The following is a 52962-nucleotide window of genomic DNA, read 5'->3' on the forward strand; positions in this document are numbered from 1 at the left end:
CATGTCCGAGCGGGCCCCTGCATAGATTTTGGAATAAAAGGGCGCCGCGGATGGAGTTCCGCGGCGCCCAAGCCACACGCTAACAGCTTTAAGGAGTCAAAGCTGGTTTAGCCAAAGAAGCGCTTGATCTCAATCTCGGCGTTCTCCAGGCAGTCGGAGCCGTGGATCACGTTGGCGTTGACATCGACGGCAAAGTCGCCGCGGATGGTACCAGGAGCAGCCTCAAGCGGGTTGGTAGCGCCCATGAGGGTGCGCATCTTAGCAACAGCGGAGAGACCGGAAACGACCATCTTGACGACCGGACCGCTCGTCATAAAGTCACAGAGACCGCCAAAGAAGGGCTTGTCGGCCAGATGGGCGTAGTGCTCCTCGACGGTAGCGCGCTCGAGCGTGGTCATCTCCATGCGCTCGATGACAAGGCCGCTGCGCTCAATGCGAGCAACAATCTCGCCGATCTTGCGGTCGCGCACGGCGTCGGGCTTAATCATGATGAAGGTCTTCTCGATAGCCATAAGGTAGCCTTTCAAGTAGGTTCGCGCGTGCCCAAGTCCCATTCCGGCACCCGCCTGGACTGCATCGTAACAGAGTTTTAGCTGCAGTTAAACAAAAAGCTGTTTATTGAAACGTTGCAATTTATTGAAGCGTTCCATATGTGTCACTTCTGTTTCGAAGCCCGATTAGAGTACCATCCGACCGCCCATCAACCGCATCGAACAGAGCAGGCGGTCGGTTGCCGCCCGCGAACGTAACCCCTTCACAACCTGCCCAAAGGTCCTACAGAAGTTCTCGACAAGCCCCTCCCCCATAGCAACAAAATACGGGCGTCCGCATCAGCAGATACCCGTAAAAGCAAAAACGATTTATCGATAAATGGCCAATAAGCCTCAAGCAAACCCTTACTTTGCCCCGTGGCCCATCTCGACGACCTTGGTCAGCGATCCAAACACGCCCTCGTCGGCCGAAAGCTGTGCCTTGGCGCGCTCCAGCTGCAAGGCAACGGCGGCAGGGGCGGTACCGCCCTCGGTCGTGCGTGCAGCGACAATCGACGGGATGTCGAGCGCCTCGGTAATGTCGTGCTCAAAGAGCGAGCTTGCCTCCTGGAACACCTCAAACGGCAGGTCCTCAAGATTGCAGCCGTGCTTCTCACACATCAGGACCAGATGGCCCACCACGGCATGTGCCTCGCGGAACGGCAGACCACGCTTAGCCAGGTAATCGGCAACATCGGTGGCGGCAAGGTGTCCCACGCCGCACTCGCGCGCCATGGCATCCTCGTTGACGGTCCAAGTCGAAATCATTCCGGCCATAACGGACAGGCACTGCATGAGCGTATGGGCAGTATCGAGCGCACCCTCCTTGTCCTCCTGCAGGTCCTTGTTATAGGCCAACGGCAAGCCCTTCATGGTCACCAGTAGCTGCACCAGGTTGCCGTAGACGCGGCCGCTCTTGCCGCGGATCAGCTCGGCAAAGTCGGGATTTTTCTTCTGCGGCATGATGGACGAGCCGGTGGAGTAAGAGTCGGAAAGCGTGATAAAGCCAAATTCGGAGCTCGACCACAGCACGATCTCCTCGGAAAGACGCGACAGATGCATGGCCATAACGGAGCCAGCGTAATGCAGATCGAGCAGGAAATCGCGATCGGAAACAGCGTCGAGCGAGTTAGGGATCACACCCGCAAAGCCAAGTTCGGCAGCCGTCATCTGGCGATCGAGCGGATAGCTCGTGCCGGCAAGCGCGGCAGCACCCAGCGGGCAGTTGTCGGCGGCATCAAAGGCGGCCTTCAGGCGCGTAAAGTCGCGCGCGAACATCCAGGAATACGCCAGCAAATGATGCGACAGCAGCACGGGCTGAGCATGCTGCATGTGCGTGTAGCCAGGTAGAATCACTTTGTCGTACTTCTTAGCGGCATCCACCAGCACATGGCGAAGCGAAAGATTGGCCTCCATGAGCTCCTTGGCGAGCGCCTTGACGCCCAGGCGCGTATCGGTCGCAACCTGGTCGTTGCGCGAACGTCCGGTATGCAAGCGCTTGCCCGCCTCGCCGATGCGGCGCGTCAGCTCGCTCTCGATGGACATATGAATGTCCTCGTCGTTGATATCGAAGGTAAAGTTGCCCGCATCGATATCCTGCTCGATTCCAATCAGGCCCTCGGAGATCGCCTGCTCGTCCTCGGCAGTGATGATGCCCTGGGCGGCCAGCATCTTGGCATGTGCCTTAGAGCCGGCGATATCCTGCTTATAAAGATGTTTGTCGACCGGCAGCGACGCGCCAAACTCCTGCGTGACCTCGGCCACGCCCGCCTCAAAACGACCGCCCCAAAGAGCCATGGAACCGTCTCCTTTCATCAAATACCTAAACAAGCGCCCAAAGCAAGGCACCCTGTCGCTAAAGCGATTTATCAACCGCTAGTTTTGCACATCCCCCACCGTGCGCGGGTCCATGCAGCTAATTTGCAAAGAAGTGACGCACCTGGCACTTGGCGCCCTTCGACTCCCGCCAACCGCATTGAACATAATGGATACTCCTCGAATATATAAAGATGTAAAGCCCTCAAATTGATAGAAAGAGCCCCGCCGGACAACCCCGGCGGGGCTCGGACTCAGCCGCAGACGCGGCATCATATATGCGGGCGGAACGTAGGGGCCACCAATGTTAAGAAGTGTCAGCAAGCATAACGAAAGGTAGGGACCCCATGCGCCCGTTATGTATCACGCGGATGGGCCGCGCGGATACCAAGGGAAGGAAAGAAGCCTTACGCCTGGGCGGCAGCGGAGCTGGGGCCCTGGACCTTAGCCCACGTCTTGAGCGACAACGTGTCGATTTCGATAAAGCCGGCGCTGGCCTTCTCGTCAAACGTGGTGTCACGATCGTAGGTAGCCAGACCGTAGTCATAGAGGCTAAACGGGCTCTTGCGGCCGACGACATGGCAGTTGCCCTTAAAGAACTTCAGACGGACGGTGCCGGTCACGAACTTCTGGGTATCGGCCATAAAGGCGTCGAGCGCGTTCTTGAGCGGGCTGTACCACTGGCCGTTGTACACGGCGGTGGCCCAATCCTGCTCGAGCTTGATCTTGGTCTTGAGCAGGTCACCCTCGACGCAGATGTCCTCGAGCGCCTTGTGGGCGGTGATGAGCGTCAGGGCGCCGGGGACCTCGTAGCACTCGCGGCTCTTGAGGCCAACCAGACGATCCTCGACCAGGTCCAGACGGCCAAAGCCATTGTCGCCGGAGATCTTGTTGAGCGCGATGACGATCTCGGAGAGCTTCATCTTCTTACCGTCAACCGCAACGGGCTTGCCGGCCTCGAACTCGATCTCGGTGTAGGTCGGGGTGTCGGGCGTGTCCTCGGGGTTCTTGGTCATAACCCAGGCATCGTCGAGCGGCTCGTTCCAGGGATCCTCCAGGTGACCGCACTCGATGGCGCGACCCCACAGGTTGTCATCGATGGAATAGGGGTTGTCGTTGGCACCCTCGGGAACCGGCACGTTGTGAGCGTGAGCATAGGCGACCTCGTCCGGACGGCACTTCAGATCCCACTCACGAACCGGGGCGATAACCTTGAGCTCAGGGTCGAGGGCCTTGACGGCGGCCTCAAAACGGACCTGGTCGTTGCCCTTGCCGGTGCAGCCATGGGCGACATAGGTGGCGCCGAACTCGTGAGCGACCTCGACGAGCTTCTTGGCAAGCAGCGGACGGGACAGAGCGGAGAGCAGCGGGTACTTATTCTCGTACATAGAGTTGGCGGCGATGGCCTTGGTCAGGAACTCATCGGAGAACTCGTCGCGCAGGTCGAGCACCTGGCAGTCCAGAACGCCCAGGTCGAGAGCCTTCTGCTTCTTGGCATCCAGGCCGGTCTCCTCCTGGCCCACGTTGCCGCAGACGCAAACGACATCAAGATTCTTCTCGTCTTGGAGCCACTTGACACATACGGATGTATCAAGACCACCGGAATATGCGAGAACGACTTTTTCCTTGCTCATGGCTGTTTCCTTTCGCCCTTGGTAGCTAGTTAGAACATCGGTCAGTTGCAAGTCACTCTGAGGTCAAAAACCGTGCAATATCAGGTTAAATAGCAAAAAGCAGCACAACATGCCCTAGAAACATGCGTCTATGTCGTGCTAAAACCCAACGACCTCAAAATGACTCTGTTGGAGCATTTCGCCCCATGCGGACAGAGACGATTGTTATCGTCGTCGGGAAATTGCGCGCTGGCGTCGGATGGCATAGTCTGCAGTGGTGATGATCTGTACGAACTGCATCTGCCTCTCCTTTCGCTTATCGCCGGGCGCAATTCATATATCGTAAACGGTACCTATTCCTCGGTAAACGGCTGTTTTTCCGCCTCCGTTTTCGATGGTCGCCATATTACGCTAAAGTGCCCGCTTCACAAGCGACAAATTCAAATTTCTGAAAAGTTTTTTCATTACTTTGTGAATCATGGTGCAAATACGCGCCAATCCTGCGAAAATACGCCCGACTACCAGTTGATGGTTATAACGTCTGAAACAATTTCGAAACGAAAGGCGCGTTTTTATGCAAACTTACGAATCGGATGCCAATATCGGCAACATTAAGATTCTCGCCGTCGATATGGACAAGACGCTTCTCACTGACGAGCGCGTGCTGCCCCAGGGCCTCGATGAGCGTCTGGACAAGCTCGCCGATGCCGGTATCGTATTCTGCCCCGCCAGCGGACGCCCCGCCCCCAAACTCGAGGAAATGTTCGAGGGCATCAAGAACCGACTCGCGTTTTGTCCCGACAACGGTGCCTGCGTCATCTATCGCGGCAACTATATCTATAAGAGCAACATCGACGTGGAGCTGTATCAGCAGGTGCTTGCCCGTGCCTCGGAGGACTCGCGCGCCGTTCCCGTACTGTGCTGCTACGACGAGTTCTATGTGCTCGCCCGCGACCACCAGTATCACGACGAGATCAGCGTCTACTACAACACGATCAACTACGTCGACACCTTTGAGGGCCTCGATCTCGAGTCCAACAAGATCTCGATCTTCTTCCCTGCCTACGATGCCGAGCCCGCGTTCCGCGAGACCTATAACCCCGCGTTCTGTGACCAGCTCTATGTCACCAATGCCGGTCGCGAGTGGATCGACTTTATGAACCTAGGCGTCGACAAGGGCGCCGGCGTGGCGCATCTGTGCGAGCAACTGGGCATCGACATCGCCGATGCCGCCGCCGTGGGCGACACCTACAACGATATCCCCATGCTGGAGCGTGTCGGTCACAGCTTTATCGTGGACAATGCCGAGGAGCATATGAACGCGCATGCTAAGTGGCGCATTCCGAGCAACAACGACGGGGGCGTACTGACGCTCATCGATGCCATCTTGGCGGCTCGTTAACGTGGCTCGTCGGACCTGGCCGGGCGAGGCGGGTAAGTTTTTCGTTCGGTCAGGTCCTGGGCTCGCTCGGAAAGCACATTAAGTGCTTTCCGGCTCGTGCGGAATCTACGAAAAACTTACCCGCCTCGCCCGGCCAGGTCCTGCGGTGACTTGCTTGCCGCTTGGATGACGTCTTGGCGCCTAGATACTTTGGCTGATTTTTATTGAACGAAGGACGCTCCTTGTTGATGAGGGGCGTCCTTCTGATTTTGTATTACTTTGGAATTGTGGTCATGCCCTTACTTGGCGTCTGCCCAGGTCACTCCAGTCGAAGCTTCGGCGATTAGGGGGACGCGGAGGTCTACTACGTGCTCCATGACGTCGCGGACCATGGCGGTGAGGCGCTCGACTTCGTCGACGGGGCACTCAAAGTCCAGTTCGTCGTGTACCTGCAGAATCATGTGGGCGGCAAAGCCCTCTTCTTCCAGGCGGCGGCTTACGCGGGCCATCGCGATCTTGATGATGTCGGCCGCGGTTCCCTGCATGGGGTGGTTCATGGCCGTGCGCTCACCAAAGCCGCGGAGCTGCGGGTTTTTGGCCTTGAGCTCAGGAATATGGCGACGGCGGCCGTACATGGTCTCGGCGTAGCCCGTCTGCTTGGCACGTGCCACCACGTTGTCGAGGAACGTGCGCACGCCCGGATATGCCTCGTAGTAGCGGTCGATCATGTCGCGTGCCTCGGCCATCGAGATATGCAGCGACTGCGACAGGCCGTAGGCCTGCTGACCGTACACGATGCCAAAGTTCACGGCCTTGGCGCGGCTGCGCAAATCGGGCGTTACCTCGGACACCGGTACGCCAAACACGCGCGCGGCTGTCTCGGCATGGAAGTCCTCGCCCTCGTTAAAGGCACGCACCAGGTGTTCATCACCCGAGAGATGCGCCAACAGACGCAGCTCGATCTGCGAGTAGTCCACCGCTAAAAAGACGCTTCCCTCGCCTGCCGAAAACGCCGTCTTGACGGTACGGCCCAGCTCCGAGCGCGTCGGGATGTTCTGCAAGTTCGGGTCACTCGAGGAAAGACGACCCGTCGCCGTGATGGTTTGGTTGTACGTAGTGTGCACGCGACCGTCACCGCGACGCAGCGGGCCCAGTGTGTCCAGATAGGTGGACTTGATCTTGGACTTCTCACGCCAGTCCAAGATCAGACGCACGATTTCGTGGTCACGGGCAAGGTCGCTCAGTACCTTGGCGTTGGTCGAATAATAGCCGCGCTTGGTCTTTTTGAGGCCCTTGGTCGGAAGGCCCATCACGTCAAACAGCACGTGCGAGAGCTGCATGGGACTGCCGATGTTAAAGGCCTCGTCACCGGCCAGGTCGCGAATGCTCCGCTCGACCTCGGCAATCTGGGTCGCCAAACCCTCGGACAGACTATGCAGGCGATCGGGGTCCACGAGCATGCCCGCGCGCTCCATCTTGGCAAGCACCGGCACGAGCGGCATCTCGATGCCATCGAACACGTTGGCGGCGTTCTCGCGGGCCATGCGGTCGCGCAGCGGCGCCACGAGCGCCAGCGTCAGGGCCGCAGTGCGGGCAGCAGGCGCAGGAGCGTCCTCGCCAGCACCCTCCGCGCCGCGCGCCGCAGGCAGCGTCATCTGCAGATAGGTATCGGCCAGATACGCCTCATCAAACTCGGAGCGGTCGGAATCCAACAGATAGGCGGCGACCACAGTATCGAAGATGCGCGTGGAATCGACGGCCAGCGGATCCATGAGCTCGGGCTCAGAGGAATCGATGGGCGAAAGCTCGTGCAGCAGCGCCTTCATGTCCGGGCTCGCCACGCGGCCCTCCATAAACAGGCGCGCGAGCACGCCGGCGATCACGCCATGGGCAACGTTAAAGCCATCGACCTCGGCAGGCGCACCGCCGTCGCCCTCCTCGAGCGCAAACAGCCCCTTGGACGTCGCCAGCCACAGCGTGCGCGTCAGGCCAAAAAGTGCGCCTTCCTCCTTGTCATCGTCCACCACAGCGGCAATCCACTCGCCCGCATCAATCGCGCGAGCGACCTCGGCGGCGGCAGCAGCAAGCGCCTCGGCATCGCCGGAGGCGGCACGCGAAACGGCAGGCAGCTCAAACGTGCTGGCAGCGCCCGCAGCCCCACCCTCGGCGCCAATCAGCGAGAGGAAACGGTTCTGCATGGCCGTGATGCCGAGCGTGCCCAGCGCCGCGGACACCTCGTCGGCAGAAAACGCCGGGAAGGACGTTGCGTCAAAGTCGAGCTCGACAGGCGCATCGGTGCGAATGGTTGCGACCTTGCGGCTCAGCAGCGCATCGTCGATATGCGCACGCAGGTTCTCGCCCATCTTGCCCTTGACCTCGTCGGCATGCGCGATAACCTCGTCCAGGCTGCCGTACTGCGCGATAAGCGCGCTCGCCTTTTTGGGGCCGATGCCCGGCACGCCGGGAATGTTGTCGGACGTATCGCCCTTCAGGCCGTAAAAATCGGGCACGAGCGCCGGTGTAATGCCGTGATACAGGTCGTCCACGCTCTCGGGCGTCATAATCGCCACGTCGGACAGGCCTTTGCGGGTCGAGACCACGTTGACGTGCTCGGTCACGAGCTGATACATGTCGCGGTCGCCGGTCACCAGCAGCATGTCGCAGCCGGCTTCCTCGCCCAGGCGCGCCATGGTGCCCAGGATATCGTCGCCTTCCCAGCCCTCGGACTGCAAAATCGGCACGTTGAGCGCAGCGAGCAGCTCCTTAATCATGGGGAACTGCGCGTGCAGGTCGGGGTCCATGGGCGGGCGCTGCGCCTTATACTGCGGCAGCATCTCCATGCGCACGCGCGGCTTGCCCTTATCAAACGCCACGACCACACCGTCGGGGTTAAAGGCGTCGATCATCTTGAGAAACATGTTCAGAAAGCCAAAGATCGCGTTGGTGGGGCGACCGTCCGGCGCGTTCATGGTAGGCGGCACGGCGTGGAAGGCGCGGTGCATGAGCGAGTTGCCGTCGATAACGGCAAAGGTGCGGCGCTTGTCAGACATATTGAATACCTCGCTTTGGGCTGGGCACGATTTGCTCCCACCAGTTTACACGCTCCCCGCCTCGCGGCCACCGCACATCAAGCTCCTCCGCCACCGCGCGCCCGCGCATGATACGATGGCTCACGGTACATTAACCAGCACGATCGATCCGAAAGGAGCCTGCGTCATGGAGCGTCCCTGCGCATGGAAAAAGTACACGCCACAGCAGATCGAGGAGCTCGAGGAGCTTTGCCGCGGCTATAAGCAGTTTTTGAGCGAGAACAAGACCGAGCGCCTGTGCGTCAAGACCGGCATCAAGATGGCCGAGGAGGCGGGCTACGTCAACCTGGAGACCGTGATCGCCGAGGGCCGCAAGCTCAAGGCAGGCGACAAGGTGTACGCCGCCAACCACGGCAAGGACCTTATGCTCGTCAACCTTGGCACCGCCCCGCTCGAGCAGGGCTTTAACATCCTGGGCGCCCACGTGGACTCGCCGCGCCTGGACCTTAAGCAGAATCCCGCCTTCGAGGCCGGCGACATGGCCTACCTCGACACGCACTACTATGGCGGCGTCAAGAGCTACCACTGGGTCGCTTCCCCGCTCGCACTCGTAGGCGTCATCTGCAAAAAGGACGGCACCACCGTCGACATCAACATCGGTGACAAGGCCGACGACCCGGTCTTTACCATCTCCGACCTGCTGATCCACCTCTCGAGCGAGCAGATGGCCAAGCCCGCCAAGGACGCCGTCGACGCCGAGATCCTCGACGTGATCGTGGGCGGCCGCCCCGTCAAGTTTGACGAGGACGACAAGGACGCCCCCAAGGAGCCCGTCAAGCAGATGTTCCTGGATATCCTCAAGGAGCAGTACGACGTCGAGGAGGAGGACTTCCTCTCCGCCGAGATCGAGGTCGTGCCCGCCGGCCCCGCCCGCGACATGGGTCTCGATCGCTCCATGATTTTGGGCTATGGCCACGATGACCGCGTCTGCGCCTACCCCTCCATGCTCGCTCAGATCAACGTGGCAGACGTCGAGCGCACGAGCATCACGCTCATCGTCGACAAGGAGGAGATCGGCTCCGTGGGCGCCACCGGCATGACGAGCCGCTTCTTCGAGAACACCGTCGCCGAGATCATGACGCTCGCCGGCGAGAGCAGCCCACTGGCCCTGCGCCGCGCACTCGCCCGCAGCCGCATGCTCTCCTCTGACGTGTCCGCTGGCTTTGACCCGGGCTATGCCGGTAAGTTCGAGACTAAGAATGCAGCTTTTATGGGTCGCGGCCTGTGCTTTAACAAGTACACGGGCAGCCGCGGCAAGGGCGGCTCCAACGATGCCGACGCCGAGTATGTGGCCCTCATCCGCGACATCATGGACGAGGCCGGCGTGGACTTCCAGACCTGCGAGCTCGGCCGCGTCAACGCGGGCGGCGGCGGCACCATCGCCTACATCATGGCCGAGTATGGCATGAACGTCATCGACTCCGGCGTTGCCGTCCTGTCCATGCACGCCCTGTGGGAGGTCGCCAACAAGGCCGATATCTACGAGGCCTATCGCGGCTACAAGGCCTTCATCGAGCGCGCCTAACCAGCCCTTCATCAGTTGCGGTGAAATACGGACTAAACTGGCCCATAAACGGCCCAAACAGACTGTATTCCACCGCAACTTCCTTTTTGGCAGAGGAGAGTCCATGCTGCAGATCATCATTTCGCCCGCCAAGCAGATGCGCGCGGCCCAAGATGCTTTTGAAGTCATGGGCATTCCACCTTTTGCGCACGAGACGGCTCGCCTCCACTGCGCACTGCTAGATATCGAACGAAATGAAGGCAGCGGCGGCCTGCAAGCGCTATGGAACGTGAGTGACAAACTGCTGGGGCCTTGCCTCAACACCCTGCATGAGTTCGGGCCCATCCTGAAAAACGGCGATCTCGACAATCCCGAACTCGCCCGTCACCTCTCCCCTGCCGTCATGTCCTATCACGGCATTCAATACCAGAGTATGGCGCCCGAGGTGATGGATTCCGCGCAGCTCGCATGGCTACAAGACCATCTATGGATCCTCTCCGGCCTCTACGGGTGCGTTCGTCCCTTTCATGCCGTCGAACCGTATCGGCTGGAGATGGGCGCGAAGCTCGCCGTTGACGATGCCCGAGACCTCTACGCGTTTTGGAGCGACAAGCTCGCGCGGGCTATCGCCCCGGCGGACTCAAACACCACGATCGTCAACCTCGCCAGCGTAGAGTATGCCAAAGCCGTTCTGCCCCACCTCGCGGGCGACGCCACGGCCGTCACATGCCTCTTTGGCGAGGGTATCCGCAACGGGAAGCCCATCCAACAGTCGACCGCCAGCAAAAAGGCGCGCGGCTCCATGGTGCGGTGGATGGCAGAAAACAAGCTCGAGGATGTAAGCGGGCTCACCGCGTTCGACGTTGGTTATCGTCACTTTCCCGAGCTTTCAAATAAAAACACTTTGGTCTTCCTGAACGAACAGGCCTTGTAGGACCACCGCTACTTTGAATGTGCTACCTAGGCACGGCGTCTATTCCGCCAAGCCGTCGGCTTTGGCAATTTCATTTGTCGAGCCGTCCTGATAGGCAATCTTGACGTGTTCCACCTCGGACACTTTGACGCCCGACGGGGGCTCCAGGCGCCATTCCGTCAGCGCGATATCCATCGTCGTGGGAACGTCTCCTTGATTTTTGAGCTTCACCGTCAGCGTTTTGAGCGCCGCATCAAACGTCACGCGTTCGATTTCTTCACCTGGAATGGACCCACCACTCAGCTGCAACTGCACAAACTCATCGCGCGGGTACCAATAATCGCCCGGAACGGCGAGCGTATTGGCATTACCGCCAGTACTCCTCACCGTCATAATCGGTAGGCTATCATCAACCTCGAACTCCCATGCAGCGCCGCCGCGACCACCAAACGTCCAGATACAAAAGGCAATCACCAGCACGGCAAGCACCGCAAAACCAATCGCGACAAGGCCATGGTGCGCACGGCTTTCCTCGGCCGATACATCCCATTGCGTCTCTCGATATAGATGCTTGTCTTCCATGTTCGCCTCCCCGCAAGCACGCTCGTTGGCCCAATCGTACCCATTCAGGCTATACTTGAGCCCATGACATAACGGGGGGCTTGCAGGACAAGACGGCAGGCTGAGATTGGGCGCGCCCGCCCTGACCCGCAAACCTGATATGGGTAATGCCAACGAAGGGAGCCGTGCCAATGAGCACACAGACCGAGCCCAAGCTCGTCACGCAAATCGACTTCGCCCGCGCCGGGCAGATCACGCCGCAGATGAAGGAGGTTGCCGAGCGCGAGCATCGCGACCCCGAGTACATCCGCGAGCGCGTGGCCGACGGCCGCATCGCCATCCCCGCCAACATCGTGCATATCAAAAAAGGCATGCGCGCCTTTGGCGTCGGTGAGGGCCTGTCCACCAAGGTCAACGTCAACCTGGGCATCTCGGGCGATAAGGCCGATGCCGCCGAGGAGTGGAAGAAGGTCAAGATCGCCGAGGACTTTGGCGCCGACGCCATTATGGACCTCTCCAACTCGGGCAAGACGCGCCAGTTCCGCCAGCAGCTCATCGACGAGACGCCGCTCATGGTGGGCACGGTGCCGATGTACGATGCCATCGGCTACATGGAAAAGCCGCTGGTCAAGCTGACCAAGGACGATCTGCTCGAGGTCGTGCGCGCGCATGCCGAGGACGGCGTGGACTTTATGACCATCCACTGCGGCATCAACAAGTCGGTCATCAAGACCTTTAAGGAGACTGGCCGCCTCATGAACATCGTCAGCCGCGGCGGCTCGCTGCTGTTTGGTTGGATGGAGGTCACCGGTAACGAGAACCCCTTCTACGAGTTCTACGACGAGGTGCTCGAGATCTGCCACGAATACGACGTGACGATCTCGCTCGGCGACTCCTGCCGCCCGGGCTGTCTCTACGACTCCAACGACGCAACCGAGACCGCCGAGATGATCGAGCTGGGCAAGCTGTGCAAGCGCGCCTGGGCCGCCGGCGTCCAGGTCATGGTCGAGGGTCCGGGTCACATGGCGCTCGACGAGATCGCTGCCAACATGAAGCTGCAGAAGCGCCTGTGCCACAACGCCCCGTTCTATGTGCTGGGGCCGCTGGTGACCGATATCGGCGTGGGCTACGACCACATCACCGCCGCCATTGGTGGCGCCATCTCCGCGAGCTCGGGTGCCGACTTTTTGTGCTACGTGACGCCGGCCGAGCACCTGTGCCTGCCCAACGCTCAGGATGTGCTCGATGGCCTCATGGCCACCAAGATTGCCGCACACGCCGCCGACATCGCCAAGAAGGTACCGCACGCCCGTGACATGGACGACAGGATGGGTCAGGCACGCCGCAAGCTCGACTGGGACGCCATGTGGAAGTGCGCCCTCGACCCGGTCACCGGCAAGAAGCGCTACGAGGAATCCCCCGCCGCCACCGAGGGCACCTGCACCATGTGCGGCAAGATGTGCGCCGTTCGCACTGTCAACAAGGTGTTCGAGGGCACGACAATCGACCTCGGCATGGAGGACTAACCCTGTCGCCGCGGCCGCTTCTGGCGGCGAGCTGGTACCTGTCAATTGTTGACGTGTGAACATTTTCTTGCATTTGCGTAAAGATTGCACCGCCCGCCCGGGACCGGCATACAGCCGGCCCGGGCATCTTTATAATGCAGGCAGAAGAGCCATTTGAATCCGACCGAGCAAGGGAGCGAACATGGATCGCAGCAAGGTACCTGCCGTTCTATCCATCGCAGGATCCGATTCCAGCGGTGGCGCCGGCATTCAGGCCGACATCAAGACCATTACGGCGCACCGTCTGTATGCCGAGACGGCCATAACCGCCATCACGGCGCAAAACACCCTGGGCATCACCGCCGTGCAGGATATCTCGCCAGATATCGTCGCCGCGCAGATCGACGCCGTCTTTGACGACATCCGCCCGAGCGCCGTCAAGATCGGCATGGTTTCTTCTGTCGAGATTATCGAAGTCATCGCCGACCGCTTGAGCGCCTGGAACGCAACGAACGTGGTCGTGGACCCCGTCATGGTAGCCACCTCGGGCGCTCGACTCATTGCCGAGGATGCGGCCGAGGCGCTCACGCGTCGCCTGTTCCCGTTGGCGACCGTCATCACGCCCAATATCCCCGAGGCCATGGCACTGCTCGACTACGAGGTCGATTCCGAGCGCACGCAGCAAAATGCCGCCATGCTCCTCACCCGCCGCTTTGGATGCGCGTCTTTGGTTAAAGGCGGACATCTTGTCAACGAGGCCAACGACGTGCTGGCGGAGCCCGCGCCGCTCGATGACGAGGGCAACCACCTGGGCGATCCGCTCACCACATGGTTCCGTCACAAGCGCATCGAGACCGGCAACACGCATGGCACCGGCTGCACGCTCTCGTCCGCTATCGCCTGCGCGCTGGCCCAGGGCATGGATCTTGCCGACGCCGTCAACGCCGGCAAGGCCTACCTAACGGGCGCCCTCGCCGCCGGCTTTGACATGGGCAAAGGTTCCGGCCCCGTCAACCACATGTGGAATTACTAGCCCTGCAGCAAAACCACCACAAAGGGGACAGGCACCTTTGTGGTGGTTTTTCTTTTACCACTTAATCGTCTGCGAGTTGGATGCCGAGCAAGCCCGAAAGCGCGAGCGCCTGTTCGGCATTGACTGTCAGGCCTCGCAACTCACGGTAGTCGCCCGAAACAACGGGAGCCTCAAACGTGCAGCGCGATACATCAACACCACACAGCGGTGTCTTGAACACATCAACTCGTGTCAGGTCGCAGCTATCCAGCCGCAGCTGCCCCAGCTTGGCCCCCTGGAGCGCCGCCTCGGTCAGGCGCACATCGCACGCCGTGATGGGGCCAATGCGTCCCTCCGAAAGGTTCGCGTAGCTCAGGTCGCATGATGCAAACGAAACGTTCGACAGGCGCGCCTTGACCAAGTTGAGCCCCGGCGCCGAGCAATCAACAAAGTCGCATCGGTTGAGCCAGCAGCCTTCCATATTGCAGCGGATAAAGCGACAACCGCGAAATACGACGTCACGAAACGTCGAACCACTCCAATCGACGCCATCGAATACGCAGGAGCGGAACACGATGCCGTCAAAGGTCGCACCGTTCGCCACGTCATAGGCGAGCTCTAGCTCCTCAAAAGCGGTATTGGAGACAAGCTCATCCCCCTCGGCAAACAGGTCAATGAGCTCATCCATGCCCATGTGGCAGCCAAGCCGCTCGTTTACCCGGGCAAAACCACCACAAAAGTGCCTGTCCCCTTTGTGGTGGTTTGGGGCTGCGCTACTCACCGAGCATCTTTTGGAGTTTGGCTGCCACGGCATGTCCCAAGCTCTCGTGGCTTTCGGGCATCATATGCAGATAGTCGATATCGCCCGGCTCGGCAAAGTCGGCGGCATTCAAAAAGTCGCAGCCAAGCTGCTCGGCTACGTGCGCGTAGTACTCGGCAAAATGCTCCGAGGCCTCGACGGAATGCTCGTCAAAATCGGTCATATACACATCGGCGATTTGCGGCTTGATCTTGATGGGAGCCATCAGCAGAATGCGCGGACAAGGCGCAGCGTCGGTCCACGAAAACGCGCGGACGGCGCGAATCAGCGCCATGGCGCCACGGGCTATATCGGAAGCCGTCACGTTAAAGACCGTCTTGCAGTCGTTGGTGCCCAGCATGATCACAATGGCGTCCAGCGGCTTATGGGCCTCGAGCAGCATCGGAAGCGCGCGAATGCCGTTGAGGTTAGTGTCCAGGTGGCACATATCGTCGCGCACCGTCGTGCGGCCGTTGAGCCCCTCCTCGATCACATGCCAGCCCTCGCCCAGGTCACGCTGCGCCACGCCGCACCAGCGCACATCCTGCGCATAGCGCACCGCGGTGCCGTCGCGCATACCAGCCGGATCGTAACCATAGGTGTTGCTGTCGCCAAAGCATAGAACGTTTTTCATCGTAAGCTCCCCACTCAATAAAAAGCCGACGGGAGCAGCCCACGTCGGCTCGGCATGTCGCATCACGCGCACAGTTTACAAGTATTTGCGCCAGTCGTCGTCATCCTCATCGTCCTCGGCAGCGGCCCGAGCCTGCTCGGCGGCACGGGCGGCCGCAGCGCGGGCGGCAACCTGGGCATAGGACTCCTCGTTGCGCTCGGGGAAGTTTGCCAACACGTGCTCGAACTTGGCGAAGTCCTCGTCCCAGCGCGTAGAGGGCACAGCAAAGAAGACCTGCTTGACCTTGAAGTCGCCCGATGCGAGCTCCTTGCGGAAGAGCTCAGCCACGGCCTCGGCGTCAAAGCCGTTGTTGTCGCAGCCCCATGCGCCCAGCACGAGCTTCTCGCGACCCAACTCGTCGCAGATGGCGAGTACAAAGCGGATACGGTCGCGCAGGGCATCCAGCAGAGCATCGTCGCTCACGCGATACTCCTGGCGGGCGCGCTTAACGTTGGGCGCGGCGGCAACGATCACGTCGGCATACGCATGCACGTGGTTGCGGTCAAAACGCACCGCAGGCACTACCAGCGCACGGTTGCGGTAGAGCTCGCAGTTGATATTGCGGCGACGGTTCTCACCGTACCACTTGCGCTGCTTGTCGAGCACGTTGTACAGATACGAATCGGCGCAGAGCGTAGCCTCCTGGCCCAGATAGCCCTGGATGTAGCCGCCACCCGGGTTGGTGAACGAGGCAAAGGCGAGCACTGCCATGTCGCAGAACTGCGCATAGCCACGGCCGTTGTCCAGAATGGCCTGCGTGGCGGAGGCATCAAGCACGGTGACCTCGGGCAGAGTCGGAGCGGGCTCCTCGGCAGGCGCGGACTCGGTCTCTGCGGGTTCCTCGGCAGGCGCAGAATCGTCCGTGACCTCGGTCTCGACGGGCGCGACCTCGGTGGCCTCGACCTCGGCAGCGTCAGCCTCCACAACCCCGGCAACCTGCTCCTCGGCAGCCGCAGCCGCCTGGGCCTTGGCCTTCATCGCCACGACAAAACCGGCAGGCATACCGTCGAATTCACGCACGCCGGCAAGCGAGCGCTCGATATCCTTGGCACACGCCTCGGACACAGTTGCCACGTGACGCTCGGCGGCCTTGGCACGGGCCTCGCGCTTGGGGTTGGGCTGCCCTGCGCGGCCGGTCCTGCGGTTACGGTTCCTGTTGTCGACGTCTGCCATAAGTGGTCACCTTTCCTGTCGCTGCCGTTATCGGCTTTTTCCCATCCATGATACCCCGCCGCGTACAAAAAAGACGGCCCCGAAGGACCGCCTTTCGCATTGATTTACGCGCGCGGCAAGCACCGCTGCAACTCGCCGCTAGTCGCGACGACCAAGGATATTCAGGATGCGCAGGAACACGTTGATGATATCCACGAACAGGTTGGACGCCATGAGCACCGCATTGGGAAGCGTGGGCGGCACCGTCGTGGCCACATAGGTGTCGTAGCCAATAAAGCCGGCGAACACCACAATCACGATCAGGTCGGTGATGGTTTGCGAAACGCCCATAAACATCAGCACGATCTCAACCAAAATGATGGCAAGCAGAATACCAAATCCGATGCCATACACACGCTGGAAGAACTTGGGGAAGGTCACGCCCAGCGCGCCAAAGACAAAGGTAATGGCGGCGGTGGCGATAAAGGCGGTGTTGATGGTGGGCAGGTCGTAGTTGGCAAGGCCAAACGACGCGGTCAGGCCAAAGGTGCTCGCAAAGATCACGTAACCCGTGAGCGACAGGCCCACAGACTGCTTGCCCGCGGCAGCCGACATCATGACAATGCCGACGATGGTCAAAATAAACGAGCCAAAGACCAGCGGCAAAGCGGCGCCGCTCATCATCATGCGGGCAAACGCCATGGTGCTCGTAAAGTAGGCGCCGGCACCCATGGCGCAAAAGCCCAAAAAGATCAGGGCGGACATGACAAGGTTGTACGCACGCGGCGACATCTCCTTGGCACGGCTTGCACCGGTCTCGATGGGGCCGTTCTGATAGCCCTGGATATCATTCATGCTTTCGTCCTTTCAGATAGCGCCGCGACAGCAGCGCCTTAAGCGACAAGATTTCTGCCATTGTACCCAAATGCCACACGTTTTACCTGCGGCGCCCACCCTCGAGCGTGCAGTCAAACGCCCAGACCCACCAACGCATCACGTGGGTCTGCAAGCCGTCCGGCCGTTCGCGCGCCTGGTCCTCCAGATACAACTCGGTCGCATGACCGCCAAAACGAACCTTATAGGTTGCCGTACGAATGCCGTGAACCGTCAGGCCAAACCCAGTGGTCGAGACAATCTCGTCAATCGTAAAGCAGCGACCGTCAACCCAGCAGACGGTGACCGGCACGACTTGTCCGCCCGCGAGGATGCGAGCCACGACGTCCACATACTGCTTGTGCACGCGCCGAGTTTTGCCATCTGTCTGTCGATATTCCATGCCCCTATTATCGAACGCATGTTTGCATATTGTAAAGCGAACAGGCTGTGGTTTTGGCGTGTCGGACCGCATGCACACGTCCGCACGACGTGTTAGCAAAAAGAACACCGGAGGTCAACAGGGCTAATATTCAATTTTAGTACCCAAAAATTCACTTCTCCCATCAGAACTCGGTAAAGAAACCCGCAGGAGGTGATACGATTTATCATGTTTTTGTAACGTGTCTGTAAACTTCGAGAAAGCCCATATATGGACGTAACGTTCTCAACCTTCCTCGGCCAGCTTGTGTCGAACCCAGTCCTTGCCGTCACCGTGATTCTCGCGCTCGGCGCCATCTTCGTCAACGGATGGACCGACGCGCCCAACGCCATCGCGACCTGCGTCACTACGCGTTGCATGCCCGCCCGCGCTGCCATTCTCATGAGCGCCGCATTCAACTTCCTCGGCGTGCTCATCATGACGCACTTTAACGCGAGCGTCGCCAACACCATCTCACATATCGTCGACTTTGGCGGAAATAGCACCATGGCGCTCGCCTGCCTGTGCGCGGCGCTGTTCTCCATCGTCGTCTACGGCGCCACAGCGTCGCGTTTTGGCATCCCCACCTCGCAAAGCCACAGCCTTATCGCCGGCCTGACCGGTGCCGCTATCGCCCTCGGCGGCGCGAGCAGCGTCAACGTCCACGAGTGGATGAAGGTCATCTACGGCTTGGCGCTCTCCATCGGCCTGGGCTTTGTCATGGGCTGGGTCCTGTGCAAGCTCGTCTCGATTTTTTTTGCCGCCGCCAACAGGCGACGTGCCAACGTCTTCTTTAAATACGCTCAGATCGCGAGTGCCGCGGCCATGAGCTTCATGCACGGCGCGCAGGATGGACAGAAGTTCATCGGCGTGCTCTTTTTAGGCGTGGCCTTCGCCAACGGCCAGACGAGCGTCGGCGATGCCGGCATCCCCATCTGGATTATGCTGCTGTGCTCGGCCACTATGGGTATCGGCACCAGCGTGGGCGGCGAGCGCATCATCAAGTCCGTCGGCCAGAGCATGGTTAAGCTCGAGAAGTATCAGGGTTTCTCTGCCGACCTCGCGGGCGCCGCGAACCTGCTACTTGCCACCCTTACCGGCATCCCCGTGTCATCCACGCACATCAAAACCTGCGCCATCATGGGCGTCGGCGCCGTCAAGCGCCTCTCAGCCATCAACTTCGGCGTCGTCAAGGACATGATGTTCACCTGGTTCTTCACCTTCCCCGCTTGCGGACTCATCAGCTTTTTCATGGCCAAGCTGTTCATGATGTTCCTCTAGTCAAACCGAGTGTCCATCCGGACCGCAACACTTCGCCTACCCGTCTTCGCCTCGAAAGGACCCACCCATGGCAAAGAAACCCAATTCGTTCTACTTTGACAACTACGTCGCCTGCGCCGACCTCGCCGTCCAGGCCGCCGAGCTGCTTACCCAGATTTTTGAGAACTTCGATCCCGCGAAGATTCACGATATGCTCGAGGAGATGCATGCCATTGAGCATGCGGCAGACAAGAAGCACCACGAGCTTGAAGACGCCCTGCTCACCGCCTTTATCACCCCGCTCGAGCGCGAGGATCTGAATCTGATGAGCTGCTCACTCGACACCGTGCTCGACCGCATCGAGGGCGTCGTGCAGCGCGTCTACTTCACCAACATTCAGAGCATCCATCCCGACGCCATCGTCATCGCCCACAAGGTGACCGACGCTTGCCGCGCCATGAAGGACCTGATGGTCGAGCTGCCCAACTACCGCAAGTCCAAAACGCTGCGCGAACTGGTCATCCAGATCAACACCATCGAGTCCGAGGCTGACGAGCTCTACATCAACGCCATGCGCAACCTGCACGTCAACGGCAAGGACCCGCTCGAGGTCATCGCCTGGCGTGACGTATATGCCTTCCTGGAGTACTGCGCCGACTGCTGTGAGAATGTGGCCGATGTCGTGGATTCGATTGTCATGAAGAACAGTTAATTGGGGGTACATGTCCCACCGGTCGCGGGCCCGGCCACTAATAACCTTTTTCACTCCGGCTGCAAGCAGAGTCGTTCAAGGTTATTAGTGGCCGGGCCCGCTCCCTTATGCACCACCATTGGGAACTTTGGCTGATAGATTTAGCGCGATGGGGGTTTGGCTGAAGGGACCTATGGTACCCGTTCGGACACTTTGGCCCTTGATGAGCGTTTGGCTGATTGCTGCTTTGGGTATTGTTTGGGTTACTTTGGGTTTGTTTGATTTTTAATTGTTGGAGGGCTTGTATGTCTTATTTGGATCTGGCTCGGTCTCGGTATTCTTGTCGCGAGTTTGAGAATCGTTCTGTTGAGCAAGCTGTGGTGGATGCTGTTGTTGAAGCTGGGCGGATTGCTCCTTCTGCTTGTAATAATCATCCTTCTCGTGTAATGGTGCTGGATACGCCCGAGCTGTTGGAGAAGGCTGCTGCTTGTCAGCCTCGGTTTGCTCGTGATGGGTCTATCTTTGGGGCTCCGCTTGTCTTCCTCATTTGCAGCGTTACCGATGATGCTTGGGTGCGCCCGTATGATCAGATGAATTCCAGTGAAATCGATACGTCCATCGTGTGTGATCAGATGATGATGGAGGCCACCGAGCAGGGCCTGGGAACGTGCTGGGTGTGCCATTTTAAGCCTGAGGTGGCCCGTGAGCAGTTCGACCTGCCCGAGGGTGTCTATCCCTATCACATGCTCGTCTGTGGCTATCCTGCCGACCATATCACCGACCCCGAGCATCGAGAGGCCCGCACCATTCCCCTCTCCGACTTCCTCCTCAAGTAGATTTTTGGGACATGCCGCAAACCTACCCTTGACCGCTCACCCGTTCACCGAGTTCTGCGCCACTATGTGCAGGGCTCGGTTTTTTATGTTGCGCACCCCTGCACACCCTGCACAGTCATAAAAAAGGACCCGCAAGCTGCGGGTCCTTTCTAGGCACTAAATTGTAGACCGAATGTTAGTCCAGGTCGTCGGCAGCGAAGTTGTCGATCGGGGCGAAGGGATCGGCCACGGGGACAACCGGATCGGCGACGGGCAGCGGCTCGGCGGGAACAGTCACCGCAGGAGAAGCGGCAGAACCAACCGGCGTGGAGGCCATGAGGTCGGCCGGGAAGGAGTTCTGGGCGTCGTCCATAAAGTGCTGGATGAGCTTGAGGTACTCGGCCTTGAACTCCTCGCGGGAAGCCTTCAGACGGTCGATTTCCTCGAGCTCGGCCTGCTTCTCGGTCAGAGCCTGGCGGATAACCTCGCGGGCCTTGGCGTCAGCCTCGTTGCGGATACGCTCAGCGTTCTCATTGGCATCGTTGACGATGGTCTCAGCGGTCTGCTGAGCAGCGATCAGGGCAGCGGAAATCTGGCGCTCCTGAGCGGAGAAGTCAGGGGCGGGAGCGGCCACGGGGGCGGCAGGGGCGGCCTGGGCGGCGGTATCCTGAGCCTGGGCAAGCTGAGCCTGTGCATCGGCAAGCTGCTGCTCAGTAGCAGTCAGACGGCCCTTAAGGTCGACGATCTTAGCGAGCATAGCGTCAACCTCGGAAGACAGCGTCTCCAAGAAGACGTCGACCTCGGCAGGATCGTAGCCACGCTTGGCCTCAGAGAAAGTCTGAGCCTGGATGTCTGCAGGGGTAATAGCCATAACAAGTCTCCTTTTTCATCGCCTCGGCGCTACACGCCCGACGTAAGTTACTAAGTCAGTTCTATACGAGTATACCTATAAGAAGCTGCAGAACCAGTCTCTGCACCAACTGCAACGCAATAATCGCAACGACCGGCGAAAAATCAACGCCGCCCATCGGCGGGATAAACCGACGAAAGAGGTTGAGCCACGGGCCGCAGACGCTATCGAGCACTGCAGCGATATCCTGCAGCAGGCCGCCCTGCTTCATGGGAATCCACGTCATAAAGCAATAGACCACGATGAGCGTGGAGTAGAAGTTGAACAGCGTGTTGACCAGCTGGACAATGGTGTAGATGTTGATGAGAATCTCCTCGTCTTGGGTTTACTTAAGGTAGCCGTCGGCACGAAGCTTCTTGAGGTCCGAATCCTTGACCTCGCAGCCGGCGGGCAGCACCATGAACACGCGGTCGCCCACCTCCTTGACCGTAGCGCCCAGGCCACAGGCAAAGCCATAGCTAAAGTCCAGGACACGCTTGGCGACCTCGGTGCGAACGCCGACAAAAATCAGCGCGACGGGCTGTTTGGTACGCACACGACGGACAACGGTCTCAACGTCATCATAGCTCTCGGGACGCAGGACATAGGCAGGCAGCTGCGGCGTGGCGTTGATGATGTTGCTCGCATAGGCCGAGGCGTCGCTCGGCGCAGGGGCGGGCGCAGGCGCCGCGGCGCGAGCACGGGCGCTCTCGGCATAACTCGACGGCGTGTCGTAGGCGCCGGGACGATAGCCACCGGTGACCGTATCCTGAGAACGCGACGGCGGATTGTACGTCGTTGCATGACGCGAGTCATCGCCGACCAGCTGACCGGAGCGCGTATACACGGCAACCGACTCAGCTTCACCGCGGCGCGTCTGGCCCAGCAGGCCGTTGCTCGGCTCGTCCTGGGTATAGAAGCCCTCGCCCGAAGCACCACTGTAGCCGCCGCCCTGATAGCCGTCGTCGTAGCCGTCATCGTAGCCGTAGTCGTCATCCTGGCTATAGCCCTGGTCGTAACCCTGCTGGCCGCCCAGGTGCATCTTATTTTTAATCTCGTCAAGGAAGCCCATGGTTGTGTCCTCTCACGGTTTAGTGCAGGCGCTCTGTAAACCAGTGCGCACTTCAGAGCCCTATTTTACTGCAAACTCCGGGCTAAATACTACCCTGCCCAGGCGAACGAGCGTAGAGCCCTCCTCAAGGGCAGGCTCAAAGTCCTCGCTCATGCCGCAGGAAAGCTCAGGCAGGTTCAAATCGGGATGCGCTGCCTCCAGCTCATCCCTCAGCTCACGAAGCCCCGCAAAGGTGCGGCGTGCCACATCCTTATTCCCCCGGGGCGCCATAGTCATAAGCCCCTGCACGCAAATTCCCTCAAGCTCTGCAAGCTCACCCGCGGCGGCGCGAATCTCATCGGGCGAAAAACCGCCCTTGGACTCCTCGCCGCTCACGTTGACCTCAATCAGCACCTGCTGGGGAGCAACCAGCTCGCCCGCTTCGATCTTACGAGTCGCACGGCTCGAGATAGCCTGCGCCAGATGAAGCGACCCCACCGAATGGATTAGCTCGGCTGAGCCCAGCACCGCATTGATCTTATTGGTCTGCAGGTTGCCGATCATATCGAAACGCACCTCGGGCAGCTCCGGATGCTCCGCCAGACCCGTAAGCTTGCGGACGAGCTCTTGCGGGCGGTTCTCGGCAAAATGGCGATACCCCGCCCGAATGGCAGCGATGGTCTCGTCAACGCCGACGGTCTTGGACACGGCAATCAAACGCGCGGCATCGTGGGGCCTCCCAGCGCGATCGAGCGCGGCATAAAAGCGCTCGAGTATCTGCTCGCGGCGAGCGCGCATCAAGTCTAAATAGTTATCCATGGCAAATCGCCTCCGCAGACAGCACAACAAGTAGTCCCATGCTAACGCAAGAGCGCGGCCCCGCATCCGCAAGGCCGCGCTCCCTCAGGTATTTACAATCTCTCAACGAGCGGAGCTACCCTACTCCTCGTCGTCCTCGCCATCGTCTTCATCCTCAAGATGATCCAGCAGGTAGCGCAGGCCCTCGCTAACCTCGTTAGCAGGCACCTTGGCAACATAGCGAGCATCGACGGCGGGCCTCATGATAACACCCTCGCCCGAAGGAACGCGCATGCTCTCGAGCTCATCCTCATCAGTGCGGGCGATATCGCCGGCGTTCATACGCTGACCAGTCAACAGGAAGGTCAGACGGCAAGCGGCATCGATGGAAATCGAAGCGATGCGATCGAGGTAGCGTGAAACCATGATGGCGCGACGCAGGTCGTCATAGTTGCTGTCGTCGTCCATAAAGTCGCCCGTGTCCATACGGTTAAAGGTGCGGAAGAACTTCTCGTAGGCAGCGTGCACTGGCTCGTCCTCGACGGCCAGGTTGCAGATGATGGACATGTCATTGGTGACAAGCGCAGAAAGCGAAGAGCCCAGCACCTGGTAGACGGCCTCAGCCTCGGCCTCGACCGTGCCGACAAGCTCCTTGGGCAGCGAGATGTCGGCCTTGATCATATGACGCGTGGCGCGGCAAATCTGACGGACCTTATCGGTCATGCGCTGCAGGTTAAAGTCAACATAGATGATCGTCTGAAGCAGGCGGAAGTCGGAGGCGACCGGTGACTGCGTGGCAATCAGGTTGTAGCAGACGGCCTCCAGGTTGGCGCAGCGTGCGTCAATCGAAAGCGTGCGCTTCTTGGTCTTGGTGGCGAGCTTGCGGTCGTCGGTCACATAGGCCTTTACGGCATCGTGGAGGGCCAGATCGACGGCCTCATAGATGCTCAGCATCTCGTGACGGGCCTCGATGAGCTGACGGGAAAACAGTTTGCGCATGGTTCACTCCAATCAGTTGGGTGCGGTCATGCCGCCCGCACAGTGAATACGCACCGGACCAGGTCCGATCGGCTTGGGACTAGTCGCACCGATCAGCCAAAGCGGCCGGTGATATAGTCTTCCGTACGCGAGTCCACCGGGCTGGTGAAGATCGCGTCGGTTTGACCATACTCGATGAGCGTGGCGGGCTCGCCGGCAACTTCCTGCAAGAAGAATGCGGTGTAGTCGCTGATACGAGCTGCCTGCTGCATAGAATGCGTGACGATGATAATCGTCATCTCGGGCGCCAGCTCGGCCATCAGATCCTCGACCTTAGAGACGGACGTGGGGTCGATGGCGGAGCAGGGCTCGTCCATCAGAAGGACATCGGGTTGCACCGCAAGCACGCGGGCGATGCACAGACGCTGCTGCTGACCGCCCGAGAGCGCCAAACCATCCTTGTTGAGCTGATTGGATACCTCTTTCCAGAGGTTGGCGCGCTTGAGCGATTCTTCCACGATGTCATCGAGGTCGCTTTTGCTAGTCACGCCCTGCAGACGAGGGCCAAAGGCGACATTCTCGTAGATGGATTTGGGAAACGGGTTGGGCTGCTGAAAGATCATGCCCACGCGACGACGGAGGTCGACCGGGTCGACACCCTCGGCATAGATATCATTGCCGTCGAGCGTCATGGTACCCTCGACGCGGGTACCCTCGATAAGGTCATTCATACGGTTGATGCAACGCAAAAACGTTGACTTGCCGCAGCCTGAAGGGCCAATGAAGGCGGTGATGGCGTTTTTTGCGATGTTGAGGTCGAGCCCCGTCAGCGCATGAAAGTCACCGTACCAAAAGTTGAAATCCTTGGCCGTGATGGCTGCTTGCTCCGGCGTGGGAGCGGACTGATAGACGGACATGGGACTCCTTAATTAGCGGCGTTTGCGCGACAGGTAGCGCGCAAACAGGTTGAAGGCCAGAATAATCGCCATCAGCAAAAGCGCGGTGCCGTAGGCCGCGTTCATGTTGATGCCGTCGTTGGCAAGCAGGTACAGGTGAACCGTCATGGGGCGGCCGGAATCGAGCGGCGAAATAGGTAGATTGATGGCCTGGCCCATGGTGTAGAGCACCACGGCGGTCTCGCCGATGGCGCGGCCGATGGCAAGGACGATGCCGGTGGCAATGCGACCAAAGGCCGAAGGAAGTACGATCTTGGAGACGACCTGCCACTTGGTGGCGCCCAAGCCGTACGCGCCCCAACGGATATAGCGCGGAACGGCGCGAATGGCCTCTTCGGTGGTGCGCATGACGATAGGCAGCATCAGAAGCGCCAGCGCCAGAGCGGCAGAGACCATCGAAAGGCCCAGGCCCATGGCCTCGACAAACAAGGCGTAGCCAAACAGGCCCATAACGATGGAGGGCACCGACGCCAAAGCGTCAGCAGCGTAGCGTATGAGCTCGACGACCTTGCCCTGCTTGGCGTACTCGGCCAGATAGACGGCTGCCAGCACAGCGATCGGCGTGCAGATAAGCATGGCGAGCGCCGTCACGTAGACGGTCGAGACGATCGTGGGCCAAATGCCGCCCTCGGCGTTGACGCCCTGGGGCCAACCGAAGATAAAGTCGAACGAGATATGCGGCAGACCGTTAATGACCACGTAGGCGATGATAGCGACCAGCACCAGCGTGGTGATGTATGCTGCGGCACGGAACACGCCAAGCATGATCTTATTGGACAGGTCTTTGTTGATGCGGCCCTTCTTGCCGTGGGAAAGGGCACGCTTGATGCGCTCGCGCGACGAGGTCGCATCGACCGTCGTGTCAACGGAATCGGACATAGCCTACCCCCTCTTCTTCTTGGAAATCAGACGGACGATGCCCACCAGCGCGGCGGAGATGATAAACAGGACCACACCCATGCCGAACAGCGCCGAGCGGTGCAGACCCGAGGAATAGCTCATGTCGAGCGCGATCTGGCTCGTGAGCGTCGAGATGGGGCTCGCAATGCTGTCGGGAATAACCGGAGCGTTACCCACGACCATGAGCACGGCCATGGTCTCACCGATGGCACGGCCCATACCCAGCACGATGGCATCCACGATACCCAGCTTGGCGGCAGGTAGCACGACCTTATAGATGGTCTGCCACTTGGTGGCGCCCATGGCATACGATGCCTCGCGAATGCCCATGGGAATGGAATTGAGAGCATCGATGGTGAGCGTGGTGATGGTAGGGACGATCATGATAGCAAGCACGAACCACGCCGTCAGCGCACCAAAACCAAGACCGCCGGTCAGTTGCGCGATAAACGGACGGATGATAATCATGCCAAAGAAACCGTAGATGATGGAGGGAATGCCCGCCAGCAGGTCGACGGCGGGGCTGATGAGTTTGCGCACGCGCTTGCTGGCGATCTCGACCAGATACACGGCCGTACCCACACCTAGCGGCACACCCATGGCGAGCGCACCGACAGTCACGAGACCCGAGCCGGCCAGCAGCGACATAATGCCGTAGTGGCCCTCGGAGGGCGCCCACGTAAAGCTGAAGAAGTTCGCCAGGCCAATGTCGGTAAAGACGGGCAGCGCCGAGTACGTGGTAAAGACAAAAATCAGGATGACGGTAACGACCGCCAAGAACGCGCAGGCAAAGAAGATCCACTGCAGCGCCTTCTCCTTGATATAGGTACTGCGCGATACGAGCGCCAGCTCGCGCTTCTTGGGCGCCTGAACATTCTGCTCAGTCTGGGAGTTTTCCTGTGCTTCCATGCTACTCACTCCCCTTCTCGTCGTTGGTGACGGGGATAAAGCCCGCCTCGCGAATCTGCTTGTCCATCTTTTCGGACGTCACGTAGTCGATGTAATCCTGCGCCTGCTGCGAAGGCGCACCCTTCACAAAGAAGTACAGGTCACGCGAGATGGGATAGCCGCCGCTCGCGACCGTCTTCTCGGACGCCTCAACATGATTGACCGAGGCGGCCTTGACCGAGGTCTTGGCGTTGAGGCTATCGACGAAGCCCAGCGAAATGTAGCCAATGGCACCGCGCGAACGAGATACCACGTCGCGCACCTGACCCGTGCCCGAAAGAACGGCCGAGCGACGATCGAACGGGGTGCCGTCCATCACGATGGTGCGAAATGCCTCACGCGTGCCGGACGCCTCATCTCGGTTGATGACCTGGATCTTCAGGTCCTCTCCGCCGACTTCCTTCCAGTTGGTGATCTTGCCGGCGTAAATATCGCGGAGCTGCCCGGTCGAGAGGTTATCGACCGGGTTATCGTCGTTCACGATGACCGCGATGCCGTCGTGCGCGATCACAATCGGGGTCAGGCCCAGATCCTGCTCGTCGGCATTGAGGCCGCGAGATGAGCTGGCGATATCGGCCGTGCCGTTGCTGACGGCCTCGATGCCCGCAGAGGAGCCCAGACCGGAGACAAGTACGTCGATGCCGGTCTCTTCCTTAAAGCCCTCGGCCGCAATCTCGGCAATGGGTAGGCAGGTGGTCGAGCCGGCGACGGTAATGGAAGAAGTAGAAGATCCCGAAGAACAGGCGCACAGCGTAAGCGTAAGCACAGCGGCGCTCAGGACCGATACGATCTTTCTCATAGCATCACGCCGATCGCAGCATGGCGCCCACAGGTGCCGTTCTCGTTACGGTAGGAATAAAAGCGGTCGTTCTGACGCACAGTCGAAAGCTGGGTATCCACGATATTATCCGCGTCGACACCGACATCTACCAGTGCCTCGCAAATGGCAGCGGAAAGATCGAGCATGCGAGAGATGCTCGCATCGATGCACGAGAACTCGGCGGCAAAGCGATCCATGAGTTCCTGGGACACCTCATATTCGTCACCCAAGATATGGGGACCGATATAGGCGGAAACGTCGCTCGCATCGCAGCCGGCAGCATCGCAAAGCGCCTGGCACGCCTTGGCGGAAATACGTGCAATCGTGCCCTTCCAACCGGAGTGCACCACGGCAAATCCGCCGGGGGCCACCAGCACCACGGGAACGCAGTCGGCGAAGCAGAGCAGCACGGGCACGTTATGCGCCGTACAGACGATGGCATCGCAGCCCTCGGCAATCTGCTCGCGAACGTCCTCAAGGTCATCGGCGCCGTTCGAGGTCACCGCAACGATATGGTCACCATGGATCTGATTGGGAACGAGCAGGTTGTGCTCGCACTCGGCGGCGCCCATAGCCTCGAGCGCGCGACGACGATTTTCTTGAACAGCAAAGGGATCATCGCCAACATGCGAGCCCAAGTTGAGTGAGGAGTACGCATCTTCGGAAACACCACCGACGCGCTCGGTGAAGGCAAAGCGAACATAGGATGTCGCGCCCTCCACCAACGTAACTCCATCATGGTCGACACGCGAAACTTTGTCCGCACGTGCTGCCATACCAAAGCCTCCTAATAACACAAGTACGCGGCATCGCCGCTACAGCCCGCGTTTATACGGCTGTCATACTTCCTTAAAAGGATACCTGCTGCACTGGAGGCAATCGTAAAGGGAACGTAAAGAGATTAGAGGTTCTAGTTTACAAAGTCGAAATAAAAAGGGCGCATCCATACGGACACGCCCCTGTGCACAACAATGCAAAGAACGACTTAGAAGCTACCGCGCTTCAGGAAGTCGGGAAGCTCGAACTGATCGTTGCCGAAGTTAGGAAGCTCGGTGCCACCGACGTTGCGGGTCGGAGCGGCCTGAGCCGGGCTGGCGGCAGGAGCGGTGCGCTGCGGCTCAGCGGAGGCAGCGACCTTGCTCTGAGACTGCTGAGCAGCAAAGAGCTCGTCCTGACGGTTGACGTTGGAGTCGGAGAAGCCCGTAGCGATGACGGTGATACGCACCTGATCGCCCAGGGACTCGTCGACAACGGTACCGAAGATGATGTTGGCCTCGGGGTCGACGGCGTTGGCGACAACGTCGGCGGCGTCGCTGATCTCCTGGATGCCCAGGTCCTTGGAACCGGCGATGGAGAGCAGCACGCGCGTGGCGCCATCGATGGAGCTCTCGAGCAGCGGGCTGGAGATGGCCTGCTGGGCAGCGTCGACGGCACGGGTATCCCCAGAAGAGGTACCAATACCCATCATGGCGGTACCGGCCTGCTTCATGATGGTCTTAACATCGGCGAAGTCCAGGTTGATGATACCGGGGACGGTGATGAGGTCGGTGATGCCCTGGGTGCCCTGGGAAAGGACGCCATCGGCAATCGCGAAGGCCTCGAGCATGGTGGTCTTCTTCTCGGCGATGTCGAGCAGCTTATCGTTAGGAATGACGATCATGGTGTCGACGCAATCGGAGAGGGTCTTGATGCCCTCCTCGGCGCTCTTCTTGCGCTTGCGGCCCTCGAAGGTGAAGGGCTTGGTCACGACGGCGACGGTCAGTGCGCCGACCTCGTTCATCGCGATATCGGCAACGATGGGAGCAGCACCGGTACCGGTGCCACCGCCCTCGCCGCAGGTGATGAACACCATGTCGGCGCCAGCGAGCGCCTCGGCAATGTCGTCGCGGGACTCATCGGCAGCCTTGCGGCCAACCTCGGGGTTGGCGCCGGCGCCCAGGCCGCGGGTAAGGTCGGTGCCGATGTGCACCTTGATATCGGCATCAGAGATCGCGAGTGCCTGAGCATCGGTGTTGATGGCAACAAACTCGACGCCGCGGATGCCCTCTTCGATCATTCGATTGACCGCGTTGGTACCGCCGCCGCCGACGCCGACCACCTTAATGACGGCAAGGTAGTTGTTGATCTCTGTCTCGTGCATGTCGGTCCTCCGAACAAAGGTTATAGCCATAGCATGGGTCGACCCCTGCGCACATTAACCTTCAGGTTGAAAGTAAATGCAAAGGTAAACCGTATTATGTTTGCACATTATGAACGTATCAGTCAAATAATTGACCGTGAAAACCAAACAAACCAGATAAACGGCGTGGCATGGCCCCTCAACAAAGCATCAACCAGCGCTACGAGGTCGGAGCGTTCCTAAATGTGTAGTTGCCCGGAGAGCGCACGTTGATATACGTTACGCCCTCTACCTGCGAAAGCAACTTAGTGACTACGCGTTCTTTCTTGGCGATATCGTCCGAATCGCCCAGCGACACCTCAATGCCGTTATTGAGGTTTGCCGAGATGGCTTCGACCGAAGGCGTGGAAATATCCTTGACTTGTCCCAAGAACTCGCTCGAAAAACCACGCACATAATCCAAGCCAGCCTTAACGGCCTTGGAGCTCACCGCCTGGCCGGAAACCGGAGCGACATCCGCCGAGACATCAGTCAGCAACACCGCGCCATAGTGCTTAGCGAGCGCCAGTGCGGCATCAATGCCGGTCAGGGTATTTGAGCCCTGCCCTGTCGTGATGACGTTGCCCTGGTCGTCCACTTCGACCGACGTCGACAGCGGGGCGATCCAGGTGTCATCATCACCGATGGCCCAGGCAAGGTCATCGGAGCTGATATAGGCAATTGCAATGACCTTGCGCTCCATCGGCGTAATGATGAGCGTATGCGGGAACTGACGCTGGACATCCACGCCCGAGACCCACGGGTTCTGCTTGAGGTCCTCGGTAATCTGGTCGGGATCGACGTTAAAAAGCGACGTTCCCTCGGGCAAATCGATCAGCTGGACAGCATCGTGCTTCGTCACATGCTCGCTGCCTTGAATCTGAATATCAGTGGCGGTAAACAATCCAGAGTTGATCACCACGATGGCAACGACGACGAGCACGGCCAAGACGGCCAGAACGCCGCCCAGGATTTTGCCTTTGCCTGCAACGACAGAAGCGGCGTCTGATGTTTTATTTGCCATCGCCCCAAGTGAAGACAACGGGTTGACGCCTTTTTTACCCGAAGGCTTCTCGGCGGTAGCCGACACCGATATCAGCGAGCGCGGTTTCGATGTGCCTAGCATGCGACCCGGACGCGCCGCTTTAGTTCCCGTCGAGGGCTTAGGAGCTGCCATGGGACGGGCAGGCTTGGCGCCCATAACAGGCTTTGACGTCACCGAGGGACGCGAGGACTTTTTTGCGGCCGGACGATTACCGAGCTGCGAGCCGACGACCGGACGACTGGCCTGTCGAGCATGCCCGACAGACTTAGAGTGCGCGACGGTATTGCGTTGAGGTTTGGCAGGCGCGCCGGAACGCCCTCCGGCGCGGCGGAAGGTGGGTTTCGATGCTCTAGAAGCCGAGGAATTTAACTTCCGGTCTGAGCTCGATGCCATACGCCTCCCTCACCTTTCCGTGCACATGTCTGATAACCGCGGCAACGTCATCGGCCGAGGCAGTTCCGTTATTAACGATAAAATTAGCGTGAACGGGCGATACTTCCGCGCCGCCAATCGAAAAACCCTTTAATCCACAATCCTCGATAAGCTTGCCCACACTCGCATCGGGCGGGTTGCGAAAGACCGACCCGCAGGATGCGCGACCCATGGGCTGTGTACGCTTGCGCCTCGTCAGGTACCGCTCCATGCGCTCGCGAATGTCGGCCTTGGGCGCCGGTTTAAGCTTGAGCACGCACTCGAGGATAATCTCATTGCGGGGAAGGCTACATTCGCGGTAGCCCCAAGTGATCTCGGACCCCGCATAATGCTTGATACCGGATGCCGGGTCAAACGTTACGACATCCTCGACCAGCGAGCCAATCCACTCGGTCCGTGTGCCGGCATTCATAGATATCGCACCGCCGACCGAACCAGGGATGCCAACGGCAAACTCAAGGCCCGAGAGGCTACGCGACAGGGCATCGTTGACCAGGCGCGCAAACATCACGCCCGCACCGACCGTCAGCGTACAGCCGTCATCGGCAACAACCGTGCGCTGAAACTCACGTCCGAGCGAAATGACGGCACCGCGATAACCACCATCGGCAACCAGCAGATTGGAGCCCTTGCCGATGATGACCCACGGCACCTGCTCGCGATCGAGCACCGCCACGGCGCGGCGGAGGGCATGATAGCTATGGCACGTCACGAAGAGGTCGGCCTTGCCGCCGATACGATAGCTCGTATGACGCGCAAGGCGCTCGTCCTCGATCACATCCGTGTCGATCATGCCCGAGAGCGCCATGACGGCGTTAAACAGACCCATTTGACTTAAGCGTCTTTCTTGGCAGTCAGATACTCGATGAACTCGGGACCGACGGTCGTAACGTCACCGGCACCCATGGTGAGCAGCAGGTCGCCCTCGCCCACCATCTGCTCGAGCTCCTGATTGAGCTCAAGACGGCTGGAGCAGTACACGACCTCCTTGCCAGGATGCTTGGCGCGCACGGTATCGGCGAGCATCTTAGAGGTGACACCCGGAATGGGCATCTCGCCAGCCGAGAACACATCGATCAGCAGCAGTTTATCGGCATTGGCAAATGCATCGGCAAAGTCGTCGCACAGGGCCTGCAGGCGCGAATAGCGGTGCGGCTGGAATACGACGTCGACGTGCTTGTAGCCCAGCGACGAAGCGGCAGCAAGCGTCGCCTTGATCTCAGTGGGGTGATGGCCGTAATCATCGACCACGGTGATGCCATCGATATCGCCCACGTGGGTGAAACGACGGCGGACGCCCTCAAAGCTCGAGAGCGCCTTGGCGGCGGCGTCGATGTCAAGGCCCAGGACATGGGCGACGGTGAGCACCGCCGTGGCGTTGAGCATGTTGTGGCGACCGGGATTGCTCTTGATCTCCACAGCGTGCTCAGTGCCGTCCTCAAAGCGAACGATAAAGTCACTCTGGATGCCCTTGACATCCGGATGCACGCAGACGACATCGTTGCTCTCGGCAAAGCCGTAGGAAAGCACGTGACGGCCCGTCGACTTGGCGAGCTCGACCAGATGCGGATCCTCACCGCAGACGATGACGGTGCCGTCCTCGCCCACCAGGCTCATGAATTTGGCGAAAGTTGCCTCGATCTCCTCGATACCCGAGTAGTGATCGAGGTGGTCGGCCTCGACGTTGGTCACAATGACCACGTTGGGGTTCAGGAACAGGAAGGAGCTGTCGGACTCGTCGGCCTCGGCGACAAAGTAGTCGCCCGAGCCGTTCTTGCCGTTCGTGTCATAGCCCTCGACGATGCCGCCGATCAAGAAGCTCGGATCCAGGCCCATGCGGTCGAGCATGGTGGCGCACATCGAAGACGTGGTGGTCTTGCCATGCGTGCCGGCAACAGCGACGGTGGTGTAGCCGTGGCCCAAAGCAGAGAGCATCTTGGCACGGGGCCACACGGGAATACCAAGCTCGCGAGCGCGCACAAGTTCAGGGTTGGACTCCGGAATAGCGGTGGAGACAACAACCACGTCGGGCTTGACCTCGTCGATCGTGGCGGCCTCATGGCCCACATGCACCTTCACGCCAGCGCGGGTAAGCTGGCGGATATAACGTGACGTCTTAAGGTCAGAGCCGGTAACGGCATAACCGCGCTCGTGCAGAACGAGGGCGATGCCGCTCATGCCGGCGCCGCCGATACCGATAAAGTGGGCGCTCTTAAACTTGGGCGCGGAGGTTGCAGTCTGGGAATCAGCCATGTGCTCGTGTACTCCTTGCGTAAACACTGCCTGTAACCCGTTAACTGTACCGCACCTACCGCATCAGCGCGAGGGCGACCGACGATATCCCGTCTAACTAACGCAAACCCTCTACCGCATCCGCCAGAAGAGCGGCGGCCCTATCCTGAGCCAGACCACGCGCCGCCTGACGCATGGCGTCGCGCGCCGACGCATCATCGACCAGGTGCAGCAGCTCATCGGCAAAGGCAGAACCGTCGATATCGGCATCGGCGCAAAGTACGCCGGCCCCGGCGTCGACCAGATAACGGGCATTGGTGGTTTGGTGGTCGGCCGTCGCATGCGGATACGGCACGAGCACCGAGGGCACGGCAAGCGCAGCGATCTCGGCCACGCTCGATGCGCCCGAACGCGAGAGCGCCAAATCGGCAGAAGCCAGCATATCGCCCATGTTGTCGATGTAAGGCTGGACGCGGTAACGCTTCGCTTCCTCGGGCGTCAGCGCCAAAGCGCGCTCGGTCTCCTCAAAGCCGTCGGCACCCGTCGAATGCAACACATAGAGGTTCTTGCGCGAAAGCAGCTCGTTTTTGAGCGAAACCACGCGCTCGTTGAGGTGCTGGGCGCCAAGTGAACCGCCAAAGACGAGCAGCAGCGTAGCGTCCTCGGGAACGCCAAGTGCCTTGCGGCCGCGAGCGCGATCGCCCTCGATCACCGAGCGACGTACGGGGTTGCCGGTCATGAGCACATGGTCAGGGTCGCCTTCGCGCTCAAAGACCGCGCGCGCTGCCGGCACCGAGATGCACACGCGGGCGGCGTGGGAGTTCATCATCTTGTTGGCCAGGCCCGGAACAGAGTTCTGCTCATGCAGCAGATACGGAACGCCCGCGCCCTTGCACCACCCCAGCAGCGGAACCTCGACATAGGCACCAAAACCGATGCCGGCATCGGGCTTGCCGACCTTTGAGAAATAACTGGCGAGCGCACGCTTGGCCTTGTTGACACGCCACAGCGAGGTCAGCGCCGTCCAAGGACGGGAGCGGTCGAAGCCCGTGACCGTAATGGGCACAAAATCAAACCCGGCCTCGGGGACCAGACGACCCTCGAGCTTGCGCGACTGGCCCACGAACACAACGTAGTGACCACGGTCACGCAGCTCTTCGGCCAAGGCGAGCGCAGGGTTGATGTGTCCTGCCGTGCCGCCGGCTGCAATAGCAACGGTCATCTTATCGGTCATGGTAGTCCCTTCGTACACGCGGTCCCTGGTCGTCGGTGCGCAGACGCGCCGACGGGTCCGAGTTCAAATCGATTCGATTATATCCGCCGCCCGCGTTGCGAGGGCTGGGGCGCTGCGGACGACCTTGCGGAGCCGTTCGCGGGCGTGGACGGGCTACCGGCTCGGATGCAGAACCATCCAGAACGGTAAAGCCGCTACGCGAAGGTCGTTCACCGCGCACATGGGCAACGCCGGCGGTGCTCTCGTCCATAACGGCAAAGCTCTCACGGCGGCGGTCATGCTCATCGCGGCGGGCGCTCTCGTACGAAACGCGCAGGATCAACCCGACGAGCATAAGCGACACAATAATCGACGAGCCGCCGTAGCTAATAAACGGCAGCGGCTTGCCCGTCATGGGAAACACATTGAGAATGCCCAGCGCGTTGATCAAAAACTGCACCGCAAGGATGACCGCGGAGCCAGACGCCATAAGCGCTCCGCGACGGTCGGTCGCCTGCTCGGCAATGCGAAACGCCGAGTAGATCAGCATCGCAAACACCAAGAAGAACAGCACGGTTCCGACAAAACCGGCCTCCTCGCCAATGATGGCCAGGATGTAGTCGTTGTGCGCCTCGGGCAGATACGAGTACTTCATGGTTGAGTTGCCGATGCCACGGCCGAACAGGCCGCCCGAGGCAAAGGCCATGATGGCAAGCGTGGCCTGATAGCCGTCACCATACTCGTCGGCCCAAGGGTTCAAGGCAACCTGAATACGCACCATACGGTACGGCTCTGCAACAAGCGCAATCACGATCACGAGAATGCCGAAGATTATCACGCCGAGGATGAATTTGGGGTCGAGACCCGCGAACAACGCCATGCACATGAGGGTCAACAGGATGATCAGGACGGTACCGAAATCGGGCTGGATAAAGATCAGAAAGAGCGAAATGCCCAGGTAGATGCCCATCTTGCGAAGGAATTCGTTGATGTTGCCACCGGGCGAAAAGAAGCGGTCGAGCATGATGGCCGAATACGCGATGGCAAATGGCTTTAAAAACTCGGAAGGCTGGAACTGAATGCCGGCGATGTTGAGCCAGCGCGTGGCGCCACGGCTGCCGCTGCCCACCAAGAAAACCAGCAGAAGCAAGAGCATCATGCCGATAAGGAAGATCCTGAGCACATCCTCCCCAAACCAGCTGTCCGGCAAAACGCGCACGATGGCAATCAGCGCTAGAACACCGATCGCGGTAAACGCGGCCTGTCGACCCAAAAAAAACGTCGCCGAGCCATTCTCGTGCAGTGCCTCGACCGAAGATGCCGAGTACACCATCAGCAGGCCAAAGCACACCAAGGTAAACAGGCAGGCCATGAATATCAAACGGGGGCGCATGATACGGGCGGGAACGCCGGCAATATAGCGTTCGCTAAACGTCTGCCCGCCGCGACCGGAACGCGGATTGCTGCGCCGCGAGGAAGCACGGTCCGAGTCGGGCCTCCTCATACCTTGTCGGGGGCTCTCCTCTCTCACCGGCAGCCCCTATTCCATTTGCGATTTCGCCGCAGCGGCAAGCTGGGCCACATAGTCCTTAAACACGCGGCCGCGCTCCTCATAGCCCGAGAACTCATCGAACGAAGAGCAGGCAGGAGAAAGTAAGATCACGTCGCCACGGCTCGACAGCGAGCGGGCAACGTCCACGGCGTCGCGTAGGTCATCCGCCTGGGCGATATCCACATCGCCATCGACATCGGCCTCGTCCATAGCGGCGGTGAAGCGCTCGCGTGCATCGCCAAAGCAGACGACCGAGCGTACGTTATCCATAACGACGCGCGCGAAGTCCGTGAGCGGCGTGCCCTTATCGTGGCCGCCGAGCAGCAAGATCACGTCGTCATCGGGAAATGCCGTCAGGGCCTTCTCGACCGCATCGGTGTTGGTCGCCTTGGAATCGTTGACGTAGCGCACGCCGTCAATCTCGCCACACGGCTCCACGCGGTGCTCGAGCGGCTGGAACGAGGCCAGGCCGCGGCAGACACCATCGACATCGGCACCGACTGCCAGGGCAGCCGTGGCAGCGCACAGGGCATTGATAACATTGTGATGACCCGAGATCTTGAGCTCGGATGTAGCGATGAGCGGGGTCTCGACGCCCTTCAGGCGCACGATCATCTTGCCATCGCGCACAAAGGCGACATCCTCGCCCTCAGGCTCGTCAAAGGCAACCTTGCAGATGCGACGACCCGGCGTGTAGATGTACTCATCGAACTCGTGAATGCCGGCGTCTTCGACGTCGACAACCACCAGATCGTCATCGCCCATATTGTCAAACAGTTTGACCTTGGCAAGCGCGTAGTTCTTATGGCTCTTATGCCAGCCCAAGTGGTCTGGAGTGATGTTGAGCAGCACCGCCACGCGAGGGTGGAGCTCGGTGGTCGTAGCAATCTGATAGCTCGAGAGCTCAGCCACAAACCACTCGTTGTGGGCTCGGCCGTCAATCTCGTTGACCGGCGGCTCGCCGATGTTGCCGACAGCTACGCTGGCCTCGCCGGCAGCCTTGAGCAGATAATCAGTCAGCGACGTGGTGGTCGTCTTGCCGTTGGTGCCCGTAATGGCAATCCAGTTATCGGGCGACAGGCGATAGGCAAACTCGGGCTCACCCATAATCTGGGCGGCATGCTCGTGCCCGGCCTTAAAGAAGCCCGAGAACTCCGAGATGCCCGGGCACGTCACGCATACGTCATAGGCGCCCTCGACCTGTTCGGTCCCATAGACAAACGACACACCAGCAGCCTCGAGCGCACGCGTGGCGTCATTGGGCTCAGACGTGCCACCGCCATACACGGTAACGGCGCTTACGCGCTCGGGATGCGCCAGCGCCCAGCGGGCGACATCGAGACCGGATTTGCCCTGACCCAAAACGAGCAGGCTAAAGACATCAGCAAGAGGCATGAAAGACCACTATCCCAACTGGAAGAACAGAGCAAGGCCAACGGCACCAAAGGCCGCAGCGATAATCCAAAAACGGATGACGACCTTGGTCTCGGCCCAGCCCTTCTTTTCGAAATGATGATGGATGGGCGCCATAAGGAAGACGCGCTTGTGCGTAAAGTGGAAGTAGACAACCTGAATCATGACCGAAAGGGTCTCAACGATAAACAGGCCGCCGATGATGAGGGAGACGACCTCGGTGTTGGTCATGATGGACGTGCAGGCAAACGCGGCGCCCAGGGCAAGCGATCCGGTATCGCCCATAAAGATGCTCGCCGGATAGCAGTTGAACCACAGAAAGCCCAAGCAAGCACCGGCACACGCGGTGCAGAAGATGGACAGGTTCACGTCTCCGTGCAAAAACGCCATGGCAGCCATGGCGAGCATGGCGATCATGGAGGTGCCGCCAGCAAGGCCGTCAAGGCCATCGGTCAGGTTCACGGCATTAGAAAGACCGGCAATCATCAGCCAGCAAAAGACAATATAGAGCCACGGGAACGAATAGCCGCAGATGGTAGTCGAAAGCACGCCAAGGTCGATCGTCAACCCACCGGGAAAACGAATCTCGGGGGCGACGCCGCACCAGTTGACGGCAAGTACCGTAAAGGTGACACAGATAATGGTTAGGCCGATCATCTTGGCATGGGGCGTCAGACCGAGCGAGCGCCCATGCGTAACGGAAGTCAGGTCGTCGATCAGGCCCAGCACGCCGGTCGCCAGCGTGGCGAGCAGCACGAGCACGAGTTCGGTGGTGAGCTTGCCCATCAGCAGGCAGGTCAGCGAGATCGCGACGAGGATGACAACGCCACCCATGGTGGGCGTTCCCTGCTTAACCAAATGACGCTTGGGGCCGTCGGCACGAACCTGCTGGCCGATACCCTCAACCTTGAGCAGCTTGATCCACCACGGCATGAGCAGCAGCGCAATGGCGGCGGCGATGCCAAGCCCCAAAAAAGCCTGATACGTTGGATACGAGGGATTGCCGAACATGGGCTAGCACACACCTTCCACAAAGCGGTCGAGCTCAACAAAGCGGGAACCCTTGACCAGTACAACATCATGTTTTTCAAGCGCGCCGCCCATGCGGTCGAGCACCTGCTGATAATCGGAGAACACCTGGATGCGGTCCTCGTCCATGCCCATCATGCGCGCGGCATCGGCCATAAGCTGGGCCAGCTCACCACCCACGCACGCCAGCATGTCGAGCTTTTTGGCGGCGGCATAGGCGCCCACGAGCTCATGCATGCGAGGAGCCTCATCGCCCATCTCGCCCATCTCGCCCAGGATCGCCATGCGAGACCCCGTGCACGAAAGCGAGCACAGTAGATCGAGACCGGCAGCCATCGATTCGGCGCTAGCGTTATAGGAGTCATCGATGACGCGGGCACCGCTCTTGGCGCGCTTGATCTCCTGGCGGTGACCGGTGATTGCGAGGCCCCTAAAGGCAGCATCGATCTGCTCGGGCGTCACACCCAGGCGATAGGCAACCGCGGCGGCCTTAACGGCATTTGGAACGGACTGCACGCCGGGGATGGCAAGCATGGTATCGATCGTCTCGCCCTGGCCAAAATCGAGCGTAAAGACCGGACGGCCCTCGTCATCAACACGAATGTCGCGGGCACGGATCTCATCATCGTCCGAGACGCCGGCCAGCATCACGTCGATACCAGCGGGCTGGGCGAACGTATCGCGAATGAACGGCGTAAAGTCGTCCTCGCCGCCCAAAACCAGCAGCGGCAAATAGTCGCCGGCGGCGCACATGCCCTGGACAATCTCGGCCTTAGCGCGGGCGATGTTCTCGCGGCTGCCCAAAATACCGATATGAGAGGTACCGATCTTGCTCACAATGGCAAGGTTGGGATTGGCGGACTGGGACAGGCGCTCGATCTCGTGGAAATGGTTCATGCCCATCTCGAGCACCAGGACCTCGGTATCGGCCGGGGCGGAAAGCACCGTGAGCGGCATGCCGATCAGGTTATTGAAATTGCCCTTGGTGGCCCAGACACGATAGCGCTTGGCGAGTACAGCGGCGAGCACGTCCTTGGTCGTCGTCTTGCCGATGGAACCGGTAATGCCAACGACCAGGCAGCCAAGCTCCAGGCGATACGCGTGCGCCAAACGGAGCATAAACTCCTCGGGATCATCGGTCCGCAGGATGGCACAGCCCTTGTCTTGCGCCAGCGAGACCAGCTCGGCCTCGGGCTCGCGCGTCATCACGACGGCGCCGGCACCCGACTGGACGGCACGGGAAGCAAAATCATTGCCGTCGACGTTTTCACCGGGAAAGGCGACGAAAATCGTCCCTTCCTCGACCTGGCGCGAGTCGATAACACACCCGCGGCATACCCGATCGACTTCTCCCGTCACGGTTCGGGTCCCTGTTGCGGCCGCGAGGTTGTTGACGGCGATCTCTATCATTGCAGCTCCCCTGTAAACCTAATAATGCTATCGGCGTATTGTATCCCAGCGCCGCGCATGCGTGGTGCAGGGCATGTGAACACCCCTCATATGGGACAACAAACCACGCCCCAAAGATTGTAACCCCCTACTTCGTGCGCGGGATACCCAGCACGTCGAGCGCGTTGGCCATAATGGACTGGAACGGCACAGCAGCGGCATCTGAGCCGCTCGGCGTTCCGTCGAGCGTGATATAGCACAGCACCTTGGGCGATTGCGCCGGCGCAAAGCCCATAAAGGACGACATGTAGTTCTCCTTGAGGTAGCCGCCGTTCTCGTCGGCACGTTCGGCCGTACCGGTCTTGCCCGCCACGTCATAGCCGTCAACCGCGCCGCCAACGCCCGTTCCCTCGGACACGACCGTCTGCATGCACGATGTCACCTGCGATGCGGCGTCCTCCGAAATCGCGCGCTCGCCTTCGCCCCAGTCCTTCTCGTCGCCTTTGCTGGACTTATAGAAGTGTGGGGTCATCATCACGCCGCCGTTGGCGATGCCGCCCACGGCACGTGCGATCTCAATCGGCGAGACAGACAGCGCCTGCCCAAAGCTCATCGAGCCCAGCGTGGCGCCGTCATACTGGTCACGCTCCTTGACGATACCCAGGCTCTCGCCCGGAAAATCGACACCCGAGCTGTGACCGATGCCCCACTTGTCCACATAGGCGGCAAAGTCGTCGGCACCGATTTTGCGCCCCACCAGGACAAAGCCCACGTTGGACGAACGGCGCATCATCTCGCGCACATCCATGGTCATGGCATAGTCGCGCTTGTCGGCATCGGTGACGGTATCGTCGCCCACCTTGATACTCGCCGGCACCTCAAACGACGTACTCGATCGCACTACGCCCAAGTCGAAGCCGGCGCCCGCCACGAGTGTCTTAAAGACCGAGCCGGGCTCGTAGGCGTCGGTTACCAGGCGCAGGTTCATATCCTCGGTCTTGGCGTTTTCCAAATCGGTCTGGTCGTAGGTCGGATACGAGCAGGCGGCGAGAATTTCGCCGGTCGTGGGGTCGGCGACCAAAGCCGAGCCGTTCTTGGCCTTTGTCTTCTCGACAGCCTCTGCCAGAGCGTCCTCAGCCGTACGCTGGATATTGACATCGAGCGTCGTCACGATATCAACGCCGTCGACCGCAGCCACCTTTTTATAGGCACCGCCCGCGATATAGCTGCCGTCCCTCGCGCGCTCGCGTACGAGAGAACCGTTCGTGCCGGTCAGAAGCTTGTTGTATTGCTTTTCGAGACCCGTCAAGCCGTCGTTGTCTACATTCACTACACCCAGCACCTGCGATGCCAGATTGCCGTATGGATATACGCGCTTCATGGCCTGCTCAAAAAGCACGCCGGGCAGGTTCTTCTTCTCCAGCGCCGCAGCATCGTCTTCGTCCACCTGGCGCTTGATATACACCCAGGTTCCATCGGACTCGACGAGCTTACGGCAGGTCTTTTTATCGATTCCAGTTGCCTTGACCAGCGCCGACACCGTCTTGTCAACATCCTCGACAAGCTGCGGGTTCACGGCGATGTTGCGACATTCGACCGACGACGCCAGCACGTTACCGTTGCGGTCGTAGATGGTGCCACGTTTGGCATAGAGGGTCTGCGCAAGCAGGCGCCGCGCATCGGCACGCTCGCGCAGTTTATCGGCTTCGACAATTTGATAGTCGGCAAGGCGAAAGACGCCCAAGCCCAAGCCAAGCCCAATGAATCCCATGACGGCTTTGCGGCGAGGCAGCGGCGTGCCTGTGAGCCATTCGGTCGACGAACTCTTGCGCGACCTGGTGTTATGCACTTGAGGGCCGCCCGAGCCGCGAAGTCGCGACGCCGGGTCGTTGCCACGGGACCGCCCGGCGTTGTAAGATTGCCGACCCGTTCCTTGATAACCAGAACGTCCCCGCGACGAGGGACGTCCAGAACCGCGGCCCCCATCGGAACCGCGGCGATAGTCATTTGTCATACTCAGCTACCGTCTTGCTACTGAGCGGTCGCGGTCGCGTTGGCGCCCGCGGCTGCATCCTGCGAAAAGTCAAGTGTAACGCTCTCGCTGGGCTCCACCATGCCATAAGCGCCCGCAAGGTCGCGAATGCGCGTGTCGGCGCCATAGACCGAATGCATGACCTCCAGGTCGGAGCTCTCATCGGTCGCCTTTTCGAGCGTGTTGGTTAGCTCGGCGTTGCTGTTGAGCACCTGGGCCGTAACGCCGGCGAGCGCCACGCGGGCGACGCCGATCGTCATGAAGATAGCCGCAATGATGCAAAACGTTTTAAGAACGCTCATGAAAACCGGGCTTACCGCCTGGTTTGCCTGACGGCCCGCGCCCGTGTAGACATCAAAGCGCGGCGTGCGCTGCTCACGGGGAGCAACGGGGGCCTGCGGCGTCTCACGATAGGCGGGCATGGCGTTCATATCATAGGCAAGTGCTGCGCTTGAAGTGTTGTAGCCCATGATATGCCGCCTCCCATCCCGAGTACGTTGGTAGTGTGTTTAAGCTTCGTTTATGGTGCGAGCGGGAGGTCCAATATCGCGCGGTCGCGCCTACAGACGCTGCGCCACGCGGATTTTGGCTGATCTCGCCCGAGGGTTGCGCTCAACCTCATCAGGCTGGGCAACCAAGGGTTTGCGAGTGATGGCCTTGAGTATCGGCACGTTGCCGCACACGCACACCGGAATCTCCGGCGGACACGTGCACCCCTGGCTCATCTCCTTAAAGTGGTTCTTTACGATACGGTCCTCGAGCGAGTGATACGAGATGACGCAGATACGTCCGCCCGGGTTGAGCCACCTGGTGGCGGCATCAAGCCCTCGTTCGAGCACATCGAGTTCGTGATTGACCTCGATGCGAATGGCCTGGAAACTTTTCTTGGCCGGGTGTCCGCCATGCCGACGAGCGGCGGCCGGGATACCCGCCTTGATGATCTCGACAAATTGGCCGGTGGTTTCGATCGGTTCTTGCTCGCGGCGGCGCACGATCTCGCGCGCGATCTGCGAGGCGAACTTCTCTTCGCCGTAGACGCGTAGAATCCGGGCGAGGTCGTGTTCGTTATAGGTGTTGATGACCTCAGCTGCGTTTAAGGTGTTATTACCCGGATCCATCCGCATGTCCAATGGGGCGTCCTCGTTATACGAAAAGCCCCTGCCAGGGATATCGAGTTGCGGTGACGAAACGCCCAAATCGAACAGGAAGCCATCGACCCCGGGCACCTCGGCCGAGCAAAGCAGCTCGTCCAAGTCGCCGAAGTTGCCCTTCAGCAGCTGGTGCGGAACGCCGGGAACCTCGCGGTCCAGACGGGCGCCAGCGGCCTCGAGGGCCATGTCGTCCTGATCGACGCCGAGCAAAAGGCCCGTCTCCCCCACCTGCGCAGCCATCTTTACCGAATGGCCGGCACCGCCAAGGGTGCAATCGCAGACAACGGAGCCGCTCTTTAGCCGCAGCGACTCAAGCACTTCGCCGAGCATGACAGGTTCATGCCGATATTCTTGTGTCAAGATCCCACGCTCCATCCGTTACCCGTGCCTTGCCCTTACGAGAAGAAGAGGTCCAGCAGGGCCTCGTCGTCATCGTCCTCATCGGCCGCGGCGCGATCCCAAACCTCAAGGTGGTCGTAGTTGCCCACAACCGTGACCTCGCGGTCGAGGTTCGCCTGCTTGCGGAGAGACTCGGAAAGACCGATACGACCGGCGCTGTCCACGTCCATCGACGTGGTGCGCTTGTTGATCGCCCTCATGAGCTTCTGGTCGTTGATGTCGCGCGGGTTAAAACCCTCGTGGCCCTCACGACCCGCGAAGAGTCCTTCGACCCACTTATCGAAGGCCTCGGCAGAGAACACGTACAGAGCATCGACATCCAGGGCTTTGAACACGCGAACGTGCTCTCCAAGCTCCTCGCGAAGGGGTGCAGGCAGGGACAGACGGCCTTTTGCATCGAGATTGCGCTCGTATGCGCCAGTCATTCCCATGTGCGCCCTCCCCTCGGTTACTCAGATGGCACGTACGCGGGGAACCACCCCGCCTGTCGACGTCATTAATAATATGGGGAACTGCCCCATTTTTCAACACCTTTCCCCACCTCTTCCCCCACTCCGCCCCACCACTCCACCCACCATATATTGCAAAACACCCCCAATCATATGTTCGAAAACACAATATGTTGTGTTTACAGCAACGGCGGGATGCCACCTGTGGCACCCCGCCGTTCATCCTCAACCTTCAAGTTGACCTTGAGGCGATTTTTGCGTCCCTTTACATGCCGTTCACATCGCCCCCAAACTCCCCCACCCAAGGCACGTGCGGCCCACCACCGCGACGACATGTGGCGAAAAATAGAACGGGCCCCAGATTGCCCATGCACGCGCAAAAGCACGCCGCGGCAATCTGGGGCCCGTTCCCAAACACCTATTAATTTGCAGGTCAGCGATGTGCTAACGATGCGCCAGCGGATGCGCCGCCAGATAGACCTCGGTCAGTTGCGTACGATCGACATGCGTGTAGACCTGCGTGGTCGATATATCGGCATGTCCCAAGATCTCCTGTAGCACACGGAGGTCTGCGCCGCCAGCAAGCATATGGGTGGCAAAGGAGTGACGCAGCGTATGGGGATGGAGCCCCACCAGCCCCACCTGGCGCCCATAGCGCTCACAGATGGCATGGATGCCCTGGCGCGACAGACGGCGGCCGTTCTTATTTAAAAAGACCGCCGAGGTCTCGGTTCCGCGGGCATGGGCCGCCAAGCGAGAACGCCCCTCAGTTACATAGAGCGTCAGAGCTCGCGCCGCGCTTCCCACCAGCGGGGACAGGCGTTCCTTTGAGCCCTTACCGCGAACGAGCACAAAGCCATCGTCGATATGGATATCGCCCACATCGAGCCCCACCAACTCGCTCACACGCAAACCGCATCCGTAGAGCACTTCCAAGATGGCATGGTCGCGCAAGCCCATCTCGCCCTCGGGGAAGTCTTGATCGAGCAGCGCCGAGACATCCTCCACCGATAGATACTCCGGCAAACGCTCAGCCTTTTTAGGCAGGCGCAACGCCGCCGTTGGATTTTGGGCCACAGCCCCATCGCGCACCAAAAAGGCATGCAGGCCCTTCACTGCCGCAAGCGCACGCTCCACCGAGGCATCGGAATAGCCCCCATCGCGACGGTCGGCGACAAAGCCCTCCACGACCTGACGGGTCACCTCTTCAAAAGACATGATGCCCGCCCGCTCCAGATAGACGCAGTACGTCGTCAGGTCACGACGATAGGCCGCAATCGTGTTGCGCGCCAAACCCCGCTCGACCGCGAGGTAATCGAGATACTCCCCCGCCGCCACGGCGAGCGACGAGGGAGTAGCTCCGGTATGTTCTTTGTTCGCCGGCACCCTTAGTCCGTAGCGAGGTTCATGGGCGTCACCTGCAGGCGATCGACACCCTCGTGCCGACCGATCGAGGCACGCACGAACTCTCGGAACAGCGGCTGCGGGTTGGTCGGACGGCTCTTGAACTCGGGGTGAGCCTGGGTTGCCACATACCACGGATGCACATCGCGCGGCAGCTCGACCATCTCGACCAAGCGCTCGTCGGGCGAGAGGCCAGAGATAACCAAGCCGGCGTCCTCGAGCTGGTCGCGGAAGGCGTTGTTGAACTCAAAGCGGTGACGGTGACGCTCGTAGACGAGTTCCTCGCCATATGCCTCGCGAGCAAGGGTATCGGCGGCGAGCTTGCACGGATAGGCGCCCAGGCGCATGGTGCCGCCCTTCTCGGTCACGTCCTCCTGCGAGCTCATCAGATCGATGACGCTAAACGGGCCGTCCGGATCGAACTCAGAGGAGCTGGCGCCGGCAAGGCCGACGACGTTGCGGGCGAACTCGCACACGGCCACCTGCATACCCAGGCAAATGCCCAGATACGGAATCTTGTGCTCACGGGCAAACTCGGCCGCGAGGATCTTGCCCTCCAGGGCGCGCTTGCCAAAGCCGCCGGGGACCAGGATGCCCGAGGCGTCGCCCAGAACCTCGGAGACATTCTGCTCGTCGAGGCTCTCGCCGTCGACCAGCTGGACGTCCACATGGCGATCGTAGAAGACGCCCGCATGGTGCAGGGCCTCGATAACCGACAGGTACGCATCGGGCAGCTGCGTGTACTTGCCCACGACGGCGATCTTTACCTTGTCGGCGTGATGGTTGGCGTGATTCTGTTTGCGCAGGAACTCGTTCCACTCGCTCATGTCGCGCTCACGCGGATCCAGACCCAGGCGCTCGCAAATGCGCAGGTCAAAGTCCTGCTCGGCGAGCAGCTGCGGAACATCGTAAATGCTCGCGCAGTCCTCGTTGGTAAAGACGCAGTCGGTGTCGACGTCACAGAAACTCGCGATCTTGCCGCGGATGGCGTCGTCAATATGGTGATCGGAGCGTAGCACGATGATGTCGGGCTGGATACCAAAGCTGCGGAGCTCTTTGACGGAGTGCTGTGTGGGCTTGGTCTTGACCTCGTGGGCGGCGGCAATATAGGGAACGAGCGACACGTGGATATAGCAGACGTTCTCGGGGCCGGCCTCCTTGCGGTACTGACGGATGGCCTCGACAAACGGTTGGGACTCGATGTCGCCGATCGTGCCGCCTAGCTCGGTGATGACTACATCGGAGCCGGTCTGCTCCTCGATGCGGCGAAACTTGTCCTTAATGGCATTGGTGACGTGAGGAATCACCTGCACGGTACCGCCCAAAAAGTCGCCGCGACGCTCGCGGGCGATTAGGCTTTTGTAGATGGCACCGGTCGTAAAGTTGGAATCGCGGGTCAGGTTCTCATCAATAAAGCGCTCGTAATGACCCAGGTCCAGGTCGGACTCGTAACCGTCCTCGGTAACGAAGACCTCACCATGCTGGAAGGGGCTCATGGTACCGGGGTCGACGTTCAGATACGGGTCGGCCTTTTGCATCGTTACTTTGTAGCCACGCGACTTGAGCAGACGGCCCAGCGAGGCCGCGGTAATACCCTTGCCCAGGGACGAAACCACGCCACCGGTTACGAACACATGCTTGGTCATATTGAGTTACCTGCACTTCCCGTAGAAGTTGTCCATACACATCTTACGGATCTTGATTGTAATACTCGCCCCGCGGACCGTTCGCAATTTTTCTCGCGTGCGATTGCATTTCTCAATCTTGAAACAAAACGCCGCCCGGTTTCCCAGGCGGCGCTGTTATGGCAAGGACTACACGCTGCTATCGATCAGCAACCTCGTCCTCAAGCATTTCTTGAACGAGCATACCGGTACGGACGCCCTCAAGATACCACTCGCCACGTTCGGTGAGGCAAATGCCATTTGCAAGCTGACCGCCGTCATCGCTATAACGCGAGACGACATCAATCATGCCTTCGGAATCCAAGCGATCGATTGCGGCGCGGGCACGATACGGCGAAACCCCCACGCACTCGGCAAGCGTTTTGCGCGAGAAACCATACGGCCCGCCATTGTCTTCGGTTTGCCGGTCGATCTCCATCAACACCAGCACCTCGACACGCTTCATATCGTTGACACTCGCACGACCCTTGCCCGCCATAGCAGCCTCCTCAAACCGAGCACGAGCATTTAACGCGCCGTGCGCGACCGGCGTATCCCGCAAAGGATGTTACATCAGCGTTATTGTATACCGCTCAAATCACTTATAGGCAGGTAAACGGGCTATTTTTAACCCAAACAAAGGCAATGTTGATTAATTAAGCCGCATAGGGCATATACCCCATGCGGCCCAATCAGACCAATCGTCTCGTTTTAGCGGTGAAAGAATCCACGACGCTCGAATTTAGGCTCGCAGCACACATTGATGCCCAGCTTGCGCAGCACCGTCTCATCAGTCGGCGAGATGATAACGCTAAAGAAGGCGTCGCAGCCGCGGAGCTGCTCCAGGCCCGAAAGGACACGGGCGGCAGTCTCGCTCGTAGCCGAGGTGATCGACAGCGCCATAAGCGTCTCGTCGGTATGGAGGCGAGGGTTTTTGCTACCCAGGAAATGCGTCTTGAGCTTGCTGATGGGCTCGATCGCCTCGTCGCTGATGACTTCGAGCTCTAGGTCCACGCCCGAGACATGCTTGAGGGCGTTCATGATCAGCGAGCTCGCGGCACCCAGGCGCGTTGAGGTCTTACCGGTCACAACAGAACCGTCCGGCATGACCATGGCGCCCACGGGACCGCCCGTCAGTTGCTCTCTGGTGAGGGCAGCCGAGCGCGCCGGCGAATAGTTCTTATCGATGCCGGCCTTTTTCATGATGAGTTTGAGACGATCGACCTGTTCGTCGCCCACGCCGGTACGGCGCACGCTTTCAACTGCGGCAAAATAGCGGCGCACGATCTCCATCTTGGAGGCATCACGGCAGGCATCGTCGTCGGTAATGGCAAAGCCAACCATGTTGACGCCCATGTCCGTAGGGCTCTGATAGGGGCTCTCGCCCAGAATCTTTTCCATAAGGGCGCGAACAACCGGGAATGCCTCAACATCACGGTTGTAATTGACCGTGGTCTTGTTGTAAGCCTCAAGATGGAACGAATCGATGATGTTGGCATCGTCAAGGTCTGCCGTGGCGGCCTCGTAGGCGATATTGACCGGATGCGTCAGAGGAAGATTCCAGACCGGGAAGGTCTCGAACTTGGCATAGCCAGCGGCGGTACCGTGCTCATGCTCGTGATACAGCTGCGAGAGGCAAGTAGCGAGCTTGCCCGAGCCAGGGCCGGGTGCCGTCACGACAACGAGCGGACGCGTGGTCTCGACAAACTCGTTCTTGCCGTAGCCTTCGTCAGAAACAATCAGATCGACATCGTGCGGATAGCCCTCGATGGGATAATGCAGCTTGGCGGGAATACCGAGCGCGTTCAGACGATTGCGGAAGACATCGGCAGCGGGCTGGCCGGCATACTGCGTGATTACCACGGCGGCAACGGCAAATCCATTCCCTCGGAACAGATCGACCAGGCGCAGGACGTCTTCATCATAGGTAATACCCAAGTCGCCACGGGCTTTGTTCTTCTCGATATGGTTCGCATTGACTGCAATGATGACCTCGACGTCATCGGCGATGCTCTTGAGCATGCGAAACTTGCTGTCCGGCTCAAAGCCCGGCAGCACGCGGCTGGCATGATAGTCATCGAACAGCTTGCCGCCAAACTCCAAATACAGCTTGCCGCCAAACTGCGAGATGCGCTCCTTAATATGAGCAGCCTGCAGCGCGATATACTTCGCATTGTCGAAACCCTGGCGCATGTATGGCTCCCGTCCCGTTTCCATTTAATGTTCTAGGCGATTATAACGGAGCCCGCCCTCCCCGATACCCAGACCATCAACAGGCACCAACCAAACACGCCACCACGCAACCGAAAGGAACCCGGGTAGTCTATTTGGGACGGCACCACCTTGCACCAACAATAGAAACGTCGCAGAAAGATGCAACGTCAGCGAGCGCCGCCCAGAACGAACAAGTTGGCATGAAAAAGGCAAGGCATAGACCTTTTGGTCATGCCTTGCCTTTTGAATGACAAATTGTCGTTCTGGACGGCGCGCAGCGTCGACTGGTTGCGCGGTTCGTAGAACCGCGCAACATAAGTGCGCCTCCCCCCGCGCACGGAACGGGAGGAGGCTAAAGGTAGGAGTCTACCGGTGGGGTTACCCCACCGGACAGACGATGACCAGGTGATCCTTTACAGGATCGTCATGGTTTCCGTGGGGTACCCAAGGGGTACTTAGAGCATCACGCAAGCGATGGTCAGGATGACGGCGCAGACGACGGAGAGAGCGACGATGAGCTTAAGAGCAAACTTGAGCCAGGTCGTCCACTCGATCTTGGCCAGGGCAAGACCGCCCATGATGGCGCCAGAGGTCGGGGTGAACAGGTTCACGACGCCGATGGCGGCGGAGAAGATCATGACCATGACCTCGGGCGAGAAGCCGAGCTTAACAGCCAGCGGTCCCATGATGGGCATGGAGACAGTAGCCATACCGGAGGTCGAGGGGATCAGGAAGGACAGGCCAAAGTAGACCAGGAAGCTCATGGGAGCGAAGATCACGCCAGACAGACCAGCCAGAGCATTGGCGGCAGCGTCGAGGACGTAGACGTCGAGGCCGGTGCTAGCCATGAGGACGGAGATACCACGGGCGAGAGCGATGACGAGGACAACGGACATCATGTCGGCAGCGCCGGTGATGAAGGTGTTGACGATCTGCTTCTCGGACAGGCCACCGATGATACCGATCAGGATAGCCATGAGGAAGAACCAGGTGGAAGCCTCGTCGAAGTACCACTGGCCAATGGGCAGGCCGGTGATCAGGGCAGACCAGCCCTGAACGATGGCGTTACCGTCGGCGTCATAGACAGCGCCAGCATCGAAGAAGTTGGCGACGCCCTCGTTGAGGTCGGCCAGCGGGATGAAGCCGACGATCATGACGACGAAGGTGAAGGCAAAGGCGATCAGAACACCCTTCTGACGACCGGTGAGCTTGACCTCCTTGTTAACCTCGGAAGCAGCCTTGCCGTGAGCCTCTTCGGCGTCCTTGAGCTCCTGCATCGAAAGGATGGTGGAGCCCTTGTCGGCCTTGACCTTCTTGGCATAGCTCATAACGAAGACGATGGACATGGCGGTGGTAACGATCCACAGGACGGCACCGAGGCCGATGATGATGGACTGGTTGACCTCAATGCCAACGCCGGTCAGAGCGTCGACGGCAGCGCCGACGGCGAACGGGTTAACCGTGGAGCCGAGGCAGCCGCAGCCAGCGCCGAGCAGGACGGTAGCGGCGCCGACCATGGGGTCGAAGCCAGCAGCCATCATGGTGGCGGCGAGCAGGGCGTAGAAGGGAACGGTCTCCTCGCACATACCATAGGTGGTACCACCGAGGGAGAAGATGAGCATCAGCACGGGAATGAGCATGATCTCATTGCCCTTAAGCTTCTGCACCAGAACGGCAATGCCGTTGTCCAGGGCGCCGGTCTCGGTCATCATGCCGAGGAAGCCGCCGAGGATCATAACGAAAAGGCAGACGGGCAGAGCGTCAGCGAAGCCCTTGACCGGGGCGGTGCAGAAATCGCTCAGGCGGGCAGCGGTAACCGCGCCGCCGGACGTACCGGAAACGATAACGGTAACAACCGCGACAATTGCCAGCAGAGCAAGAAGAATGGTGAACGATGAAGGCATACCGCGCTTTTTCTTAGCGGTCTCAGTCATAGTTCTCATCCCCCCTTCATAAATCATTTACTGATCTCGCCCAAAGCGGCTCTTCCGTGCCGTGCATGTCGCTCGGTGCGAGATTTTTACCAGACAAAAGCGCTCGGGGTGCGCAGCAATGCACCCCGAGCGAGATGCTAGATGCTCTTACTTGAGCGTAGCGTACATGACAGCCTTGATGGTGTGCATGCGGTTCTCGGCCTCGTCGAAGACCTTGGAAGCGGGGCTCTCGAAGACCTCGTCGGTAACCTCCTGCTCGGTGATGCCGAACTGCTCGCACTTCTCGGCGCCAATCGTAGTGTTGGTGTCGTGGAAGCTGGGCAGGCAGTGCAGGAAGATGGCACCCGGGTTGGCCATAGCCATGACCTCGGAGGTGACACGATACGGGGTGAGCTGAGCGATGCGCTCGGCCCAGACCTCGTCGGGCTCGCCCATGGAGACCCACACGTCGGTGTAGATGACGTCGGCACCGGTGACGCCGTCCTTGACGTCGGTGGTCAGCTTGATGGTGCAGCCGTTGGCCTCGGCGATGGGCTTGCAGGCCTCGATGACGTCGTCAGCGGGCATGCACTCCTCGGGGCCGCAGGCCACGAAGTTCATGCCGAGCTTGGAGCAGACAACCATGAGGGAGCGAGCGACGTTGTTCTTGCAGTCACCCATGAAGACGAGGGTCTTGCCCTTGATGTCGTAGTTGAAGTTCTCCTGGACGGTCAGGATGTCGGCGAGCATCTGAGTGGGGTGCCACTCAGTGGTCAGGCCGTTCCACACGGGCACGCCGGACTTAGCGGCGAGCTCCTCGACGTCGTCCTGGGCAAAGCCACGGAACTCGATGCCGTCATACATGCGGCCGAGAACGCGGGCGGTGTCCTCGATGGACTCCTTCTTGCCCATCTGGGACGAACCGGGATCGAGATAGGTGACGCCCATGCCCAGATCCATGCCGCCGACCTCGAAGGCGCAGCGGGTACGAGTGGAGGTCTTCTGGAAGAGCAGGACGATGTTCTTGCCCTCGAGATAGCGGTGCGGAACGCCAGCGCGCTTCATATCCTTGAAGTTCTTGGAGAGCTTGAGCAGGTACTCGATCTCCTCGGTGGTGAGGTCGAGAAGCTTGAGGAAGCTACGGCCGGAGAGGTTAACACCCATGGTTCGTTTCCTTTCGAAGAAATGAATTCCTTAATTACTTACGTAATGCTACCCGTTTGACGGGCGAAACCGGTGCGGTTGTAGGGAGACCGCACCGGAAACGAAAAGACTTAGAGGTCCTCGCGCCAGAAGGGCATGCTCATGCAGCGCGGGCCGCCGCGG

Annotated in this window: 47 protein-coding genes and 1 riboswitch; of the genes, 8 read left to right on the forward strand and 39 right to left on the reverse strand. The window is 59.8% G+C overall.

The window, feature by feature from the left end; all coding sequences use genetic code 11:
• Positions 1-107 precede the first annotated feature (107 nt).
• From ndk to DW029_RS07895, 3 genes are all read right to left on the reverse strand, one after another.
• Positions 108-512 carry a nucleoside-diphosphate kinase gene (gene ndk, locus DW029_RS07885; RefSeq protein WP_035138006.1) on the reverse strand — a complete coding sequence of 135 codons (405 nt, stop codon included), beginning with the start codon at positions 510-512 and terminating at the stop codon, positions 108-110.
• A gap of 384 nt (positions 513-896) precedes the next feature.
• Positions 897-2327, reverse strand: coding sequence for an argininosuccinate lyase (gene argH / locus DW029_RS07890; RefSeq protein ID WP_118345713.1), 1431 nt, complete (start codon positions 2325-2327; stop codon positions 897-899).
• A gap of 425 nt (positions 2328-2752) precedes the next feature.
• Entirely contained in the window at positions 2753-3979 is a 1227-nt protein-coding gene (locus tag DW029_RS07895) for an argininosuccinate synthase (RefSeq protein WP_035138001.1), read from the reverse strand.
• A 553-nt stretch (positions 3980-4532) separates the two neighbouring features.
• Between DW029_RS07895 and DW029_RS07900 the strand changes: the two genes are divergently transcribed.
• A complete protein-coding gene (locus tag DW029_RS07900; RefSeq protein ID WP_117762858.1) occupies positions 4533-5360 on the forward strand; it encodes a Cof-type HAD-IIB family hydrolase in 828 nt (275 codons plus the stop codon).
• Positions 5361-5638: 278 nt separating this feature from the next.
• Here the strand turns inward: DW029_RS07900 and polA are convergent, their stop codons facing one another.
• Positions 5639-8389, reverse strand: a complete 2751-nt coding sequence (gene polA / locus DW029_RS07905; protein ID WP_118345714.1) for a DNA polymerase I — start codon at positions 8387-8389, stop codon at positions 5639-5641.
• Between the two features lie 166 nt (positions 8390-8555).
• Here polA and DW029_RS07910 point away from each other — a divergent pair, with 166 nt between their 5' ends.
• Both DW029_RS07910 and DW029_RS07915 read left to right on the forward strand, forming a co-directional pair.
• Entirely contained in the window at positions 8556-9953 is a 1398-nt protein-coding gene (locus DW029_RS07910; protein ID WP_118345715.1) for an aminopeptidase, read from the forward strand.
• 103 nt (positions 9954-10056) lie between these two features.
• Positions 10057-10866, forward strand: a complete 810-nt coding sequence (locus DW029_RS07915; protein ID WP_118345716.1) for a YaaA family protein — start codon at positions 10057-10059, stop codon at positions 10864-10866.
• A gap of 39 nt (positions 10867-10905) precedes the next feature.
• Here DW029_RS07915 and DW029_RS07920 read toward each other — a convergent pair whose 3' ends face one another.
• Positions 10906-11427 carry a hypothetical protein gene (locus DW029_RS07920; protein ID WP_118345717.1) on the reverse strand — a complete coding sequence of 174 codons (522 nt, stop codon included), beginning with the start codon at positions 11425-11427 and terminating at the stop codon, positions 10906-10908.
• A 62-nt stretch (positions 11428-11489) separates the two neighbouring features.
• Positions 11490-11606, forward strand: a riboswitch (TPP riboswitch).
• Between DW029_RS07920 and thiC the strand changes: the two genes are divergently transcribed.
• On the forward strand, positions 11598-12932 hold the full coding sequence (gene thiC, locus DW029_RS07925; protein WP_117734969.1) for a phosphomethylpyrimidine synthase ThiC: 1335 nt from the start codon (positions 11598-11600) through the stop codon (positions 12930-12932). (Overlaps the previous riboswitch by 9 nt.)
• 181 nt (positions 12933-13113) lie before the next feature.
• Complete coding sequence (thiD, locus tag DW029_RS07930) at positions 13114-13944, forward strand: bifunctional hydroxymethylpyrimidine kinase/phosphomethylpyrimidine kinase (RefSeq protein ID WP_118345718.1); 831 nt, start codon at positions 13114-13116, stop codon at positions 13942-13944.
• A 61-nt stretch (positions 13945-14005) separates the two neighbouring features.
• Here thiD and DW029_RS07935 read toward each other — a convergent pair whose 3' ends face one another.
• The 5 genes from DW029_RS07935 to DW029_RS07955 all read right to left on the reverse strand — a co-directional run bounded on the left by DW029_RS07935 (position 14006) and on the right by DW029_RS07955 (position 17823).
• Positions 14006-14611 (reverse strand): pentapeptide repeat-containing protein, encoded by a 606-nt coding sequence (locus tag DW029_RS07935; RefSeq protein WP_233505133.1) that lies wholly within the window; start codon positions 14609-14611, stop codon positions 14006-14008.
• Between the two features lie 85 nt (positions 14612-14696).
• Positions 14697-15356 carry an SGNH/GDSL hydrolase family protein gene (locus DW029_RS07940; protein WP_158572640.1) on the reverse strand — a complete coding sequence of 220 codons (660 nt, stop codon included), beginning with the start codon at positions 15354-15356 and terminating at the stop codon, positions 14697-14699.
• A gap of 75 nt (positions 15357-15431) precedes the next feature.
• The gene (locus tag DW029_RS07945; RefSeq protein ID WP_118345720.1) at positions 15432-16568 is read right to left on the reverse strand and encodes a TIGR02452 family protein; all 1137 of its coding nucleotides are present in this window, start codon (positions 16566-16568) and stop codon (positions 15432-15434) included.
• A gap of 138 nt (positions 16569-16706) precedes the next feature.
• Positions 16707-17402, reverse strand: coding sequence for a Bax inhibitor-1 family protein (locus tag DW029_RS07950; RefSeq protein ID WP_118345721.1), 696 nt, complete (start codon positions 17400-17402; stop codon positions 16707-16709).
• A gap of 82 nt (positions 17403-17484) precedes the next feature.
• A complete protein-coding gene (locus DW029_RS07955) occupies positions 17485-17823 on the reverse strand; it encodes a hypothetical protein (protein ID WP_147351590.1) in 339 nt (112 codons plus the stop codon).
• Between the two features lie 249 nt (positions 17824-18072).
• Between DW029_RS07955 and DW029_RS07960 the strand changes: the two genes are divergently transcribed.
• The 3 genes from DW029_RS07960 (at position 18073) to DW029_RS07970 (ending at position 20628) form a co-directional block, all read left to right on the forward strand.
• Positions 18073-19122 carry an inorganic phosphate transporter gene (locus DW029_RS07960; RefSeq protein WP_118345722.1) on the forward strand — a complete coding sequence of 350 codons (1050 nt, stop codon included), beginning with the start codon at positions 18073-18075 and terminating at the stop codon, positions 19120-19122.
• Between the two features lie 67 nt (positions 19123-19189).
• A complete protein-coding gene (locus DW029_RS07965; RefSeq protein WP_117734961.1) occupies positions 19190-19813 on the forward strand; it encodes a DUF47 domain-containing protein in 624 nt (207 codons plus the stop codon).
• A 284-nt stretch (positions 19814-20097) separates the two neighbouring features.
• Positions 20098-20628: a nitroreductase family protein gene (locus DW029_RS07970; RefSeq protein ID WP_118345723.1), complete on the forward strand. Its 531-nt coding sequence runs from the start codon at positions 20098-20100 to the stop codon at positions 20626-20628.
• Positions 20629-20803: 175 nt separating this feature from the next.
• Here the strand turns inward: DW029_RS07970 and DW029_RS07975 are convergent, their stop codons facing one another.
• From DW029_RS07975 to argF, 29 genes are all read right to left on the reverse strand, one after another.
• The gene (locus DW029_RS07975) at positions 20804-21478 is read right to left on the reverse strand and encodes a DivIVA domain-containing protein (RefSeq protein ID WP_117734960.1); all 675 of its coding nucleotides are present in this window, start codon (positions 21476-21478) and stop codon (positions 20804-20806) included.
• 61 nt (positions 21479-21539) lie between these two features.
• Positions 21540-21827 (reverse strand): YggT family protein, encoded by a 288-nt coding sequence (locus DW029_RS07980; protein WP_369832059.1) that lies wholly within the window; start codon positions 21825-21827, stop codon positions 21540-21542.
• Positions 21828-21842: 15 nt separating this feature from the next.
• On the reverse strand, positions 21843-22568 hold the full coding sequence (locus DW029_RS07985; protein WP_117734958.1) for a cell division protein SepF: 726 nt from the start codon (positions 22566-22568) through the stop codon (positions 21843-21845).
• Between the two features lie 60 nt (positions 22569-22628).
• Entirely contained in the window at positions 22629-23366 is a 738-nt protein-coding gene (locus tag DW029_RS07990; protein ID WP_117734957.1) for a YggS family pyridoxal phosphate-dependent enzyme, read from the reverse strand.
• A gap of 120 nt (positions 23367-23486) precedes the next feature.
• A complete protein-coding gene (locus tag DW029_RS07995) occupies positions 23487-24344 on the reverse strand; it encodes a PhoU domain-containing protein (protein WP_117734956.1) in 858 nt (285 codons plus the stop codon).
• Positions 24345-24436: 92 nt separating this feature from the next.
• Positions 24437-25240: a phosphate ABC transporter ATP-binding protein PstB gene (gene pstB / locus DW029_RS11505; RefSeq protein WP_117647229.1), complete on the reverse strand. Its 804-nt coding sequence runs from the start codon at positions 25238-25240 to the stop codon at positions 24437-24439.
• Between the two features lie 12 nt (positions 25241-25252).
• Entirely contained in the window at positions 25253-26158 is a 906-nt protein-coding gene (gene pstA, locus DW029_RS11510; RefSeq protein ID WP_117734955.1) for a phosphate ABC transporter permease PstA, read from the reverse strand.
• 3 nt (positions 26159-26161) lie between these two features.
• A complete protein-coding gene (gene pstC / locus DW029_RS08005) occupies positions 26162-27088 on the reverse strand; it encodes a phosphate ABC transporter permease subunit PstC (protein ID WP_117734954.1) in 927 nt (308 codons plus the stop codon).
• A 1-nt stretch (position 27089) separates the two neighbouring features.
• The gene (locus DW029_RS08010; RefSeq protein WP_117734953.1) at positions 27090-27926 is read right to left on the reverse strand and encodes a phosphate ABC transporter substrate-binding protein; all 837 of its coding nucleotides are present in this window, start codon (positions 27924-27926) and stop codon (positions 27090-27092) included.
• A complete protein-coding gene (locus DW029_RS08015; protein ID WP_117734952.1) occupies positions 27923-28723 on the reverse strand; it encodes a polyphenol oxidase family protein in 801 nt (266 codons plus the stop codon). Before DW029_RS08015 ends, DW029_RS08010 begins: the two co-directional genes overlap by 4 nt.
• Before the next feature lie 209 nt (positions 28724-28932).
• A complete protein-coding gene (ftsZ, locus tag DW029_RS08020) occupies positions 28933-30087 on the reverse strand; it encodes a cell division protein FtsZ (protein WP_117734951.1) in 1155 nt (384 codons plus the stop codon).
• Between the two features lie 199 nt (positions 30088-30286).
• The gene (locus tag DW029_RS08025; RefSeq protein ID WP_233502158.1) at positions 30287-31543 is read right to left on the reverse strand and encodes a cell division protein FtsQ/DivIB; all 1257 of its coding nucleotides are present in this window, start codon (positions 31541-31543) and stop codon (positions 30287-30289) included.
• Positions 31500-32411, reverse strand: coding sequence for a UDP-N-acetylmuramate dehydrogenase (gene murB / locus DW029_RS08030; protein WP_006234257.1), 912 nt, complete (start codon positions 32409-32411; stop codon positions 31500-31502). The genes DW029_RS08025 and murB overlap by 44 nt, the downstream gene beginning before the upstream one ends.
• 5 nt (positions 32412-32416) lie before the next feature.
• Positions 32417-33835 carry a UDP-N-acetylmuramate--L-alanine ligase gene (gene murC / locus DW029_RS08035; RefSeq protein ID WP_117734949.1) on the reverse strand — a complete coding sequence of 473 codons (1419 nt, stop codon included), beginning with the start codon at positions 33833-33835 and terminating at the stop codon, positions 32417-32419.
• 97 nt (positions 33836-33932) lie between these two features.
• Complete coding sequence (murG, locus tag DW029_RS08040) at positions 33933-35048, reverse strand: undecaprenyldiphospho-muramoylpentapeptide beta-N-acetylglucosaminyltransferase (RefSeq protein ID WP_117734948.1); 1116 nt, start codon at positions 35046-35048, stop codon at positions 33933-33935.
• Positions 35038-36531, reverse strand: coding sequence for a putative lipid II flippase FtsW (gene ftsW / locus DW029_RS08045; RefSeq protein ID WP_117734947.1), 1494 nt, complete (start codon positions 36529-36531; stop codon positions 35038-35040). Before ftsW ends, murG begins: the two co-directional genes overlap by 11 nt.
• A gap of 36 nt (positions 36532-36567) precedes the next feature.
• Positions 36568-37974 (reverse strand): UDP-N-acetylmuramoyl-L-alanine--D-glutamate ligase, encoded by a 1407-nt coding sequence (gene murD, locus DW029_RS08050; protein ID WP_117734946.1) that lies wholly within the window; start codon positions 37972-37974, stop codon positions 36568-36570.
• 9 nt (positions 37975-37983) lie between these two features.
• A complete protein-coding gene (gene mraY / locus DW029_RS08055) occupies positions 37984-39003 on the reverse strand; it encodes a phospho-N-acetylmuramoyl-pentapeptide-transferase (RefSeq protein ID WP_089571579.1) in 1020 nt (339 codons plus the stop codon).
• Positions 39004-39006: 3 nt separating this feature from the next.
• Positions 39007-40431, reverse strand: a complete 1425-nt coding sequence (gene murF / locus DW029_RS08060) for a UDP-N-acetylmuramoyl-tripeptide--D-alanyl-D-alanine ligase (RefSeq protein ID WP_117734945.1) — start codon at positions 40429-40431, stop codon at positions 39007-39009.
• Positions 40432-40558: 127 nt separating this feature from the next.
• Positions 40559-42259, reverse strand: a complete 1701-nt coding sequence (locus tag DW029_RS08065; RefSeq protein ID WP_370220254.1) for a peptidoglycan D,D-transpeptidase FtsI family protein — start codon at positions 42257-42259, stop codon at positions 40559-40561.
• Between the two features lie 182 nt (positions 42260-42441).
• Positions 42442-42912, reverse strand: a complete 471-nt coding sequence (locus tag DW029_RS08070) for a hypothetical protein (RefSeq protein ID WP_022094483.1) — start codon at positions 42910-42912, stop codon at positions 42442-42444.
• 90 nt (positions 42913-43002) lie between these two features.
• The gene (gene rsmH / locus DW029_RS08075) at positions 43003-43968 is read right to left on the reverse strand and encodes a 16S rRNA (cytosine(1402)-N(4))-methyltransferase RsmH (RefSeq protein ID WP_117734943.1); all 966 of its coding nucleotides are present in this window, start codon (positions 43966-43968) and stop codon (positions 43003-43005) included.
• Positions 43969-43988: 20 nt separating this feature from the next.
• Positions 43989-44423 (reverse strand): division/cell wall cluster transcriptional repressor MraZ, encoded by a 435-nt coding sequence (locus DW029_RS08080; protein WP_006234269.1) that lies wholly within the window; start codon positions 44421-44423, stop codon positions 43989-43991.
• 462 nt (positions 44424-44885) lie between these two features.
• Positions 44886-45827 carry a site-specific tyrosine recombinase XerD gene (xerD, locus tag DW029_RS08085; protein WP_199406619.1) on the reverse strand — a complete coding sequence of 314 codons (942 nt, stop codon included), beginning with the start codon at positions 45825-45827 and terminating at the stop codon, positions 44886-44888.
• Positions 45828-45829: 2 nt separating this feature from the next.
• Positions 45830-47491, reverse strand: a complete 1662-nt coding sequence (locus DW029_RS08090) for a CTP synthase (protein WP_117734941.1) — start codon at positions 47489-47491, stop codon at positions 45830-45832.
• A gap of 178 nt (positions 47492-47669) precedes the next feature.
• A complete protein-coding gene (locus DW029_RS08095; RefSeq protein ID WP_117734940.1) occupies positions 47670-48008 on the reverse strand; it encodes a hypothetical protein in 339 nt (112 codons plus the stop codon).
• A 212-nt stretch (positions 48009-48220) separates the two neighbouring features.
• The gene (locus DW029_RS08100; RefSeq protein ID WP_118345724.1) at positions 48221-49702 is read right to left on the reverse strand and encodes a DUF1846 domain-containing protein; all 1482 of its coding nucleotides are present in this window, start codon (positions 49700-49702) and stop codon (positions 48221-48223) included.
• Positions 49703-50178: 476 nt separating this feature from the next.
• Positions 50179-51666, reverse strand: coding sequence for a YfcC family protein (locus tag DW029_RS08105; protein WP_369831392.1), 1488 nt, complete (start codon positions 51664-51666; stop codon positions 50179-50181).
• Between the two features lie 138 nt (positions 51667-51804).
• Positions 51805-52800, reverse strand: coding sequence for an ornithine carbamoyltransferase (gene argF / locus DW029_RS08110; RefSeq protein ID WP_006234279.1), 996 nt, complete (start codon positions 52798-52800; stop codon positions 51805-51807).
• Between the last annotated feature and the right edge of the window lie 162 nt (positions 52801-52962).

Origin of the sequence: Collinsella sp. AF38-3AC, assembly GCF_003474365.1 — a bacterium.
GTDB lineage: Bacteria > Actinomycetota > Coriobacteriia > Coriobacteriales > Coriobacteriaceae > Collinsella.

What these genes read in the sequence shown, in the direction of transcription:
- ndk (WP_035138006.1), bottom strand. Translation starts at nt 512, where the DNA reads ATGGCTATCGAGAAGACCTTCATCATGATTAAGCCCGACGCCGTGCGC.
- argH (WP_118345713.1), bottom strand. Translation starts at nt 2,327, where the DNA reads ATGGCTCTTTGGGGCGGTCGTTTTGAGGCGGGCGTGGCCGAGGTCACG.
- DW029_RS07895 (WP_035138001.1), bottom strand. Translation starts at nt 3,979, where the DNA reads ATGAGCAAGGAAAAAGTCGTTCTCGCATATTCCGGTGGTCTTGATACA.
- DW029_RS07900 (WP_117762858.1), top strand. Translation starts at nt 4,533, where the DNA reads ATGCAAACTTACGAATCGGATGCCAATATCGGCAACATTAAGATTCTC.
- polA (WP_118345714.1), bottom strand. Translation starts at nt 8,389, where the DNA reads ATGTCTGACAAGCGCCGCACCTTTGCCGTTATCGACGGCAACTCGCTC.
- DW029_RS07910 (WP_118345715.1), top strand. Translation starts at nt 8,556, where the DNA reads ATGGAGCGTCCCTGCGCATGGAAAAAGTACACGCCACAGCAGATCGAG.
- DW029_RS07915 (WP_118345716.1), top strand. Translation starts at nt 10,057, where the DNA reads ATGCTGCAGATCATCATTTCGCCCGCCAAGCAGATGCGCGCGGCCCAA.
- DW029_RS07920 (WP_118345717.1), bottom strand. Translation starts at nt 11,427, where the DNA reads ATGGAAGACAAGCATCTATATCGAGAGACGCAATGGGATGTATCGGCC.
- thiC (WP_117734969.1), top strand. Translation starts at nt 11,598, where the DNA reads ATGAGCACACAGACCGAGCCCAAGCTCGTCACGCAAATCGACTTCGCC.
- thiD (WP_118345718.1), top strand. Translation starts at nt 13,114, where the DNA reads ATGGATCGCAGCAAGGTACCTGCCGTTCTATCCATCGCAGGATCCGAT.
- DW029_RS07935 (WP_233505133.1), bottom strand. Translation starts at nt 14,611, where the DNA reads ATGGATGAGCTCATTGACCTGTTTGCCGAGGGGGATGAGCTTGTCTCC.
- DW029_RS07940 (WP_158572640.1), bottom strand. Translation starts at nt 15,356, where the DNA reads ATGAAAAACGTTCTATGCTTTGGCGACAGCAACACCTATGGTTACGAT.
- DW029_RS07945 (WP_118345720.1), bottom strand. Translation starts at nt 16,568, where the DNA reads ATGGCAGACGTCGACAACAGGAACCGTAACCGCAGGACCGGCCGCGCA.
- DW029_RS07950 (WP_118345721.1), bottom strand. Translation starts at nt 17,402, where the DNA reads ATGAATGATATCCAGGGCTATCAGAACGGCCCCATCGAGACCGGTGCA.
- DW029_RS07955 (WP_147351590.1), bottom strand. Translation starts at nt 17,823, where the DNA reads ATGGAATATCGACAGACAGATGGCAAAACTCGGCGCGTGCACAAGCAG.
- DW029_RS07960 (WP_118345722.1), top strand. Translation starts at nt 18,073, where the DNA reads ATGGACGTAACGTTCTCAACCTTCCTCGGCCAGCTTGTGTCGAACCCA.
- DW029_RS07965 (WP_117734961.1), top strand. Translation starts at nt 19,190, where the DNA reads ATGGCAAAGAAACCCAATTCGTTCTACTTTGACAACTACGTCGCCTGC.
- DW029_RS07970 (WP_118345723.1), top strand. Translation starts at nt 20,098, where the DNA reads ATGTCTTATTTGGATCTGGCTCGGTCTCGGTATTCTTGTCGCGAGTTT.
- DW029_RS07975 (WP_117734960.1), bottom strand. Translation starts at nt 21,478, where the DNA reads ATGGCTATTACCCCTGCAGACATCCAGGCTCAGACTTTCTCTGAGGCC.
- DW029_RS07985 (WP_117734958.1), bottom strand. Translation starts at nt 22,568, where the DNA reads ATGGGCTTCCTTGACGAGATTAAAAATAAGATGCACCTGGGCGGCCAG.
- DW029_RS07990 (WP_117734957.1), bottom strand. Translation starts at nt 23,366, where the DNA reads ATGGATAACTATTTAGACTTGATGCGCGCTCGCCGCGAGCAGATACTC.
- DW029_RS07995 (WP_117734956.1), bottom strand. Translation starts at nt 24,344, where the DNA reads ATGCGCAAACTGTTTTCCCGTCAGCTCATCGAGGCCCGTCACGAGATG.
- pstB (WP_117647229.1), bottom strand. Translation starts at nt 25,240, where the DNA reads ATGTCCGTCTATCAGTCCGCTCCCACGCCGGAGCAAGCAGCCATCACG.
- pstA (WP_117734955.1), bottom strand. Translation starts at nt 26,158, where the DNA reads ATGTCCGATTCCGTTGACACGACGGTCGATGCGACCTCGTCGCGCGAG.
- pstC (WP_117734954.1), bottom strand. Translation starts at nt 27,088, where the DNA reads ATGGAAGCACAGGAAAACTCCCAGACTGAGCAGAATGTTCAGGCGCCC.
- DW029_RS08010 (WP_117734953.1), bottom strand. Translation starts at nt 27,926, where the DNA reads ATGAGAAAGATCGTATCGGTCCTGAGCGCCGCTGTGCTTACGCTTACG.
- DW029_RS08015 (WP_117734952.1), bottom strand. Translation starts at nt 28,723, where the DNA reads ATGGCAGCACGTGCGGACAAAGTTTCGCGTGTCGACCATGATGGAGTT.
- ftsZ (WP_117734951.1), bottom strand. Translation starts at nt 30,087, where the DNA reads ATGCACGAGACAGAGATCAACAACTACCTTGCCGTCATTAAGGTGGTC.
- DW029_RS08025 (WP_233502158.1), bottom strand. Translation starts at nt 31,543, where the DNA reads ATGGCATCGAGCTCAGACCGGAAGTTAAATTCCTCGGCTTCTAGAGCA.
- murB (WP_006234257.1), bottom strand. Translation starts at nt 32,411, where the DNA reads ATGGGTCTGTTTAACGCCGTCATGGCGCTCTCGGGCATGATCGACACG.
- murC (WP_117734949.1), bottom strand. Translation starts at nt 33,835, where the DNA reads ATGGCTGATTCCCAGACTGCAACCTCCGCGCCCAAGTTTAAGAGCGCC.
- murG (WP_117734948.1), bottom strand. Translation starts at nt 35,048, where the DNA reads ATGACCGATAAGATGACCGTTGCTATTGCAGCCGGCGGCACGGCAGGA.
- ftsW (WP_117734947.1), bottom strand. Translation starts at nt 36,531, where the DNA reads ATGAGGAGGCCCGACTCGGACCGTGCTTCCTCGCGGCGCAGCAATCCG.
- murD (WP_117734946.1), bottom strand. Translation starts at nt 37,974, where the DNA reads ATGCCTCTTGCTGATGTCTTTAGCCTGCTCGTTTTGGGTCAGGGCAAA.
- mraY (WP_089571579.1), bottom strand. Translation starts at nt 39,003, where the DNA reads ATGTTCGGCAATCCCTCGTATCCAACGTATCAGGCTTTTTTGGGGCTT.
- murF (WP_117734945.1), bottom strand. Translation starts at nt 40,431, where the DNA reads ATGATAGAGATCGCCGTCAACAACCTCGCGGCCGCAACAGGGACCCGA.
- DW029_RS08070 (WP_022094483.1), bottom strand. Translation starts at nt 42,912, where the DNA reads ATGGGCTACAACACTTCAAGCGCAGCACTTGCCTATGATATGAACGCC.
- rsmH (WP_117734943.1), bottom strand. Translation starts at nt 43,968, where the DNA reads ATGGAGCGTGGGATCTTGACACAAGAATATCGGCATGAACCTGTCATG.
- DW029_RS08080 (WP_006234269.1), bottom strand. Translation starts at nt 44,423, where the DNA reads ATGGGAATGACTGGCGCATACGAGCGCAATCTCGATGCAAAAGGCCGT.
- DW029_RS08090 (WP_117734941.1), bottom strand. Translation starts at nt 47,491, where the DNA reads ATGACCAAGCATGTGTTCGTAACCGGTGGCGTGGTTTCGTCCCTGGGC.
- DW029_RS08095 (WP_117734940.1), bottom strand. Translation starts at nt 48,008, where the DNA reads ATGGCGGGCAAGGGTCGTGCGAGTGTCAACGATATGAAGCGTGTCGAG.
- DW029_RS08100 (WP_118345724.1), bottom strand. Translation starts at nt 49,702, where the DNA reads ATGCGCCAGGGTTTCGACAATGCGAAGTATATCGCGCTGCAGGCTGCT.
- DW029_RS08105 (WP_369831392.1), bottom strand. Translation starts at nt 51,666, where the DNA reads ATGAGAACTATGACTGAGACCGCTAAGAAAAAGCGCGGTATGCCTTCA.
- argF (WP_006234279.1), bottom strand. Translation starts at nt 52,800, where the DNA reads ATGGGTGTTAACCTCTCCGGCCGTAGCTTCCTCAAGCTTCTCGACCTC.